This window comes from Prevotella pallens ATCC 700821, from assembly GCF_000220255.1.
In the GTDB taxonomy this organism is placed as follows: domain Bacteria; phylum Bacteroidota; class Bacteroidia; order Bacteroidales; family Bacteroidaceae; genus Prevotella; species Prevotella pallens.
The window spans coordinates 800,872-856,563 of sequence record NZ_GL982513.1 but is presented as its reverse complement, the minus strand read 5'-3'; the positions used below and the strand labels follow the sequence as shown (position 1 = coordinate 856,563).

Genomic DNA, 55,692 nt, shown 5'->3' with positions numbered 1-55,692 from the left:
AAAAAGCTATAAAAACAACAAAGAAAATAGAGAGAAATTAAGAAAATATCTTTATAACCAATAAACCATAGCGTTCTATTTAGTTACATAACATTATTGAAAATACGCTGCATTTATTACATAAGACAGTATGTATTTACGCATATTTCAATACATTTATAGTGCTATAAAAAATAACTATTCCGAACTATTTGGCACATTGACACCTAATTCTTTTAGAACATTGGGTGCATCTTCGTCGCCATATTCAGCTGCTTTTTTATACCAGTGTATGGCTTCGTCTATGTTCTTCTCTACACCATCGCCACGTCTATAACAATTTCCTATATAGAACATTGCCCATGGCTCACAACTATTAGCAGCTTTATAGAGCCACTCTAAGCCACGTTTCTTATCGGGTTTTTCACCGTTCCAACCTTCAAAATAAAGAATGCCAAGATAGTATTGCCCTAAAGCTGAACCTGCATAAGCAGCTTTTTGATACCAATGTAACGCACTCTGAGCATTGAATGCTACGCCCAAACCATAGGCATAGCATCTCCCCAGACCAGTATAGGCATCTATATTGCCAGCTTCGGCAGCCTTTTGATAATACTTAAAAGCGGTATCAAAATCTTCGTTATTAAACGCTTCGTCGGCATCTCCCAGCAATTTATCTGCTTCGGTTGCAGGCTTACCTACATAATTGGTATCTACTCTGTGTGGCACTTCCTCTTGTGCAACACCCACGAAAGGCAGAAACAGAGCAAAGAAGCCCAGAAGTAATCTTTTCATATAAGATAAAAGACGTTACACAAGGTGAATTGCAAGCGGTTCAACTGTGATGAGATGTCGCTTGTAAAGATCGCCAACGGCTTTCTTGTAGACTTTCTTTGACACATGAAAGAGATGTTTAATATCTTCTGCTTCGCTTTTATCGCCAAGGTTGCACACACCACCGTTGTCCTTCAAGTATTGTAGAAGCACTTCGGCAAAGTCTTTTGCATATTGCTGTCCTGTTGGTTGCAATGTGCAGTCAATCTTTCCGTCTGGTCGGACTGTGGCAATATAACCCTTTAGATGGTCGCCCGTGTGGACGTACTGGAACACTTGGTCGCCATAAACAAGTCCGGGATATTTATTGTCGATGATGACTTTGAAGCCAAGTTCGGTCTTTTGCCAAATCATCAAATCAACCTCCTCGCCTTGCTTGTACATTGGTTTCTCTTCTTCAAAATAATGCTCTACCTTCGCCGATGCCACCAAACGGTAGGTTTCTTCGTCAAGATGTACGTGTACAATATACGACTCGCCTATCTGCATACGTTTCTTCTGCTCGCGAAACGGACAGAACAAATCTTTTGTTACACCCCAATTAAGGAATGCACCATACTCGTTTACCCACGAACATTCCAAATATGCAAACTCGCCCACTACGGCAAGTGGCTGCTCGGTTGTAGCAATGGGGCGTTCTTCCTGGTCGAGATACACAAAAACACGTAAGTCGTCGCCCACCGAAACATTATTGGGAACATATTTTTGAGGCATCAATATTTCGCCTGCGCGACCACCATCGAGATACAATCCGAATGGCTCTCTATTGCCTTCGCGCAATGCAACCTTCAATACAGTAAGCGTATTGTAATCGCCTATCTTTAGTTTTGCCATTTGTTATTTCCTTTCTTACTTTATTATACTGCGCTGGATTCGCTTCCCTCTCCCACTATGCGTCCGTCTTTCAAGTGTATGGTGCGGTCGGTTAGTGTAGCCAACGTTTCATCGTGTGTTACAATAACAAAAGTCTGACCAAACTTATCGCGCAATTCGAAAAAGAGTTTGTGTAGTTCTTCTTTATTCTTTGAATCCAAACTACCCGACGGTTCGTCGGCAAGAATTACTGCAGGATTGTTCATTAGCGCCCTTGCCACTGCCACACGCTGCTTTTCGCCACCAGAAAGTTCGTTGGGTTTATGGTTTGCACGGTTGCTCAGTCCCATAAACTCCAATAGTTCTTCAGCACGATTGTGTGCTTCTTTGTTTTTCATTCCTGCAATATAAGCAGGTATCATAATGTTTTCTATTGCCGTAAACTCTGGTAAAAGCTGGTGAAACTGGAACACGAAACCAAGATGTTTGTTGCGAAACTCGCTTAGTTTATTGGTTGATAATGTACTGGTTTCAATGCCATCTACTACAACGGAGCCATTATCTGGTTTATCTAACGTACCAAGAATTTGCAGCAACGTGGTTTTGCCTGCTCCAGAAGGACCAACAATGCTCACTATCTCGCCTTTCTCAATGCGCAAGTCAATACCTTTCAGCACTTGCAGTGAACCAAAACTCTTAGTAACACCTTTTATCTCTATCATAATTCTATCTTATTTTCTTTTGCATAAACTCTCGTAGAACATCATAAGCACTACGTTCTTCGGTGTGTTGCGACTGTGCAAACGTCATACCGTCCATACGATTGCCATACTGATCGGGGAATATTATCATAAGAGTCTTACTCTTAAAGAAGCGATTTACTTCTTCTGGTATGCGTTCCATCGCATTCTTATAAGATATAGTACCCTTTCGCGCTGTGATAATTACAAACAAATGGTCGTCTTGCACCTCTGTAGCCAACTGTGGAAGTTCTTTCCAATGCTTCATTTCAACATATTCAGCCCGTACATTGGGGTGTCGATTACGAATATATACAGTAATTAGTTCGATGGTTTCTTGACGAGCATGAAAAACAACACGGCAATCGCTGTTCGATGCTAAACGTGCTATTCGTTCCAACCAACGATAAAAGCCAGGTTCAAACTCAGCCCGCGAAGGCACAACAACTTGTATTCTACGAATTGTATTCAATGGTTGCACAATACGAGCTATTGTAATTTGGCGGCTCAAACCATTGTAAAGGCTCTGTGTAAATTGTCCCCAAAATCCCTTCGATATAGCTTGTTTGGCATGTAGTCCCATTACTATCTCAGATGCTTGGAACTCTTTAAAAGCATGTTTTATACCATTTGCTATGTTGGCAGCAATACGCACCTGTGTTACCATCGGCACATTGGCAGACGCAGCTTGCTTTTGCAGATGTTCTAATAAACGTCGTCCTTCTTCTTGATTGGCTGCTGCATTCACATCGTCGTACACAACGTTTAGTCCAACAAGTTCTTTCTTAAGCTTTTCGTTACGCATCATTATGGCTAACGAAAGCAAATTCTCGGCATATTCTGGATATTTCACTGGTATAAGAATGCGTTCGTCGTTATGCGTTCGCGCCATTTCAGGTTCTTCTTTTTCGGTTAATCGAATTTTTTGAGCAGCTCTCTCTGTTACAAACGATGAGATTATGCAAGTAAAAAGTATCATAATAACGATACCATTCAGCACTTCATCGTTGAAAAGGAATTTTCCAGGAGCTACCTCAAGCTTTAATCCCACCATCACCATAGCTATTGCGCCTGCTGCATGGGCACTTGTTAAACCGAAAAGCATATCAGACATTTCTCGTTTTAAACGAAACAAGAAGCCAGCAAGATAGGCTGCAATGGCTTTTCCTGTTGTTCCAAAGAAGACAATACATAGTACAACCCAAATGATATGTGTGCCTTCAAACAACGAACGCACATTTATTAACATTCCAACACCTATTAGGAAATAAGGAATAAAGAGCGCATTGCCTGTAAACTCTATATGATTCATAAGTGGAGATAGACGTGGAATGAAGCGATTTAATATTAGCCCTGAAAAGAACGCTCCAAAAATACCTTCCAAACCTACTGCTTCTGAAAGTGCAGCAGACAGAAACAGAATGCCTAAAACAAAGAGAAACTGCATTACAGCATCGGAATAGCGACGCAGAAACCATCGTGTAAGGCGCGGAACAAAGTAAATAAGCCCTGATATATAGAGTGCAAATTTAAGCATAAACCATAGCCAGAATATGCCACCACTACCGCCTTGACACAAATTTACTATCATTGCCATAACAAGAAGCGCCAAGAACAATGCTACCATTGTGCCACCAACACTAAGCGTTGAAGCTGAATGCTGAGAAAGACCATAGCGTCCCACGATAGGATAGGCTACGAGTGTGCTTGATGACATAATACAACCAAGTAGCAAAGACGATGTTACTGAGTAGTGTAGCAAATATATTCCCATTAAGAAGGTAAGAATATAAGGTATAAAAAAGGAGAGAAAACCAAACAGCATAACACGCCATTTATTTTTCTTCAGTCCGTCCATATCCATTTCAAGACCAGCAAGAAACATAATGTAATATAAGCCTACACTTCCAAACAGTTCGAACGAAGCATCGCGTTTCAGCACATTTAATCCGTATTCGCCCACCAAAACACCAGCCAAAACCATTCCTATAATGTGAGGAATACGCAGTCTACCCATAATAATAGGCGACAATAGAATTAGCATCAATACCACAAAGAAAATCAATGTTGGATCGGTTATGGGGAAATATTGGGCTATTCTGAACATAATTGCTATTATAAATATGTGCAAAGGTAGCAAAAAGTTATGGGGTAAGTAGTGAAAGTAGAGAGTTTTTTTGTATTTTTGCAAACGCAAACAACACAAACTTATGCCTTACTGGTATATGTTTGAATAGACATTTTGTGATGTATTGCACTATTAAAATTATAAAAACAAGGATATGAAAGTAGCTATTGTTGGAGCCAGTGGAGCGGTTGGACAAGAATTTCTCCGCATATTGGCAGAAAGAAACTTCCCTATAGACGAGCTTGTGCTCTTTGGTTCAAGTCGGTCTACAGGTAGAAAGTACACATTTAAAGGTAAAGAATACGAAGTAAAACTTCTGCAACATAACGATGATTTCAAGGATATTGATATAGCTTTTGTTAGTGCAGGTGGCAGCACGTCGGCTGAATTTGCTGATACTATCACTAAGTATGGTGCTGTTATGATTGATAATTCGAGTCAATTCCGTATGGAAAAAGACGTACCATTGGTTGTTCCAGAAATAAATGCAGAAGATGCACTAACTCGTCCACGCGGTATTATTGCTAATCCTAACTGCACCACTATTATGATGGTTGTGGTTTTAAACCCCATAGAGCAGTTAAGCCACATAAAACGTGTACGCATCAGTAGCTATCAGAGTGCTTCTGGTGCTGGTGCAGCTGCTATGCAGGAACTACAACAGCAATATAAGGAGATTATTGAGACGGGCGAAGCTGAGACTATCAGCAAGTTTCCGCACCAGTTAGCCTACAATGTGATTCCGCAAATAGACAAGATGACTGAGACCGACTATACAAAAGAGGAAATGAAGATGTTCTACGAAACGCAGAAGATTATGCATTCTGATGTTCGTACCAGTGCAACATGTGTACGCGTTTCGTCGCTTCGTAGCCATTCGGAGGCAGTTTGGATTGAGACAGAGAAGCCTTTGGAGGTTGCCGAAATACGCAAAGTGCTCGAAGCCGCTCCAGGAGTTACACTCGTAGACGATCCTCAAAATTATGTTTACCCTATGCCATTGGAGAGTGCAGGCAAAGACGATGTGTATGTTGGGCGCATTCGTAAAGACCTTGCCGATGAAAATGGTACTACACTTTGGCTCACGGGCGACCAGATACGTAAGGGCGCAGCTCTCAATGCCGTACAAATTGCAGAATATTTAATAAAGGTGGGGAACGTAAAATAGTGTAATTTTGTTGTTCTCTGTATAGACTATATTTTTCGCCGAACATTATTAAAATGCGCTATGCTGCAAATAGAAAATAGAGAGTGGGATATTTCTGAGACATTATACAACCTAAAACAAATATGATAAAATTGTTTTAGATTTTGCTAAATCTCACTCTTAGAGAGAACAACTGCTATATTCCAATTATATAAAAGAGCCTGTTTCGTAATGCGAAATAGGCTTTTTTATGCATCAAAATACTATAGTTTTATAAATACTTTAGAAAAGATTGCTATTATAATAAATTCCGTCATCATATAACATCGAACAATATAAAATATTGTAAATCAACCGATTATTAGAATACTTAAATTAGAATTCCAATGAAAAAAAGAAATCATTGTATTCATTTTGATAAGCATCTTTTAGGTAGGATTATATTGAGACATTAATGTTCTTGTTGTTTATGATATCTAATTTACAACTGACAGATATCTGAGAAGAGCGTTACAGATATCTGAGAGGAATGTTACAGATATCTAAGAAAAGAGTAACTAATATTGTAGATAAAGAAAACAGCATTGCAGACTTAAAGTTTGCAATGCTGCTTATGTTGTTTGTTGTTTTCTTGCCCAATAGGTAGAGAAATGTTTTTATTTGTGTGCTTTATAATACTTTACAGCAGCTTCTACATTTAGTCTCACTGCTCTTGACGAGAATGTTGCACCACTAACACCATCTACTGTTCCCACCTTAGAAATGCGCTTGCCAGCAAACTTTGGTAACATCTTAGAATCTACTTGTTCAAAATATCGAGGTGTTTCACGATTTTTCATCGCTACAACCTTTACCACTTTATCGTTCTTAATGTACACTTCTACAGGTGTAGCCCCCTTAAAACCACTTACATTAGCAGCCAACGTAGTTGTGTTTACCACATAAGTGCCATCGCTTTGCTTGCGCATCACATTGTCGTCTTGTCCTGCTGCAAAAGCAAAACCAACTGTCATTAAAGCTGCAAGCGCTAAAATTGAAATTTGTTTCTTCATCTTTACTATTATTGTTTACTGATTACGTTAAGTATCATTATCTACTTATTTGTGTGCAAATGTAGTCCTTTTTTCATAAATGACAAAGAAGAAGAAAAGGAAAGTAGTATGAACGTGTCTGTCAGAAAGAGCAACACTATATGTTGTTACTTATCCAAAAACTTAGAGTCTACATAGTTTAAGAAGCCTTCGCGGTACATATCGCCAATAGGAACATACATACCATCGTTCATAAGAATACGATTCTTGTTTACTTCGTTTATATCTATCAAGTTAATAATCCATGAACGATGAATGCGCATAAAGCTATTATTAGCTAAATGTTTCTCCATTTTCTTCATACTCGAAAGTATCATTAATGGTTTTCTATCGCTTATAAAATGAATTTTTAGATACTCGCCCATACCTTCAACATAACGTATATCGCTGATGTTTATACGAATAATTTTATATTCATTCTTTAGAAACAGAGTGTCGTTATCTGCCAAAGAGACATTTGTTTTTGCTTGTTGCAACAACGCATACTGCCGTTTTAAACTTTTAGCTGCTGCCATTAGTTCTTCTTGGCTAAATGGTTTAAGGAGATAATCAATAGCTTCTACTTTATAACCTTCTATAGCATAGTCGCTATAAGCAGTTGTAAACACCACTAAAGGCTTTACTTCTAACGAGCGTACAAAGTCGAGTCCACTCATATCAGGCATATTAATATCTATAAATATAGCATCAACGGTTTGCCTTTCTATTTCTCTCTTTGCTTCAATAGCATTTTGGCATTCGCCAACCAGTTCTAAAAACGATATATTTTTTATATATGTAGCTAGCTGTTTCAGTGCCAAAGGCTCATCGTCTACTGCTAAAGTTCTTATTCTGTTTTCCATCTTGGAGTTGGTTTTTTGTCATTTTTCTTATTTGTTAATGATAATTCTAACCACACACTATAAGTTTTCTCACCATCGTCTATTACGAGTTTGTGTCGGTTTGGATATATCAGGTTCAATCGTTGTTGTACACTCTTCAGCCCTACTCCGCCTTTTTCGCATTCAGTTTCAGACTGTTTACTATTTATACAGCAAAACTTTATCTTGTCGTTTTCTACAGAAAGCGAAATATCTATTGTGCTTATATGCTGATAGCTTATACCATATTTAAAGGCATTTCCAACAAAACATACGAGTAGTAGTGGTGGTATTTCGCCCACTGGAAATTGCTTTGGGATATTAAGATTTATCTTTACCTTTTCTGTATAGCGCATACGCATCAACGAAATATAACTATGTATAAAGTCGCTTTCTTTCTGTAAAGGAATAAAAGTATTATTACCTTCGTAAAGAATATACCGCATCATCTTCGACATTACGATAATAGCCCACTTTGCTTTCTCAGGATCGATATCTACTAAAGCATGTATATTGTTGAGAGTATTCATAAAAAAGTGTGGGTTTATTTGATATTTCAGTGATATTAGCTGTTGTTCCAGGTTCTTTTTTTCTAAATCATATAGTTTCTTTTGGTCGTCATTATATTTAAAAAAGAGCTTTACGCCAAGATTCATTCCAAACATTAACACTAAGATTATGGTGTTTACAACTATTATTTGTGTTGTAATAGTAGTCTGATTATCTGTAATTCTGCTTTGAACATAGCCAGCCTGAACAATAGCTCTCAGACTTTCTTCCGCTGTTTGGGTATGAAAAACATATAACACAAGTACAAATATAAGTATTAGAATAATGGTCCCACACACATAGTGTATTCGTTGTTTGCGATAGATAATAAGTGGTAACAAAAAGAAATTATGCACTAAGAATGCACCAAAATATATGAAAACAACCGTCCAAACACTAAAAATATGAGTCCAACTATATGTTCTAAAGGTACTACTATCATAGAGAGACATTGCTGCTACGGGAATAAAAAAGATAAACAACCATAAAAGCGAATGAGCAACATTCTCTTTATACACTCTTGGTAGCTTTTTCCGTAACAGATTTATCATATATTCTATTTAAAGGTAGAGCATTCACATTTCAACAATGAGAACTCTTTGCAAAGATACAAAAATATTATTTCTTCACGCAAATCTCTATACGGAATATTCCTTTTATACTTTATAATTCACAGAAGCTAAAGTTTTGCTCTAAAAAGACAACTAAATAAAACCGAAAAAGATACATTTGTGCCGAAACCGCAAAGCCATTGTAAACATTGAATATACATTTTTGTCGTTTCGTTAAAACTTAAAATACATCTATATACTTGCATCGAAGGAGAGCCGGGATACGAATAAATGGTATAACATAGGGATTCCAATAAGATGAAAAACAAAAAAGATAGTGTATTACAAGAAAAATAAGCCAAATTATTTGGCTATTAATGAAAGTTAGCTTACCTTTGCACCCGCAAATGCGCTTGTGGCGGAATTGGTAGACGCGCTAGACTTAGGATCTAGTGATTTCCATCGTGCAGGTTCGATTCCTGTCAAGCGCACTCTTTCTTTATTAAGGCGTTGTTTCGCTAAAAAAGGATAACTCCACTAATTATACTTGCGTAATAAAGATTATGACTTACTCTAAAAAAAGCCTATTAACATTGGTTATGTTCTTGTTTGCTTATCCAATGATAGTATTAACTTATGCACAACATTCCGCACTTTATTATAATAGAGTTGATAGCCTAAAATTAGGCGAAAGAATAGGTTTGCGCACAAATGTTGTAGACTGGATAATGCTTACACCTAATTTTGGCATAGAATACACCTTGGGAAACAAGAACTGGAACAAATGGACGCTCGGTATTTCGGGGAGAATTAACTGGAACACACAAACAAAAGACCCTACTTATAATGTGTACGATTTATACGATGGAAAAATAGAATTGCGCAAATATTGGCATGGAAATAATCCACGCCGCGTGTTTTATTGGGGTATATATGGTGGTGCCAATAGGTTTAACATTAAGTTTACAGACTTAGGAAAGAAAGGAAATGCATTTACTGGCGGACTTATGTTTGGCACAGTTGCACAGCTATATGGCTACCAAAATGGTGCAAGTTTAGATTTCGACTTTGGTATAAACGCAGGTGTCGTATTTGCAAAATACGAAGAATATCGTCGCGATGTTATCAATAACCGGCACGTTTATACCACTGTAACGCCACAAAATGGTTACAAACTAACGTTCAATCCTTTTGTTTATGCCGCTTCAACAGATATTTTTAGAGTGGGCTTAATATATCATTTCGGAACAAAAGTAGCTAACCGATACAAGAAACGTGAGGTTGTAGACGAAAAATATCGTATAGAACAAGCAAACAAAGCCTACGCAAAAGACACACTACACATTGCTAAGGAAGCAGAAAAGAAAGCTAAGCACATAGAAAAAGCTCGCAATAAACGACTAAAAGAATACGAGAAAGCTAAGAAGCAAGCAGAAAAGGCACAACAGAAAGTGGCTAAAGATATTGAAGAACGAAAGAAAAGAACAGAGAAATGAAAAGAATAGTCGCAACATTCTTAAGTATAATGTCGGCAATTATAGCCAACAGCCAATCCATCTCTGTAAATACAGATGTGGCAATGTTGGCTCTACAAACTTACAATATAGGCGCTGAGATGACAATTGGCAATCGTTCTACATTGGGATTAAGCGTGTTTGCAAATAACAAGCCATATTGGCACACAGAAACAAAGATGGTGGGCGTACAACCAGAATATAGATACTATTTTGGAGGGCGACCTATGTATCACCACTTTATAGGCGTAAGTGCTTTAGCCGTAGACTATAATGTTAAAGTAAGAAATACACGCTACGATGGCTTTGCTGCTGGTGCAGGACTAACGTTTGGCTATGTTGCATCTATTTCTAATCGTTGGACAATTGATGCGCATGCAGGTATTGGATTGGTTTTGTTTCATCAAAAGAAAACAACAGATGGACAACCAAACTTAGAAATATCTTCTGGTGTGAGAACATCAGATGGATACACTGGATACCAAATATTACCAACAAAAATTGGCGTTACGCTTTCATACATATTAAGATAAAGAAAACAATATGAGACTGAGTATAAAACGTTGCCTGACTATTCTATATCTACTGCTTGCTTACGTAAATATAACTAATGCGCAAGTAATGCACATAACGGGTAACGTATACAAAAACATGAAATCGTTTGATGGGGGTAAAACCAATAAAGTTCCTCTCTCCGTTCCCGTTTATATATTCGACAACCGAAACGAAGCCAACAAACAGGCTGCAACATATAGAAGTAAAAGCAAAAACATTAGTCAAGAGGTTACAATTAAAAGCAATGCAACCGTAACACCCGACTACGATGGACACTTCGAAGCTGATATTTCAGCCAAAGGAGCACTAATGGTTATAAACGAAGGCGAAGTAAAGGTAGTAAATATTGGTTCTAATCTGCAATACGATATAGTTTTTACCGATGGTTCAAAAACACTCTTGCTTGCCAATACAACTGTTATAGGAAAACGCACAGGCGCAAACATCGTTGAAATGAAGCCTATTGATGATGGTCCAAACCTACATTGGAATGTTACAATAAGGCTACCAGAATGGTATACAAAAGACCATTCACGGCTCATCTTCCAACCAATGGTTATCAATTGCGAAGAAGAAGACACCATACAATATCTTGAACCACTGGTGTTCGAGGGAAAACAATATCACAAGAACCAAATTAGAAGAAAGAGTTTCGATTACAATCGTAACGATTCGCTGCATAGCTATTACATCGAAGACCAACCAACCACTAACGATGCGTTTACCTTTCATTGGGAAACAACGTATCCAAAACCTAATCCAAACAAGAGTTACAAGTGGGGCTCGGTGTTAAGACTAGAAGATTACACCCACATTTACTTTGAAGACAAATCGAAAAGCGGAACTTGCAATACACGTAAACCATGGAAGCTAATAGATGTTTCGATGGCTATGAAACAAATTAAGCTAACGCCACAGTACTATGAACAAGCCAGAGCTCAGCTTAGAGAAGTACCACGCGACCTACAATTGACATTCGTGGTTGGTAAAGATGAACTAACTTCTGATGCCTCTAATCAGCAGAATTTAGAACAGCTTGTTAAGGAACTTCGCTCTTATGGTCGTGCTTTAATGAACTTTACAGTTCAAGGAACAGCATCGCCTGAAGGCAATGTAGCATCAAATACTAAATTAGCTACTACACGTGCAAAGAAAGCACTGTCTATTATAGGCGGACAAATATCGAGTGCTGGCCTTGAAGTAAAAGAGCCTTTAGTTTATACATGGTTCGACGTTGCAGATTCGTTGAAAGCTCGTAACTTAGAAACAGAGGCTAACACATTACGCAACTACGCATTTAACAATAATATTAGTGGGTTGCGCGAAATGCAGAACCAACCTGTTATTCAGGAGATATTGCAGAATCAACGTCTAATGCGCTGTACTTATACGCTACGTCAGAATAAGGTTCTCGACCCACAAGAAGTGTTATGGACTTACTATAACGACAAAGATTACCAAAAAGGAGGCAAAAATGTATTCTCAAACGGAGATTATTATAATCTCTTTACACAAATAAAAGACTCCACAGAACTACGTAAACTAACTTATCGGGCATGGAATGAGATTAAAACACGGCGGACGATGCAATATAGCCCATTTGCTGCTTATATTGCAAACCGTGTTGCTTGCTATGCCATAGAGAGCGATTCTATAGACTTATCTATTCTTTCACCATTTATAGATATGAAGTCTGGTTTAGAAGTTTCGCGTCCAATATCTTTCGATAACGAGTATCATTACATCGTAAACAGACGAGAGCTTGTAGCCAACCAAGCTATAATGTATTTCAAAGCTATGAAACTTGGTGAAGCTTATCACCTTGCGAATAAACTTCCAGATACCGATGAGTATAAGAATATAAAGATGTTTACTGACTTAGAAACTCTTTTCTTCAAGCAAAACAAGACTGCTGATGAAGCTCGTCGTGCCAAAGATGCATTGGATTACGTTATGAAAACAAATGCAGAGAATTATGCGATACTAAACTTTGAACTAGCTTCTGAATTAGGAAAAACGTACGAAGAGCTTGAACCACTTATAGATTCGCTGCCCGATAATAACGCGAAGAAATGGTATATGAAAGGGGTTATTGAAGCAGGAAAGCCAGAAATAAGCGATGATGATTTTATGGAACTCACCGCAAAATATGGTCCTGATGTAGCATTGCGAATGACCGACAACACTATACCTTCATTCTTAGCCTACTTTCAGCATTGTTTCGATATGCGTCCACAATACAAAGGCTTATATAATTCTGATGCAAATATTCCTGATGATGTGCGCAAAAGAAACCCTTACGATGAAAAGAAGGCAGAGTTATACAGACAAAAGTTTACTGATTTGATGATTGCTGCTGGTAAAATTAAGGCACCAGAACAAGAAGAAGAGTCAAACGACAATAAAGAAACAACGGAAGAGAACAATAATAATGGCACGCCAACAACCACTTTACCTGTAGAGGAGATTAAAAAATGAATAGAATAGTACCTTTGGTAATGGCATTTTTTGCTATTATAACCCTTCAAGCACAAACTCCAATAAGCCAACCTACCGACACTGTTGTAAGGGATTTGAGCGAGTTAGAACAGAAAATGCAAGCAGAAGATATTACGGTAAAAATTGATACAGCTTATTATGGAACACCAAAACAAAGAAACTTCAATGCATTAGACTACAGTTTAGACAACCGACACCGCTATCAAGGCGACAAATGGACAAAGGGTGGCTTCGGTAAACATACATTCTTAGACTTAGGAGCTGGTGCCGTATTCTATCAGCATAATAACGATTATCAATTAACAACGCAAGCTGGTATTCATCTCCGAATAGGAAAAGAACTTAGTCCGATGAGTTCTTTCCGTCTGGGAATAGGCGGAGAGCTTGGTTACATTAGTGGCGAAGCTAACGTAAATTGGACGATGCGCGCCAATGCCGACTATCTTTTCAACTTCTCAAACTATCTTTTGGGTTATCGTCCTGACCGTCCATTAAGCGTATCGGGCATACTTGGTTTAGGTTTTCAACACTCGCACTTAACAAAATATAATGGTTCTGCTGTTGCGAGAACTATGAAAGATAAAGCAACCTCTTACAATATACATACTGGTTTACAGTTTAAATTCCTTGCCGGAACACATGCTGCACTTGCTATAGAGCCGTATATTATGGCTGGTACAGAGGGAATGGACTTAGATAAAGCCTCTAAATTTAACCACTTCAGCATTGGTTATGGTGTAAATCTATCGTATATTTGGTACTTCTACAACAATATGTCTGCACAAAAAGATGCGGGCGACTTCCAAAAATATTTTACCGATGATAAGCGATTGTTCCTCGAAGACCCTGCTAGACTACACTGGCGACGTCCTTGGTTCTTCGAATACAGCATAGGTCCATCGTATTATTATTCTACAAACTTAAAGGTTGGAAAAACCATTGGTTATAGTGTTAGTGCTAATATTGGTCAATGGATGTCGTCGGCTATTGGTTTACGAGCAGGCATTAACCTAACGAATGCTGCATGGACAAAGGCAAGCGAAACCACATCGCTACTTGGAAAGTCGGGCGTTTCGCTCGATGCTATGCTCAATCCGTTCGGTTTTACACGTCATTACAACTGGGATAGCCCGGTGGGACTGAATCTTTACGGTGGTTACGAATTAGGACAGCTCCAATTAGTACACACTAATATAAATGATAAAACGAGTGGACGATACGCTGGATACCGATTAGGTGCACAATTCTGGGCTAAAATTACAAACGATTTGCGCCTAACTTTTGAGCCAAATTACATTCTAATAGAACACTTCGATCGTCCAGATGGACGTATGAAATATAGTCAGACTGACTTTAAATTGGGTTTAGCTGTACTATTCCGCAATAAATTGCAACGTAACTACGATGTTAATAATGCAAAGAATGACCTTCCAGAGAGTGGCTTCTTTATGGGGGGAGGATTTGGTTGGAACACTACCATTAACAAATGGAGATATACAGGCAAGTCGCGCGGACTGCTTTTAAACTTCAATGGCTTTATTGGCTATAACTTTAATATGTATAGCGGAGCAAAACTTATGGTAGATTATGTTGCGAATCCCATCTGGCAAAAGAATGGCAGCGGCAACTTCTATAAGTTTACTTATAAAAACACATTCATATCTGCCGACTATCAGTTCAATGTACTCAACGCTATGACGGGATATCGTCCTGGAAGAAGATGGAATGTAGAACTTTATGGTGGCCCATCTCTGGTGCTAAGCAAATATGGTAAAAAAGCAGATGTTGGTGCTAACTTTGGTGGAATGCTCTCATATCGTGTTCTCCCCTATCTATCCTTGTTTTATAGCCACACTGTTTATTGGATGCCAAGCAGCCATTATGACTCTGACCAGATATACACAACTCCTGGAGCCATATCGAATGTACTTACAGTGGGAGCTAAATATCATCTCGACGGATTTATTAAAACCATTAAGAACCTGCCGTGGAAAACAGCACCATCGTCGGGTTTACATCGCTTCTTTCTTGATTACGGATATGGGTATGCCAACTATCCTATGCTACCAAGTAAGGGAAAAGACTCGTGGGGAACATCAATGCAACTATCTTTAGGCTGGTGGGCAAACTCTTTCTTAGGAGCACGTGTTGGTTTGAATATGGCAAAAGGTGTGGATATGACCACTACACACACTACGAATGGACAAACAGAAGACATTCACCATGCTATTGGCTTAGGTACAATTGCTGGCGATGTGATCATTAATCCGATGGGATTAAGCAAAAACTACAACCAGCACTCTCTGGTTGGAGCAAATATTCTCTTAGGTTACCAAAACGGTTGGCTTGTTATGAACGATGCTGAGCATACTATTAAGGGTTCAAGAATTACGGTAGACGGCTTCCGCGTGGGACTACAGCTATGGACACGACTTAGTAGAGACTTGCGTCTAAACATTGAACCAATGTATTCTTCGCTCAATGCACACGACAATATCTATATTAACGCAGCAGGAAACACTCTATATAGAACAAGAGAAATGGGCAGCACACCACTTAAGTTGGGCAATTCGTTCTCTGTTCGTGTAGGTTTAACTGTGCCTTTCAACCGTATTGCGCGCTACGAAGATGCAGATATGACATCGTTTGCGTCTAAAAAACCAATGCGCTTTTTCGCCGCTCTGGGTGGTGGTTGGAATATTCTACTCACAAAACACCGGTTTAAAGATAGCGGTGCAAAAATTAACCTATCGGCTTTTGGAGGCTACAAACTGAATGAGGTTTCGGCTGTCCGACTTGGATTAGAATACATGATGGACAATGTTAAGTATGCCTACATTGAAAACAATATAGCAAGCTTCAACGAAGATAAGCGAAACATTCTATTTGTTTCGGCAGATTTCCAACTCGATTTACTCGCTTATTTCCGTGGATACAGACCTAACCGTGCATGGAACGTTGCGCTATATGCAGGTCCTGCTATTGGTATTCAAACCAACAAAGAGCACTCTAAAGATGGCGCCATAAATATGGGAATGACGGTTAGTCACCAGATTGCAAAGAATTTTTCTGCATTCTATAATCACAACATCTACTTAATGGGCTTCTTAGGTCGCGACAGTTTGCTACCAGGAACTAATCTCTTAGGAAAGATTACTGCTTTAAATTGCATAGACTTTGGAGTAATGTACAACTGGTAAGCTCCATTAAGAAAAGTAGAATACAAAAAAGAAAGACATAATAGGCTGAAGGGACAGGCAACCAACATATAATTGTATGCCTCGCCATTCAGCCTTTTTTTCATTCAAATAGGCTATTAGAATCTTGATTTATTTTGTTTTTCTGTCGAGCAGATTAATTGACTTTATAACGAAGGCATAATGAGTTGCAACAAGTTAGATATACTCAACAGAATAGAGATGAAGACTTTTTAGAAAAGAAAACAATTGTGATAAAAGCCACAACTATATAACAATACACAAAACAACATATTACTGTTCAACAACTTAGAAGAATATCCAAAGCAAAATACCACAGAAAAAACAAATTCATACTACTCATCTGAATAAACATATTTTAGGTAGTATAATATAGCATTATAAAAGACATAGTTTTTTATGATATCTAAAACGTAACTGACAGATATCTGAGACGAACGTGACAGATATCTGAGACAAGCGTTAGAGATATCTGAGACAAGCGTTAGAGATATCTGAGACAAGCGTTAGAGATATCTAAAACAAAAAGAACTAAAATGTGGCTGATTTTTCTTACTATCTAAAATGTTCTATTTTATTTTTCAAAACCAGTAGACACAGCTTATAAAGTCTCCACCAATTTACTACGGAATCAAGTTAGAAAGGCTAACAAGATGCCAAGCAGACAACAAAAGATGGCAAGAAGTAATAGTATAAACAAAATACGACGATGCTACGGTAGAATAATCAAATTGTTTTTTAAACATTATCTCTCACTACTCGTTTGCATCGGCTATAAAACTCCTACGCAAGAAGTACATATAAATATCCATAATCAATAAAAACGCATATTCTTAATAATGTTAGCCATATAAACCAAACATACAGAATATGCGAAGAAAAAAGCAATGAAATATGGATAAAAGCAGAGTGCTTTATTTTTTCTTTCCGGTCTCTACCTGCTTTACTTTCTTAAACAAATCAGATGCAAATACAAGGTCGTTTAGTTTCTGATTATTGCTCGACATCACCGTGTCTTTGTTCCCTTGCCACTCTACTTTACCATCTGCAATAAACACAATGTGTTCACCAATTCCCATAACAGAGTTCATATCGTGCGTATTAATAATAGTGGTAATATCAAATTCTTTCGTAATGTCCGACAATAGTTGGTCGATAACCAACGATGTTTTAGGATCAAGACCAGAGTTCGGCTCATCGCAAAACAAATATTTAGGATTCATTACTATAGCACGCGCTATAGCCACACGCTTCTGCATACCGCCCGATATTTCTTCAGGATATTTGTTTTCTGCTCCCATTAGGTTCACACGTTCTATACATTTTTGCGCCTGTGCATCGCGCTCCGCTGGTGTCATATTAGAAAACATATCAAGAGGAAAACGAACATTTTCGAAAACAGTGAGCGAATCGAACAAAGCAGAGCCTTGGAAAATCATTCCCATCTCTCTGCGCATTCTAATCTTCTCTTTTTTATTCATCGCTACAAAGTTGCGATGGTCGTAAAGTACTTCTCCACTTGTAGGCTCTAACAATCCCACAAGACACTGCAGTAACACTGTTTTTCCTGCTCCACTCTGTCCAATAATCAAGTTAGTTTTACCATCTTCAAACACTGTATTTATGTCGTGAAGCACTTTTTTATCGCCAAACGATTTATATAAGTTTTTAACTTCTATCATATTTGTAAGCCTATTACGAAATAAACAATTAGCTAAGAAGCTGGGTTAAAAATACATCGCTAAATAGAATGAGCACACTGGAACTAACCACGGCATTGGTAGAAGACTTGCCTACCTCTACCGAACCACCCTTCACTGTGTAGCCAAAAAATGATGAGACACTTGCAATGATGAAAGCAAAGAAGAGACTTTTGGTTATACTCATATACATAAACCATGGATTAAAGTCGTGCTGCAATCCCGAAGTTAAATCTACAGGAGTTATAATATGCGCAAAGAAAGCAGTTGCGTAGGCTCCCACAATACCCATTGCAGCAGAAAAAATAACTAAGAAAGGCATTATGGTAATGAGTCCTACTATCTTAGGCAATATTAAATAGCTTGCCGAGTTTATACCCATAATCTCTAAAGCATCTATTTGTTGTGTAACACGCATAGTTCCTAACTCTGAGGCAATGTTCGAACCAACTTTTCCTGCAAGAATAAGACACATAATACTCGAAGAGAATTCGAGCAACATAATCTCACGCGTAACATAACCCGATACCCAAAGTGGCATCCACGGACTTTGAACATTTAATTTTATCTGTATGCAAATAACAGCTCCGATAAAGAAAGATATAAGCAAAACAATACCAATAGAATCGACACCGAGTTGCGACATCTCTTTTACATAGCGTTTAAAAAACATGCGGAAACGTTCAGGACGACTGAATGCGCGTCCCATCAGGAGCAGGTATCTACCAAGAATTGTAAGCCAATTAAATATAAGCATAGTTTGTATGTTTATTGTATGCGAGTGCAAAAGTAACCAAAATCCGCTAAAAAACTGCAATATAAGTCATTGTTTTAAGCAATATCAATGATATTAGCATTTATTTTACTACTTTTGCAACATAGAAACGAAATTAGAAATGCTCGACACAGAAAACATAATCATTGAACCCGAGAGCGAAAGAAACAGTGTTCTTCGTACCGAAGGACTTGTTAAACGATACGGAAAACGTACTGTGGCAAACGGAGTAAGTATCAATGTGCGACAAGGAGAAATTGTTGGACTGTTAGGACCAAATGGTGCTGGCAAAACAACATCGTTCTATATGACAACCGGTTTGGTGGTTCCAAACGAAGGACACGTTTACATTGACGACCTAGAAATAACAAAATATCCTGTTTATAAACGTGCTAAAGCAGGTATTGGCTATCTGCCACAAGAGGCAAGTGTTTTTAGGAAAATGAGTGTTGAAGATAACATTATGTGTGTGTTGGAGATGACAAAACTCACCAAACAGCAGCGCATAGAGAAAATGGAAAGCCTTATTAAAGAGTTTCGCTTAGAAAAGGTACGAAAGAATCTTGGCGACCGTCTTTCGGGAGGAGAACGACGCAGATGCGAAATTGCACGTTGCTTAGCAATAGATCCAAAGTTCATAATGCTCGACGAACCATTTGCAGGTGTAGACCCAATTGCAGTGGAGGATATTCAACACATTGTTTGGCGATTAAAATTCCGCAATATCGGTATTCTCATTACTGACCATAATGTGCACGAAACTCTAAACATTACCGACCGTGCCTATTTGCTATTTGAAGGACAAATACTTTTTAAAGGTACGCCAGAAGAATTGGCTGCTAACAAAATCGTGAAAGAAAAGTATCTTGGTACTGATTTCGTTCTGCAAAAGAAAGATTTCCAATTGTTAGACGAACGCAAACGTGCAAAAGAGGCAGAAGAAGAACTAAACAGAGAGTAAAGTCTATTACCTTTATATAAAACATAAGTGCTACAAATTTATACTATACCATAAATAACACTAACACAACTTAGAACAAATCAACAACAATAAAAAATACATGGCAACAGTAGACGACAAGAAGATTATCTTCTCAATGGTGGGAGTATCAAAGATTATTCCACAAAATCAAAAACAAATTCTGAAGAACATTTACCTCTCGTTCTTCTATGGTGCCAAAATAGGTATCATCGGCTTAAATGGTGCTGGTAAGTCTACATTAATGAAGATTATTGCAGGCATTGAGCAGCCAACATCGGGCGAAGTTGTATTCAGTCCTGGTTATTCCGTAGGCTATTTACCACAGGATCCACCTCTCAACGAAGAGAAAACCGTAAAGGAAAACGTACAAGAAGGTGTACAACACGTTTACGATGCACTTCGTGAATACGACGAAATAAACGTAAAGTTTGGTTTGGAAGAATACTACAGCGACCCAGACAAAATGGATAAGCTAATGAAACGTCAAGCAGAAGTGCAAGATATTATTGATGCAACGGACGCTTGGAATATGGATTCGAAGCTAGAACGTGCTATGGCTGCGTTGCGTTGTCCTGCAGGCGACCTTCCTGTAACTCATCTTTCTGGTGGAGAACGACGCAGAGTGGCTCTATGTCGCCTATTATTGCAAAAACCTGACGTGTTATTGCTCGACGAACCTACCAACCATTTGGACGCTGAAAGTATAGATTGGTTAGAACAACACCTACAACAATACGAAGGAACTGTTATTGCTGTTACTCACGACCGTTATTTCCTTGACGATGTTAGTGAATGGATTCTTGAACTTGACCGTGGCGAAGGTATTCCATGGAAAGGAAATTACTCTTCATGGCTTGATCAGAAGACAAAACGTATGGAACAGGAAGAAAAAACTGCTTCTAAACGTAGAAAAACGCTTGAACGCGAGTTGGAATGGGTTCGTCTTGCTCCAAAAGCACGCCAAGCAAAAGGCAAAGCTCGCCTAAATTCATACGAACAAATGCTTAATCAGGAGCAAAAAGATCGCGAAGAGAAGCTCGAAATATTTATACCAAATGGTCCACGTCTCGGTAATAAGGTTATCGAAGCACAGCACGTACAAAAAGCTTTTGGCGAAAAAGTTCTCTTTAACGACCTAAATTTTATGCTTCCACCTAACGGCATTGTGGGCGTAATTGGTCCGAATGGTGCTGGTAAAACCACTCTTTTCCGCCTTATTATGGGCTTGGAGACTCCAGACAATGGCAATTTCGAGGTAGGTGAAACAGTAAAACTTGCATACGTAGACCAACAACACAAGGATATAGACCCTAACAAATCGGTTTACGATGTTATTGCACAAGGCAACGAAAATATTAGAATGGGTGGACGAGATATTAATGCACGTGCTTACATATCACGTTTTAACTTCTCTGGAACTGATCAAAGCAAACTTTGTGGTGTTCTTTCTGGTGGCGAACGCAACCGTTTGCAGCTGGCTTTGGCATTGAAACAAGAAGGAAATGTGCTCTTACTCGACGAACCTACCAACGATATTGACGTGAATACACTGCGCGCATTGGAAGAAGGTTTGGAAAACTTTGCAGGTTGTGCGGTTGTAATCAGCCACGACCGTTGGTTCTTAGACCGCATTTGTACGCATATTCTTGCTTTCGAAGGCAATGGCGAAGTGTTCTTCTTCGAGGGAACTTACTCTGAATACGAAATTAACAAGGCACGTCGCCTTGGAAACGAAGAAATAAAGAAAGGCCGCTACCGCAAATTAATGGAAGACTAATAGATTTTCGTATTAGCTGTGAAAAAATAGGAGACTAACATTATATTGTATGTGTTTGCCTCCTATTTTTGTTTTCTTGCTTAATTAGAAAATTAATCCTAAATGGGTGGATTAGTCCCGTAACATTTTCATTTAATGCTTACATTGTTATAGCCTGATTATATTTTTTCCGACAATGGCACTATTGTCACCCAATATTCATCGCTATTTGTATCAATAAACACTGTTTGAAATCCAATAGATTTCCATTGCTCGTTTAGATAGAAGCATTGTTGTGGAATATCGTTTAATGTAGATAAAGCTGCTTCGTCTATAGGAAGATTATTTTCTTTAAAGCATTTTAGGTTGCGTATTCCATACAAAAACGTTTCCAAATCGTCTTTCCAATCAAAATTAACTACAAATTTAGCATTGCCAAGTGCATAGAGTGTTACGATGTGCAATAAGGCAATATTGGTCTCTCGGTGCAAATCTAACAGATAATCGTTATAATCGTAAGGCTGTTCTGGATTGTTTTCTATTTCTGTTTTGCAAAATCCTTCAGGGTCTTTAATCATATTAAGAACATTTCCCACCATTTCTGCATTATTGTTTGTAACACATTTCACCAGCTCTATAAGTTTATCATTAGTAGTAGGAACTGGAATTTGGGGTATATGTTGTTCTTTATCTGCGTTTTTCTTTGATTTTGAAAACAAACCTATCAATACAGGAATAACAACTAGTAATACCGCAAACAATAAAAAGCCTCCTTTTATGTATGCACCGTTTTTTATCATACTAATGGCAGACAATAGCATTACTATGAAAATTATAACAATAGCAACACTAAAGCAACCGCTAATTAGTTTATCTTTCATATATCCGTTTTTTATATTTGTGTTTTATTTGTTTCACTTGTTTACAGAAACAAAGGTAGGTATTAATTATTTTAGCAAAGAAATAAAAGTCTATAATCTTGTTTTTTATCTCTAATAAAAACAAAATAGGTCATATTTTTCAATATGACCTATTTTTTATATTTATGTAGATTCTAATTAGTCTGTAACCTGAACAGTTGCACGACGGTTGAAAGAAATTGGTGTCAATGTATCTACACCACCCTTACCAACTTGAGAGATTTTGCTAGATTCTACACCCATCTTAACAAGTTCGCCTGCTAAAGTCTTTGCACGTTCTTCAGACAACCATTGATTGTGCTTTGCAGAACCTGTTGCACTATCAGCATAACCTGTAACAAGAAGGTTATTATTGTTGTCTACTGCATATTTAGCAAGTGCGCGTACATTTACAAGATCCTTCTGTGAAGCGATATTTGTCTTATCGAGGTTGAAGAATACTGAAATTGGAGTAGAAATAAGTTCTTTTACTGACTGACTTACTGTTTCTACTGGTTTTTGATTTGCAAGTGCATCGCGTAAACGAGCATTTTCAGCCTCAGCATCGCGTAAACGAGCATTTAAAGCATCAAGAGCTGATTGGTGTTGTGCGTTAAGAGCATCAACATCTGGAGTCTTTTCCCAACCAGATTTTCCAAGATTGAATTGTAAACCTAATTCTACATAAAGGTTGTTGTCGTGTGAATCCCAACCACGGTTGCCATAATATTGGTCATATCCGTCAAGATCACCTTCGTAACGGTTCCAACCTGCTTCAGCATACAGACGCATAAGCTTACTTAAACGGAAAGATGCCTGAACACCTGCACTAAGTCCTGTTGCATATAAGTTATGACTCATTGTACGACCAACGCCTGCACCTACAAAAGGAATAATATCTACAAGACGATTTTCGCTATAACCTAAGAACATATTGGTAAGATTAAACATTGCCTGACCTTGTGCAATCCAATATTTGTTACCATTGTCTACAGTTGAAGTGTGAACATCTGTATTACCTACACGTTTACCCCAAATACCTTGTGCTTTAATACGAAGACCAAGTCCAGGAGTGAACCATTTTCCAATAGCTACAGCTGCACCTGGGTTTGAACGAAAGTCCTTAAATGGATTTCTTTTTAAATCAGCACCATGTTCCTGACCAGAATACCATGCATTCCAATCTGCACCTACTTGAAGAAACCAATTGCTCCAAAAAGAATTTGTAGCAACGCTATACTTTTTTGTAGGCACTTCGTCTTGTGCAAAACCAGCTACTGATAAGCTAGTAAATGCCAATACCATTAAAATTTTTCTCATAATCTTTATTTATTATACAATCAATTTTATGCTTAATTTTGTAATTAGTAAGTTGTATATCTCGAATTCAAGTGCAAAATTAAATATATTTTTTTAATAAACAACATTAAAACAGAGAAAAATACTGTTTTATGAAATATTTTTAATTTATACGGCATTACAACTTGATATAAAACATATATATATGTTCTGCATTTCGAAAGCAAAAAAATAATAGGAGAGTTTTTTAATAAGAAAAAAATAATTCGTAATTACAAAATATTTTTTTTAATTATTTTTTTGCTGAATATTAATAAATATTTGTTTGGGGTGTAACAACTAATGGATCTGAACACATCACAATATCATTGTTATTTATTGTTCCTACACCTAATATATATATTAACAGAAAGGCATTTTAAGTATATATTTTGTTTGTTCCCCTTACACTATATTTAAACATAGTGCTATCCGCCATGATGATTAAGATAATCAAGTATAAACAGTAGAATAACTTCTAAAATAAAAATACTATAGTTAAATATCTTGGCATTTTTCATCTTTCGTTTCATTGCAGGAGTATCTATTTGCTTCTCATACTCGGTAAAGATTTTAAGGTATCTATCTTTCCGAAAGAATACAAGATACTCAAATATAAGAGAAATAATTGAATAAGACCAAATAACTGGCTTATTAATAATTGATTGATATCCAAGTAATATGTCTAATAACCATTCGCCCAGAATCATTAATGATCCTGAAAGAAGTATGTTCAAGCTACAGGTATAGAATAAGCAAGTGTCTCTATCGTAAGTACTTCGCTTTCTATAAAACCGATACACTACGTAGTGTATCATAAAATAAAAGTCTATCATTTGGTCCAAAAATCTATATTTAATTCTTCCATTACATATTTTCCTAAGAAATATCTGTGCACAGTATATTGAAAGATGACAATAATATAACGTGAATTCAACGAAATCACGTTATATTATATTTAAACATAATGCTATCCGCCATGATGATTAAGATAATCGGCTATAAAAAGCATAATAATGTCTACTATGAAAATACTATAGTTAAATATCTTGGCATTTTTCATCTTTCGTTTCATTGCAGGAGTATCTATTTGTTTCTCATACTCGGCAAATATTTTAAGGTATCTGTCTTTCCGAAAGAATATAAGATACTCAAATATAAGAGAAATAATTGAATAAGACCAAATAAAAGGCTTATTGATAATATTTTGAATCTCAAGTAATTTACAAAGGAAGTGTGCAACCCCCAATATTAATCCAATGAAGAAAGTTAAGTTCAAGCAACATGCATAGAGTAAGCAAATGTCCCGGTCTTCAGTACTTCGTTTTCTATAAAACCGATACACTACGTAGTCGTCCCTTAAAAACTATATTTCAGCATAGAGCTTGTCAGTATAAACTTTATACTGAAAAATAGTTTTTAAGGGACGACTAATTAAATTGTCAGTCCTGATGGCATTGGTATTATTATTTTCTTTGCATTCAATTCTGTCATAACTTACAATTGATAATGTTTATCAACTGTTTTACGTCGTTCTTTCCTGTTTATTGCTCACGGCTTTTAATACCCATATAAGGGTAATGATGAACACCCTTATAAGGGTATTACCCATTACCCTTATATGGGTGCTGGGGCATAACGTTTTTTATCAATACATAGGCAACTTTCCACTTTTTTTTATTATAGCATTAATCATATTTCTGAATTCTTCGTTTACTTCGTATATTTCATTCCGATAGTATATATAAAACATTCCTAAATAAAATGTATCCAAGATTTGTTCGTTCAAATAGAATATAATTTTTGCACGAACATTTATAGAAGGGCGTATTTCACTTGTTTTTTTAAGAGATTTTATGGTGTCGAAGAATTTGGAAATTTCCATATCTGACGCCACGATTACACTATCAAGCGAATGACTGACAAATCCCTTGTCAAAAAACTCTGGGGTAATACTAAAAATTGTTGTTAGGTCAGCTTGGGTGTAAACAATTTTGAGCTTGATATTACAAGCACTCAATGCATTAAAACCAAGTAACCATATACCAAAAACTATCAAACATTTAATACTATTTGTTATCTGTCTCATTATTGTCATTATTTGGATTTACATTTTAGATTTGGGTGCAGATATAACTATTTCATCCATTATAAATGGATTCTTTGGCATTTTTCCATCTTTTGCTTCTGTCGTAGTTGGCGATTTAGTTATATATGGGATGCCGTAGTGGTCTGTACGTGTAACCTCTCCTGCACTGATTTCATCAAGTGCTAAAGCTGTTTTCTGTTCAGATCCTGTTATAACTCTCATTTCCTCTTTATTATCATAATCGGGATCAAAAGTTTTAAAGTCTTGTGCATATTTATCAGGATTTTTGAGATATTGAAGTGTATGATCCGCTTCATGGTTTAATACAGCCGTAGGTGACATCTTTTTGTCAGAACTTGTAAGCACTCCCATATTAGGATCCCAATAAATAGTTTTTTTCGTCTCGCTGAAAGCAGAGGGTTCTCCAACTCTTTCTGTAATATAAATAATTGTAGAACTCTTATCTATCTGGGCTATGATGCCATCTGCGTTATGTTCATGTAAATACATAATAGCTGCACGAAATTTTTGTTTAAATGCCTCCGTTGTGCCTGATGCAAATAGAAGTTTTCTTCCATCTGGATCAATAAATCTTATCGGATTATTATTACAATAAGCATAAGGACTAACGCTATAATATTCCTCTGCCAAAGGATCTATTCTATCCCACGAAGGAAGAGCTGGACTATATTGCCGTGCTCCATAATCGTAAGTATTTAAACCATGCATTCTATCAAATTCTTTTCCATTATATTTCATAATAATTGTAAGCTTGTAGTGAATGTTTGGAAAGCTAAATTATTATACTCTTTCACGCCATAAATAAAATAAATAAACTATTATTACAAGAGATAGATTCATAACGATGAATAATATAGCTTGAACTCGCCATTTATTTAGAGATTCATTGTTATCAAATCGTTTCAAAGCCATTGGGATTCGTTTTTTTACCAAAAAAGACAACAAAACGTAAACTAAAATGTATATAATAAAACTCAAACTCCCCATATTAAAGAATCCGAGAACAAATATTGTTACAGGAACTGATAATATTGAACTTACACCAGATATAGGAGTATTTTTCCACCAAGAAGCTTTAGAGCTAATTATATAACACAAGTATAATAATAAGTCTATTAAATACATTATTAATGGAATGTAGTTTCTAAGTAATTGTGAAATTGTTCAGCATATATAGGCATTTAAATCGTGCATTCTATCAAATTCTTTCATTGTATTTGTAGAGTCGTAATAAGGCTTTTAAACTACCAAAAGAAATCGTTAGTATGCTTTTACATAGCCCTCAGAAAACAAAAATTTGTCGATTCGTCCCATTTTCTAAAAGATATGTACCATTGAGCATATAATTATCTCCGTTAAATTATAATGCGTACATATTTTATTAGCGCATAATAAAAAACTTTTTTGCATATAACGATTGTTTGTTAAATTGATTTTAATATTACAAAGGTATAATATTAAAAAAACATAACCAACAAAGAAAATAAAAAAAATGGTTTTAATGGGTGTTTTAGAGAATAGAAAAGAATATTTTTTTGCTTTTATGGGTTTATTGTTCTATAAAAGTAAGAAAAAGCGGAGTATATGCATAGTGGAAAGTAACCACTATGTTACGCAAAATATATGTTCGGTTTATTGAAACATTCTTTCGATATCAGCTTGTTTTAAAATTGTTAGAATGGGTTTTCCATTCGGTGTATAATTAACATTGGTGCATACAAACAACTGGTTTACAATATTCTCCATTTCTTCGTTGCTTAATACCTGTCCGTGTGGAATAGCTGCATTTTGTGCAAGACTTAATGCTAATTTTTTATCGATATCTTGTTTCACAGAACTTTCTCCTTCTATAGTAGAAGTAACCATTTCGTTCACAAGCATAGGCACATTTAGTCCTTCTATTCCTGTGGGAATACCATTTACAGCATAGCTTCCGCTACCCATATTGCTAAGTTCAAAACCCATAGTTTCCATTTCGAGAAGTATATTTTGCAACATAACTTCGTTGTTAGATGGCAGGTTTACAATTTCTGGGAACAGCAATTTTTGTGTGTGCGCAGTATGTTCGTCTAACTGTTTCAGATATTGTTCGTACAAAATACGCACATGTGCACGATATTGGTCTATTATCATTAGTCCCGATTTTACAGTAGTTATAATGTAACACCCTTTATATTGATAATGTATAGGCGAACGTTCGTCTTCAATATGTGTATTATCAAATTCGTCTGGTTTAAATAAAGTTTGTTCATCGGTAGAACTTAATGCAGATGGCATTTCTTCAGATCCTACATTTAGTTCTTTGTAAAGTTCTTCCCATTGAGCTGTAGAAGAATTGTTTTTCTTAGTTTCTTTAAAAGGATTGTAAGTGGGATTGAAACCTACAGATGGAGCATTAATGTTTGCAGAAGGATTAAAGACAGGAATGTCTGGTTTTCCTTCGGTATCGAAATCTATAGATGGAATATCGTTGAATTTTCCTACAGCTTCTTTTACAGATGCCATTAGAATTTGCCAAATAGCTTGTTCGTTTTCAAACTTAATTTCTGTTTTCGTAGGGTGAATGTTCACATCTATATTTTCGGCAGGTACTTCAAAATAAAGAAAATAAGGAACTTGTTCGCCAAATGGAATCAGCCGTTCGTAGGCATTTACTACAGCTTTATTAAAATAGGGGTGTTTCATGTAGCGATTGTTCACAAAGAAATATTGCAAAGCACCACGTTTCTTTGCCGATTCTGGTTTACCCACAAAGCCATAAATACGACACAAAGTAGTTTCGACATCTATAGGAAGTAGGTTTTGATTAATGCGCTTACCAAAAACATCTACTATGCGTTGGCGCAAATTGCAAGCTTTGAGCGAAAAAACTTCAACTCCATTAGAATGTAAAGTGAAAGAAATATTAGGATAAACAAGAACAATACGTTCGAATGCCGAAATAATATTATTCAGTTCTGTGGTATTCGATTTCAGAAACTTTCGTCGTGCAGGAACATTATAAAAGAGATTTTCTATCTTAAAATTGCTTCCTACCGGACAAGTACAAACTTCTTGATTTTCAAATTTGCTTCCAGAGATAATTAGCGAAGTACCTATCTCATCTTTTTCTTGACGTGTCTTTAATTCTACACGAGCAACAGCAGCAATAGATGCTAAAGCTTCGCCACGAAAACCCATTGTTGATAATGCAAATAAATCGTCGGCTTTTCTTATTTTAGAAGTGGCATGGCGTTCAAAAGAAAGACGAGCATCTGTTTCAGACATTCCCTTTCCATCATCTATAACTTGTATTAAAGTGCGCCCAGCATCTATAATTACAACATTTATAGTTTTTGCTTCTGCATCAACAGCATTCTCTATTAACTCTTTTACTACCGAAGCTGGACGTTGTATTACTTCTCCTGCAGCAATTTGATTTGCAACACTGTCTGGTAAAAGCTGTATAATATCACTCATTCTCTTTTTATTTAAGATAGATAATCAGTAGAACTGCTAAGATTATAACAAAAATGATAGCCCCAAAGAACGATAGCTGCAAACTATTTATCTTTCTATTTGTATTTCGGTTACTACGAAAATCGAAACAATATTCTTTTTCGTTTGCATCTACTTCTAACTCCCCCTCCTTTTTTCCCTTTAATTTCTCTTCCAATTTTTTTAGACGTTCTTTTCTTTCATCAAAATAGATATATTCATGATGGAATCGTCGTGGTTTTGGTAAATTAAAGAATATCATAAGTTAGAAATCTACAATTAGTTGCTAAACTTTTGACGTGGAGGAGCAGCTACTTCGGAAGGACGAATATCAGAATCGTCTTTTCGTGCCACTTTCCTGAATATATCGAATTTATCTTTTGGTCGTACCGTTTCGTACCAATGAAAATTAGGGAGAAATACTTTGTCGGGAGGTATTTGCGTAATAGGATATAAGGTAGAAGTAAATTTGTTTGTCCAAATTTTTTCTAACTGTTGTTGTGGCGACATATAAATACGCATTGTGTCGGTTTCCAAATAATTTAAACCTATAATAGAACTATCCCTCTCTTCTATAGGATAATAAACGGTAAGAACATTGCTGACAGCTTGCGCAGTTCGCATTTTACCATCTAAGAACTGTGCATGCATTGTTTTAGAAGCTATCTGATTATAATGTTCTTTATCTTTAAGTTGTTCTATTGATAATGCGTTTCCAAAAATATGTGCTTCACGAATGGTGGAATCGTTCATAAAAACTTTGATAGAATCGCCGAGAAGTTGCCTATTGTCGCTCCAAACAATAGGTTCTTGATACATAACCAAGCAAGAATCTTTTGTGTTAGCTATGAATAAACCACACACAGCTTGAACATCTGTACGATAAGCACGTACATTATCAATACCAAAAATTTTACGATAAACTTGTGGCGTGTTAAAATTAAAAGCCTTCATCGTAATAGTATCGGCATGTACAAACAAAGTGTCGTTACCTTTTGAAAAATCTTTGGCAACTGGACCTGGTTTTCCACCGTATGCAATGGCAGCTGTATCGGTATAATGAATATAATCGCCTTTAAAAGCGTGTTTACTTTTATAGTCAATATAATCTACATTACCTTTACCTTCTCCAACATGAGTCTTACTATTATATAAAAGATTATCGCCAGTTATGGTACGTTGCTTAAGTTCATCAACAATTTTAACATTGCCATGTCCCTCGCTATGTCCAGTATTTGCATTATAAATAACCTCTTCGCCAGTTATGGTACGTTTTTCTTTATGGTCTATAATTTTAACTTTTCCATGTCCTTCTGTATGTCCACTCTTACTATTATAAACAATGTCTTCGCCCATCATAGTACGTTTGTTTACTTTATCGTTTATCTTTACGTTACCATGACCAGTTGCATCGCCAGTAATACTATTATAAGTTATTTCGTTTCCTTCTATATCGCGTTGTGGAGACTTAATAGTAGAGAAGCCATTCAGTTGCATATTATCGGTTTTACTATTATATGTTCCATCTTCCGTATGAACAATTTCGCCTCGTTTAGTTCTAATTACCGATTTTCCAACAACATTCATTATTCCCGTTTCGGTATTTCCGTGTGCAGTTGGCGTATTAATATTGTATTTTGGTGTACGAATTACAACATTACCATAGAAATTAGCATCGTGTGTTTCTGTATTGTAATCGCCTTGATCGGCTGCAATTACATTTCCACCATAAATTAATATTCCACGTCCACCAAAATAATTTGCAACATTCGATGCCATATTGTAATCTAAACTATCGCATTTTAAAGATTTGAAAGGTTGGCGCACAACAACTTTTCCACGTGCTCTTAATGTTTGTTGAAAACCATCGTAAAAAGCTCGCTGACAAGTTAAGTGTGTTCCATCTTTGCGTTTAAAGTTTACATGTCCAAATGCTTGAAATGTATTTTGTTGGTCGTTAATATAAGCACTATCGCAAAGCAAAGTCATATCTTTATGCCTAAATTTTACATTGCCCTTTACAACTTGAACATTTGGCATTTCCATTTGGTTATAGCGTAAAATGTCGGCATGGTCAATATAAACCTTCGATTTTTGCTTTTGCTTCTCTTTTTGAGCAAAAACAGAAAGCGATGAGCTTAATCCAAATAGGCATAGAATCAAATAAATGAAGATTCTATGCCCGTAGAAATATTTTGTTTGTCTGTTTTTATCTATAATCATCTAACCCAACCTTCATATTCGAAATCGCAATCTCGATATTCAGGAGCCATCTTTACGTATGTTTCTTTTATCTTCTTCTCTATCCAATTACGGATAACTTCTTGACGTTTCTTTGCTACAACAATATCTTTCATAGGCTGTAAGTCTTCAGTAATTGTTGCACGATGTTCGTCAATTCTACTTTTCAGTTTAATAATGGCACACACTTCTTGCTCTCTCGAATTTTTCATTGTAAAAGGAGCTGATATCTCGCCAACTTTCATTGTGTCTACAATATGTGCTACTTCAGAAGGCAATTCTTTCATTGCAAAGTGCGATGTACGTGTTGCTCCTCGAACATTCATCATAAGTCCATGATTATTCTTTGTATCTTTATCGTCAGATAAATATGATGTAGCATCATCGAAAGTAAATTTCCCTGCCTTAATATCATTAGAAATAGAATCTAAACGATGCATTGCCGCATTTATTGCAGCATCCGAAACCTTTGGTTTTAACAATATATGACGACAGTTTATTTTATCACCACGTCGGTCTATTAATTGTATAATATGGTATCCAAATTCGCTTTCTACTATTTTAGAAATCTTTTTAGGGTCTGTCAAATTAAAAGCAGCTGCAGCAAATGTAGGATCTAACATTCCACGTCCCATATATCCTAATTCTCCTCCTCTACGTGCAGATTCTGTATCTTCAGAATACAAACGTGCAAGGGTCTCGAAAGAAGTTTCTCCTTTCGTAACTCGGTCTGTATAATTACGAAGTTGGTCTTTTATTCTTTCTATTTCTTCTGGTTCAATCTTAGGAGTTTGAGTCAATATTTGCACCTCTACATTTGTTGGTATCAATGGGATACTATCTGTTGGTAATTTTTTAAAGTATTCACGAACTTCGGCTGGAGAAACTTTAACATCGCCAACTAGTTTCTCTTGCATTCGTTCTATCAACAAACGATTTTTGAAATCATCGTGTAAGTCTTGTCGTATTTGCGCTATACTTTTGTGTTGATATTCCTCTAACTTCTCTTTTGAACCTATTTGAGGAAAAGAAATCCATGCATTAATTTGTTGTTCTACACTCTGCATTACCTCTGCTTCTGTAACAGAAATACTATCTAATGCTGCTTGATGCAAAAAAAGTTTTTGTACAGCAAGCTGTTCTAATATTTCACAATTAGGATTTTTCTTCCATTTCTTACCATCTGCTTCGCTTTGCAATCGCATAATTTCTAAATCAGATTTAAGAATTGGTTCATCGCCTACAACCCATAATACCTCATCGACAACACTTCCGGGGTTCTCTTTATCTACATTTGCCGAATCGTTTCCTAAAAGAGGTTTGGAAATAGAAAGCATTTTTGCTGGAACACCCATCATTGTGAGGACTGTTCCAACAAAAATAAATATAACACAATATTTCTTTAAATTCATAAGCTGCTATTCTATATTAATGCTTATTAACTGTGGCTAAAACTTCAGGATCTATTACTACAGAATATTTCTGACGAAGACTTTTTACCCACTCTTTTTCGAGTTCTTCTTGATAATCTGAAATTACAAGACTACGAACATCGTCTAAATCTTCTGGCGCTTTTAGTTTTTTACCATAAACTGCATCAATAGGATAATCTTTCATTGGTTTTACTTCTACTTTTTCTTTAAAAATATCTCTATCCACTAATGCATTGTCGCCTTTCTTAAATATTCCTTTTTCGACACGAATACGAATAGTACTATCGTTATTGAACGTTGTTCGTAGTTTTTCGCCCCATGCTTTGAATGGAATTTTAGCTACACAGTCTTTCACTGCTTTTACATCGGCAGGATTTTGCACATGATAGGCTATACCTTTAAAGCGAGGCTCTTTCCACGCATAGTTTTTTCTATGCTTATTAAAGAATGTTTGCAAGCCGACTTCGTCAGATGCTGCTTTATCCCATACTGTACGTGTGCTCATTTCTATAAGCAATAGACCATCGTGATATTCTTTTACAAGGTTTTTAAGATTTTCATCTTTCGCTTCCATTTCAGCAAGCTTCTTTTCTATTAGCTGTTCTGGTGTAACTCCATTTCCAGCTTCTGCAGCCATTCTACCAAGTTTTTGGTCGATAATTTGCTCACGCAAGTTGCGTGCTTCTATAAACTGACGAATATCAGCCTTTAAAGAGTCGTAGGGTTGAAATTCTTCTTTCTTAATATATTTAATGATGTGATAACCAAATGGAGACAACACTGGGTGGCTAATTTCTCCTGGCTTCATTGAGAAAAGTGCATTTTCGAAAGCTTGTACAGTCTGACCTTTTGTTATTAAAGGTAACTCTCCACCACGTACTGCCGAACTATGATCGTCAGAATATTTCTTTGCCAATTCTGCAAAGTTACCACCTTTTTTCAATACATTATATATAGAGTCGGCTCTGTTAGCGATGGCAGTTTGCTCAGCATCTGTTGCTTTCTGTTTAAGCGATAGCAAGATATGAGCACAGCGAATCAATCCACCATTTTTTTCAATTCTATCTCTTGTTTCTTTATAGATTTTCTGAGCTTCAGCCTCTACGTCAGCATCGGTAATCATTGTAGGACGTACCTGCTGATCGCGGTAAGTCATAAATTCCTGTTTAAAGGAACTAAGTGTATCCAGTTTCGCATCTAATGCAGCCTGTACCTTTAATTTATAGTTTATAAAAAGATCTACATAATCGCGTATAGATTTCTTATCAATCACGCCATCTGTATTATTCTTATTATACGAATACTCAAATTCCGAACGATGAATGGGATTACCATCTATCGTCATAATTACAGGATCGTCTTGTTGTGCAAAAGCCATTAAACTGCTGAGCAGTATAGTAGCTAAAGAAACTATTATTCTCATTTTAAACAATACTCGTTCTTTTGTTTTTTATATTATAGCCTATCTTCTTTCAGATTGTATGTAAAGCAATAAGCTTCTTTTATTGTAAACGAATCCAATTGCTATTTATTATTCTGGGCGTGAATAGTTAGGAGCTTCGCTTGTAATAGCAATATCGTGTGGGTGGCTTTCCATTACTCCTGCATTGGTTATGCGTGTGAACCGTGCATTATGAAGTTTTTCTATAGATGCTGCACCACAATATCCCATACCTGAACGCAAACCACCTACAAGCTGATAGACCACTTCTTGTACGGTTCCTTTATAAGGAACGCGTCCTGCTATGCCTTCTGGAACAAGCTTCTTATTGTCGTTAATATCGCCTTGGAAATAACGGTCGCGCGAACCATTCTTTTGCTCCATAGCTTCTAATGATCCCATACCACGATAGCTCTTGAACTTACGTCCATTGAAGATGATGGTATCGCCAGGAGACTCTTCTGTTCCTGCTACCAACGAACCAATCATTACACAGCTTCCACCTGCGGCTAAAGCTTTTACCACATCGCCAGAATAGCGTAAACCTCCATCGGCTATCAATGGAACGTTTGTATCTTTCAATGCAGAATAAACATCATAAATGGCACTAAGTTGTGGTACGCCAACACCTGCAACAACTCGAGTAGTACAAATTGAGCCAGGACCAATGCCCACTTTTACTGCGTCAGCACCATTCTCAACAAGAAACTTTGCAGCTTCGCCTGTTGCTATATTCCCTACTACCACATCTAGATTAGGGAAAGCTGTCTTCACATCGCGCAATTTTCCAATTACACCTTGCGAATGTCCGTGTGCGGTGTCTATAACTATGGCATCAACACCAGCTTCTACTAATGCCGAAGCACGCTCCATCGTATCTACTGTAACTCCCACACCAGCAGCAACACGCAAACGTCCTTTTTCGTCTTTGCATGCCATTGGTTTATCTTTTGCTTTAGTAATATCTTTATAAGTAATCAGTCCTACCAAATGATTACTCTTATCAACAACTGGGAGTTTCTCTATTTTGTTCTCTTGCAATATTTGTGCAGCTGCCGTAAGGTCGGTTTGCTGATGTGTAGTTACGAGGTTTTCACTTGTCATCACTTCATCGATGGTCTTGTCGAAGTGACGTTCAAAGCGTAAGTCACGATTAGTAACAATACCCACTAAATGGTTTTCTTCATCAACAACAGGAATACCACCAATATGATATTCAGCCATCATAGCCAACGCTTCTCTCACAGTACGTCCCCGACGAATGGTTACTGGGTCGTAAATCATTCCATTCTCAGCACGCTTCACTATGGCAACTTGCCGCGCTTGCTCTTCGATGGTCATATTCTTATGTATCACACCTATACCACCTTCGCGTGCAATAGCTATTGCCATAGCGCTTTCGGTTACGGTGTCCATCGCCGCCGTTACGAAAGGAATGTTCAGTTCGATGTTACGTGAGAACTTGGTTTTCAACTCCACCCCCTTGGGTAGTACCTCAGAATAGGCTGGTATTAAAAGGACGTCATCGTAAGTCAGTCCGTCCATTACGATTTTATCTGCAACAAATGAAGACATATATGTATATTAGAAAATTTATTGCGTGCAAATGTACTAATTATAATTCGTATAGGTTATCATTTCTATGGTTTTTCTACTGTGCGTTAAAAGTATTTAACGCATTATACTATTTAATACCTTAATTCTCTATCATCTTTGTTTTTTACTCTTTGCATCGAACTTGTAAGTGAAGGATATGCGTGCGAAGTGGTGCATCGCTTCCTCCCATTGTTCGGTGCGCTGTGTTGGTGTAATGGTAGAACTGTTCCACACTGCCTGGTTCAGAATATCGTCAAGATCTATACCCAGCACACCTTTACCTTTCCAGAAGAGCCACTTCGCATTTGCGTTCCACACGAGACGATGCCTGTTTATTTCCGGACTTAGATAGCCGGAGCGTAACCGGTCTTCGAATTTCGTAGAGAATTCCCACTGCTTCAGCTTTGCCAAACCCTTTAGTCCGAAATTATAATTGCCGAATGTGTTGTTGTATTCAGATGCCAACGAATATCTGTTCCGGCGCAAATTCATTGAGCCAAAGAGGTTTAGTACAAGCCAATCGTGCTCGTAACTAAGTTCTGGAGATAGGTTCAGTGTAAGCTGTTTCAGCTTGTTCTGCTGCTTTTCCACAGTTTCATTGAGTGCTGCAAGGTAGCCATACGATGTTGTGAAATAGGTTTCAGCCTTGGTAAATAGGTGGAAGTTGTCGCCAATGCCCTTGTCCAACACAGCACTGAAGAGCCATTCATCGCCACCCCGTACGTTTTCGTCATGTGTGCGGTAGACACCTGTAGCTGGATTATAGTAGAAAACGCTTGCTATTGGATTGATGTTGTGGGTGTAGCCAGCTTTCAGCAACATCATAGACTGTACTCTTGGCAAGGTCTGTCTGTACGTTACCATGCTGCTATGCTTGTGGCTTCGGTGCAACAATGGGTTGCCTTCCTTAATCCAAAGAGGGTCTGTGTCATCGCGATAGGCAAGGGTCGAAAGCAGATCTGGCAAGCTTGTAGTGTAGTTGAACGTAAAATCGAAGTTGCTGCGCTTGCCAATCTTCCACTTTATCTCCATGTTTGGGTTTATCAGCAGGCTGTTTCGGGTTGATGCCGTGTCCAATCTGCCCCGCTGGTAGTCTAAGTGTTCGTGTAGCCAGTCTACCTTTACGTTCGGAAGAAACTGCCATTTGTCCAACTTGTAGGTCAGTCCTGCCTGCGCCGTATGGGTTGCCGTGCTTCTGTGGCTGTCGAAACTGTTGGCTGTGTCTTTTACTTCGTCACGGTTGTTGTCCAACTTCGACTGCACATCGGTGCTGTAGAAATCTTGCCGAACCGATTTGTTCAGTTTATCAAAAGTATACCCCCCAGTTAAAAGCAAGTTATTTTTAATGTAATATTGCAGTTCTGTATACGCCTTGAAGTCTAAGTTGTGGAAAGGTAGGCGGCTGTATTGATATAGCGGCGACTGCTCTCCTTGCTCCACATAGTCTATCTGCTGGTTCGTATTCGTGCGGTTGTTACCATTGCTGTAATTGGCAGTTGTACCAAAAGAAAATTGCCCCTTCTTTCCCAAAAGATGCCCCCACTTTGCGTTCAACGTGGTATTTAGTGCTTCATTTGTGCTCTGTGCGTAGGTTCGCTTGCGATTAATGAGGTGGCTGTATATGTCATCGCCATGCTTTGCCATCAGGGCAGGGTCGAGCGGAAAGTCTCCAAACGCTTCGGGATTGCTGTTGAAACGTGCGCTGCTTGCCTCTTCGTTCTTTCTCTGAAACGTATATTCGAATTCTAAGTCAGCCGTTATATAGTTTACCGAATCAGCGAAAGTGAAAAGGTCTGCCATTATCGTTGGCTGTATTTTGTGTTCGTACCGCTTGTTCCTGCTTAGTCCCCATGTCTTTGCGTTGCCTAATGTTGGTATGGTCTGGTCGGTTCTGTATTCCGTTCCCCAGCCGTCGGTATGGTTAAAGTTGGAGCTGAACGACACATTGTTCCTATTAGAGAACTTGTGTGTGCCCTGTTTCCAGTTGTGTTGCCATGCCGCTGCTGCGCTCTGTGCCTTTCCGAAGTCATCGAAATTCCCCTTGTTGTACCAGTCTATCCCCAACTTCTGGAAATAGTCTACGTTGTTGGCATCTATGCTGACCAATGTTGGATTCCTGTCACTCAGAAGGTTTGTTTGGACGGAGGCTTGGTAGTTCTTGGGCGTTTGCAGCCTTGCGGTCATGTCGCCGTACCATTTGTCCATGAAACCAGGCTTGATATTAATGTCTAAAACGTTGTCGTCCTTACCGTCGTCGTTGCCCGACTGTTGTGCCAGTTCGCTTGCCTTGTTGTAGGTTTTTATGTTTTTCACAGCCTCGGCAGGTATTTCTCCTACAATGCTACCGCCACCAAAGATGTCGCGACCATTCATGAGCATGCGCAAAGGCTTGTTGTTCCAATAGAGTTTGCCGTCTTTTTCCACTACTCCCGGCAGTCGCTTTATCAGCTCGTCGAGCCTTGCGCCCTCTTTCAGTTTGAAGGCTTCGGGGTGGAAGACGATGGTGTCGCCACTCATTGTAAAGCGGCGTGCCTTTGCCGTAACCACTACATCGTCGAGCATCAGCTCGGTAGGTTTCAGCAGAAAGTCGCCTAAATCCAGTGTATCTGTGCCGGAATAGCCTGACGAATACGAATGTTTTGTTGCTGTTTCGTAGCCTATCATGCTGGCTTTGATGGTCATACGCCCCTCAAAACTGCTTGAACAGGAGAATTTTCCTTCTGCATCGGAGGTTATATCCATTATCTGGGTGCTGTTGCCACTTTTAATTTCTATTTTTACAGATGCTTTTTCTATTGGCTCTTTCGTGTTCGCATCGAGCACACGTCCTTTTAAATCCTCGGCATGAATGGAGGCAGGGATAGATAAAAGCGCAAGCAAGATTGTTGCAAAAAGTGTATGTTTCAGTACCATAAGCTGGAAGATTTTTATTTTAAATTTATTTCGGCATCAATATATGTGGTTAGTTATATTCGCAAAGTTAGTTCTTTTCTGTCAACTGTTGCTTTTCTTTTTTCATCTTTCTTATACTTTAATTTTTTATAACACAATAGAAAGGATTTAAAAGACAAATGGCGTACAATCGAAGCACCGCTTATTTACATTCCAAGGCGACAGGTATTGAACTTCAAAACAGCCTTGTTTGCATCGAATGTCAATACATTTGAATATTTGAGGAAGCGATGAACAGACGCCTACTAACTACCAATTGCCAACTACTAATCACCGTTTGTAGATGTAAGGGTGCGACAATTCTACCTCTATTTGTCTTACAACTACATCTAATAACAATGCTGCAACTATGTGTCAAAATTGCAAACAATTTCTAAAAATATAGTATTCCTGCAACTATCTATATTCCAATACTTTACAAAGTCTATTTTCTTAGTCTGTCAAACAGGCTCTTTTGCAATGCAAAAGAGTGGTTTTTACCGAACAAAAACCATTGTCATATCTTTCAATACCGCTGCTTTTGAAAAACAGAAAAGGATTTTCGGCTTTTCAACGATGCTTTTATTGTTTCGCAAGAATATCAGATTATTTCCCAAATGTCAAAACACACGGTTGCGAACTTCCCATTTCATACTTGCATAATCCCTGCATTCCTACAGCTAAAGCTGTGAGATAATGGTAAAAAGAAACCGCCCTTTCTAAGTAGAAAGAGCGGTAGAATATTCTTGTATTAGTTTGCCATTTCTGATATAAACTTAATTCGAACCAATCTAATATCTTCATCTGTGTAGTCCTCATCAAGCTCTTTGAGAGCCTCATCGATGCTGTCTGTATGACTGTTCATAAAGTAATCGTAGATATCATCTATTTTATCTTCATCGTAAATATCGTTTAAGAAGTAGTCTATATTGAGTTTTGTGCCACTAAATACTATTTCTTCTATCTTCGAAAGTAGTTCATCAAAGCTGAGTCCTTCGGCAGTAGCAATGTCGTCTAACGGCAATTTGCGATCAATACCTTGTATTATCTTCACTTTTTGCATCGACTTCTTTGCCACAGTGCGTACACGCAGTTCTTCGGGTCGCTCTATATTCTTCTCTTTACAATATTTTTTAATGAGTTTACAGAACTCTTCGCCGTATCGTTTTGCCTTACCAACACCAACACCTTGTATGTTTTGAAGTTCCTCTTCGGTAACGGGATACATCATTGCCATTTGGTCTAAAGATGGGTCTTGGAAGATTACATAAGCTGGGATTCCTAACTTACGTGCCAGATGCTTACGTAAATCTTTTAGCATTGCATAAAGTTCTGGGTCAGCTACACTTGTTCCTCCCACCATACACTCGTCTACATCATCGGTTTTGAATTCTTTATCCATCACTATCATAAACGATTTTGGTTCTTTCAAGAATTGCTTTCCTGCTGCAGTGAGGCGCAATAAACCATAATTTTCTACATCTTTCTTTAAATAACCGTCCAACATAGCCTGTCTAATAACAGGGTTCCATATTTTAGGGTCTTCTTTCTCACCTAATCCAAATTCTTCTAGAAGATTATGCTTATGGTCTTTTATATCATCAGTACCACGTCCTTTAACAAAGTCAATAATGTATTCTTGACGGAAATTACCTCCCAAAGCCTTCACAGCTTGCAACACAATTAACAACGGTTCTTTCGCTTCTATTTTCTCTTTCGGGTGCAAACAATTGTCGCACATACCACAATTATCTTTAGGATAGTCTTCTCCGAAGTAGTGAAGCAATAATTTTCTACGGCAAACCGATGATTCTGCATACGTCTCAGTTTCTTGCAGCAATTGTCTTCCTATATCTTGCTCTGCAACAGGCTTGCCGTCCATAAAGTTTTCAAGCTTTTTAAGGTCATTTTTAGAATAGAAAACAATACATTGTCCTTCTTCTCCGTCACGCCCTGCACGTCCAGTCTCTTGATAATAGCCTTCTAAGCTTTTTGGTATATCGTAATGAATAACAAAGCGCACATCGGGTTTATCTATCCCCATACCAAATGCAATAGTAGCAACTATTACATCGATATTTTCCATAAGGAAGTCGTCTTGCGTTCTAGAGCGGGTCTCCGAATCTAAACCTGCATGGTAGGGTTCTGCCTTTATATCGTTTGCTTGCAATACAGCTGCCAGTTCTTCTACTTTTTTACGCGAAAGACAATAGATGATACCACTTTTTCCTGGATTTTGCTTAATAAACTTTATTATCTGTCTGTTAGTATCTTCTTCGTTCTTCTTAGATCTTACTTCATAATAAAGATTAGGACGGTTGAACGAACTCTTAAATTCGGCGCAGTCTTCAATACCCAAACTCTTCACAATATCAGTACGTACCTTATCAGTAGCAGTGGCAGTGAGTGCTATTATAGGAGCTTTACCTATTAAATCTACTGCTTGTCGTATCTTACGATATTCTGGGCGGAAGTCGTGGCCCCACTCCGATATACAGTGTGCCTCGTCTATTGCATAGAAACTTACCTTTACGGTTTTAAAGAATTCAATGCTTTCTTCTTTGTTTAACGACTCTGGCGCAACATAGAGTAACTTTGTTTTGCCATTCAATATATCAGCTTTAACATGGTCTATCTCTGTTTTCTTTAACGATGAGTTTAGATAATGCGCTACTCCGTCTTCTTCGCTGATACCGTTAATTACATCTACTTGATTTTTCATTAAGGCTATTAACGGAGAAATTACTATTGCTGTACCATCCATTATTAGAGAGGGCAGTTGATAGCAAAGGCTCTTACCACCTCCCGTAGGCATCAATACAAAAGTATCGTTACCTGCTAACACGTTCTGGATAATAGCTTCTTGCGCACCTTTAAACTTATCGAAACCAAAGAAATACTTCAGTTTTTCTGTCAGATTGACTTCTGTTACCATGTTAATAGTTCAGTGTTCCTTATTAGAGAGGTAGGTTTATTTACGCTGCACTCATCTTATAAGTAAGATAGAGTGCAACGGTTGTTTATATTTTAAGCAGACTCAAGCTTATTGAGTTTTGCTTTATCTAATTGTTGTTGTGCATATTGGGCTGTAACCTTATATTCTTTCACATCTTTAGAGGGCAATTCAAACATCGTATCCATCATTACAGCCTCTACAATAGAACGAAGTCCACGAGCTCCTAACTTATATTCTACAGCCTTGTCAACTATATAATCGAGCGCATCTTCTGCAAATGTAAGGTCGATACCGTCCATTTTAAAGAGTTTTACATACTGTTTGATAATGGAATTCTTTGGTTCCACAAGTATTTTACGTAATGCCTCTCTGTCTAATGGATTAAGATAAGTTAGTACGGGTAGACGTCCAATTATCTCTGGAATAAGTCCGAACGAGCGTAAGTCTTGTGGCAGCACATATTTCATTAGGTCCTTCTTATCGATTCTAGACACATTCTGCACCGAGTTGTAGCCCACAACGTGTGTATTGAGACGTTGTGCTATCTTTCGTTCTATACCATCGAATGCGCCACCGCATATAAATAGTATGTTCCGGGTATCTACATGAATGTAATCTTGATCTGGGTGCTTACGTCCTCCTTTAGGTGGAACATTTACCATAGTACCTTCGAGTAGCTTTAACAATCCTTGTTGTACACCCTCTCCGCTAACATCTCGTGTAATACTAGGATTATCGCTCTTCCGTGCTATTTTATCTATTTCGTCTATGAATACAATTCCACGTTCAGCAGCAGCAACATTATAGTCGGCAACTTGCAGTAAGCGTGACAGAATACTTTCAACATCTTCACCTACATATCCAGCTTCGGTAAACACTGTAGCATCTACAATAGTAAATGGGACATTCAGCAGTTTAGCAATAGTACGAGCTAAGAGAGTTTTTCCCGTACCTGTTGAGCCCACCATTATAATGTTACTTTTTTCTACTTCTACACCATCGTCGTCTTTCGACTGCTGTAACCGTTTGTAATGATTGTATACCGACACAGCAAGATAGCGTTTAGCCTCATCTTGTCCGATAATATATTCATCTAAATAAGCTTTTATTTCGGTTGGCTTTGGAACTTTCTCCATATCAATATCCTTGAGTTCTGGTGTTTGTTTACCCAATACACCAGACTCAACTACGATATTATAAGCTTGCTGTGCACAGTCTTCACAGATGTATCCTGTAAGTCCTGTAATGAGAAGCCGGACTTCATTCTCAGTTCTTCCACAAAAACTACATTTCTTTTGAGGCATTGTCTACTTCTTTTCTTATTAATACTTGGTCTATCATACCATATTCTTTAGCTTCTTCGGCAGTCATCCAATAGTTACGGTCGCTATCGTTCCATACCTTTTCAAAAGTTTGGTGCGAATGATTACTGATGATTGTATAAAGTTCTTTCTTGAACTTCATTATCTCTTTTGCCTCAATTTCTATATCTGAAGCCTGTCCTTGTACGCCCCCAAGTGGTTGATGTATCATTACACGGCTATGCGGCAATGCCGAACGCTTGCCCTCCTGACCCGCAACAAGCAATACGGCTGCCATAGAAGCTGCCATACCAGTGCAGATGGTAGCTACGTCGCTGGAGATAAACTGCATGGTATCGTAGATGCCAAGTCCTGCCGTTACGCTTCCACCAGGCGAGTTGATGTAGATGGAAATGTCTTTCCCAGGGTCTACCGAGTCTAAATAGAGCAGCTGTGCCTGCAGTGTGTTGGCAGTATAGTCGTCAATTTGTGTGCCAAGGAAGATGATACGGTCCATCATTAAACGCGAGAACACGTCCATCTGTGTTACATTTAATTGGCGTTCTTCCAATATATATGGATTAAGATATTGGTTCTGCATACTTGTAACCTCGTCTAACACCACACCATTTATACCCAAATGTTGGGTCGCAAACTTTCTAAAATCTTTCATTCTGTTTCTTTCTATTATTTTAATTAGACAATAATAAGGAGCAAGCGCCTTATTCGGTTTTATTGTCTTTAATACAAAGATTATGCCATTACAAAAACATTATCTATAGTATTCTAACACAAAGATAATAAAAAAAATAGTAACTACTTCAATAAAATAAAGAATTTTATTTGATATTCCATTGTTTTTTCTTTTTGAAGTGAGTGTGAATATGTTATATTCGCTTTCCAGACGTATAGAGACAGCTGAAAACAAGTGAAGATTTTACAAGCGGCGCCTACAGTTTATCCACATACACCTACTAATAAAATAAAAATATACTAGATATTTAGAAGAAACAATCCTGATGTTAGCTAGTCTTATTTCAGATATCTATCACGTTCGTCTCAGATATCTGTCACACTCGTCTCAGATATCTGTCAGTTACGTTTTATATATCATAACAAACAACAACCTTTATGACTCTATATTTAAATGGTATTTATTCTAATGATGATGATAAAATATTTTATTCTGTAATATTCTGATTTAAGCGTTATTACAAATATTTAAACTACAACATATTGTTCATCATTTTAGTATGTAGAAGCAATATTATTTACAACAAGATTCTTTTCCATAGTATTTTTATCACTTTCTAACTGGATATAGATTTAGGCTCTAACCAACGTAACAAATAGTTTGAGACAAAATATATCTCGAGATATAAAAAAACAACACCTTCTCTAAAATCTTTCTTATTTGAAAGTTTATAGAAAAGATGTTGTCGCTCTATTAATGTAGTGTAAACTCTTACATTAAAATTTCACTTCTTGTTTATTTCTCTTCGTTCTCTGCCTTATCAGCTTTTTTAGTCCTTTTTGCTTTCACTGGCTTTTCAGTGTCTGCAGGTTCAATAAGCTTGTTAAACTCGTCGAGTGAAACAGACTTCTTCTTTAGCTTAACTATTGTTTTCAATACAGCAGAGAGTTTTTGGTCGAGTGCAGCATCAACAAAAGGTTCAATATCCTTACGATTCTTCAACATATCATTAACGTATTTGTCAATGTATTCGTCTGGAACATTATTCATACCGTACTGTGCGAACTGTGCTCTAGCCATTTGTGCTGCGCTCTCACGTACATCTGCATCTTCTATCTTAATATTGTTAGCTTGTGCTATTCGGTCTCTAATAAGATGCCATTCAAGTTCTTTTATGCTTTGTTCGTAGTTCTTTTCTACAAACTCAGCACCTTTATCTTCGTTATTAGAGAGCATTATACGTTTCAGAAGTGCGTCTGGGAATTGAAGTTTACCTACTTTCTTCTCAGCGTAAGCACGTACATCTATCATAAACTTATAATCAGAGTCTCTTTCAAGTTGTTTGCTTACACCTTCAGCAATCGTTTTACGGAACGTTGCTTCATCGTTTATATTTGCATCTGGTCCATAAACGCTATCCCAAAGTTCTTTATTATTCTCTGCATTTACATAACGTGTTATCTCCGTTATCTGGTATGAGAAGTCGCCAATATGCTTTCCAATATCCTTATTGTCTATTTTCAATAGCGAAGCTACCTCTGCATCGTTTGCAGGATAAGCCTTGCGTGGGTTAAAGGTGATAATATCGCCCAGCTTGCAATTATCGAAAAGTTTCTTCTGATCGTCTACCTTAATATATTGAGGCATCATTACAGCACCTTCTACAGTAATGCCACCTTCCAAAGTGTTTCCGTTTTCATCAAGTTCACGAAGATCTCCCTTAAGCATATCACGCTTCTCTGGATCAAACTCTTCAACCTTATCGTAGTGTCCAGAACGACTTGCAAACATCTCTATTTGTTTATCAATAAGGGCATCGTCTACTTTTATATCGTAATATTCAATGGTATCTTTGCTTGTAAGCTCTATATCAAATTCTGGTGCAATTGCTATATCAAACTTAAAAGTATAAGGTGCTGGTTTCTCAAGTTCTACTGCCTCTTGTGAAGCTGATGCCATTGGTTGGCCAAGCATGTGGATTTTATTATCGATAATATATTTCTGAAGATTATCGCCTAATATTTTATTAATAGCATCCATTTTTACTTGTGTACCAACTTGGCGTTTAAGCAATCCCATAGGTACTTGTCCTGGACGGAAGCCTGGTATATTTGCACGCTTGCGATAATCTTTAAGTGCCTTTTCAACTTCTTCTTTGTAATCTTGTTCCTCAACAACAATAGTTAAAAGACCATTTAACTTATCGGGGTTTTCGAATGAAATTTTCATCTTTGAAGTATTATATGTTTAATATTTAATTATCAAATGAGTTCCTATAAAAAGAAAAGAAATGTACCATCTCCGTTTCCTTTTAGGCGCAAAGTTACTTAAATTTTAGCTAATCACATAATATATATAAAGAAAAAAAACATTTTTAAGATATTGACTTCTTTGTTATATCAATGCTAGTGAATAGTTCTATCACTATTATAAAGCAAAAACCTCGAAGACAATATATGTACTCCGAGGTTCGCAATTTATGGATCGCTTTTTATGACAAGCCTTCTATTACGCCATTCACTACGTGGATATTCTCTGCCTGTGGTTTTTTCGGCAGACCTGGCATTCGCATTATTGTGCCAGCAATAGCTACAATCATACCTGCTCCTGCATTAATTACGAAGTTGCGAATAGTAATTGGGAACCCTGAAGGTGCTCCGTAAGCTTTTGCGTCTTCAGAAAATGAGTACTGCGTTTTGGCTATACATACTGGAAGATGCTCTAAGTTGAGTTCCTTAATACGCTGTAAGTCGCGTTTTGCAGCAGGACGTAATACCACTTTTCCTGCTCCATAAATATTGGTAGCTATTTTTTCTACTTTAGTAGCTATATCATCAGACTCTTCGTATACATAGTTTAATGGTGCAGATGGATTCTTCTCAATAGTATCAACTACTAAATGTGCTAAATTTTCTGCGCCTTTTCCTCCTTCGCCAAAAGCTGTGTTAATGGCAAATCCAACGCCTTGTGCCTCGCAATGTTCTTTTACTAAAGCCAATTCTTCGTCTGTATCGGTTGCAAATCGGTTTAAACAAACCACAACTGTCTGTCCAAATGCTTTTAAATTGGCTATATGTTTATCTAAGTTGCATAGTCCTGCTTTCACTCCTTCTAAGTTTGGCTTGCTTATTTCTGCAACATCTATGCCGCCATGCATCTTTAAGGCTTGTGCAGTTGCTACGAGAACGGTGAGTACTGGAGATATTCCTGCTTTACGACACTTTATGTCTAAGAATTTCTCTGCGCCTAAATCGGCACCAAATCCTGCTTCCGTTATACAATAATCACTAAAGGTCATTGCCATTTTTGTAGCCAATATGCTGTTACAACCATGTGCTATATTAGCAAACGGACCACCGTGAATAAATGCGGGTGTATTTTCTATGGTTTGAACAAGGTTCGGATTAATTGCTTCGTGTAAAAGTGCAACAATAGAACCTGTTATATTTAATTCGCGCAAGTATAGCGGTTTACCTTCTAGAGTTATACCTAAGATTATATTATCAAGACGCTTATGCAGGTCTTCTTCGCTAGAAGCTAAACAAAGAATAGCCATTATCTCTGAAGCAGGAGTTATATCGAAGCCACTTTCGCTAAGCAATCCATCTGTACGAGCACCCAATCCTGTTATAATGTTACGCAAATTACGGTCGTTTACATCTAAGACACGACGCCACCATACTTCCCTCATACCGAAGCCTTCATCTTGATGCTGATAAATATAGTTATCTAACATTGCCGATATCATATTGTTTGCAGAGGTTATTGCATGGAAATCGCCGGTAAAATGCAGGTTAATTTTCTCCATTGGTAACACTTGTGCATAGCCTCCTCCTGCAGCTCCGCCTTTCATACCAAAACATGGACCGAGCGAAGGCTCACGAAGGGCTGGTATTGCATTTTTACCAATGCGATTCATACCCAATGCTAAGCCTACACTTACAGTTGTTTTGCCTATCCCGGCTTTTGTTGGTGTAATAGCTGTAACAAGTATTAACTTCGATTTCTTAACCTTTTCTTCATCAATAAGTTTGTAAGGCACTTTTGCTATATACTTTCCAAACGGCTCAAGTTCGTCCGTTGGGATATTCACTTTTTTCGCAATACTATCTATTAATTCAAGTTTTGCTTCGTGGGCAATCTCAAAATCTGTTTTCATTTGTTTGTTCTTCTTTTTTTAAATGATAAGTGTTAACTGACGACTATTAGTTGTTTATGTCGCCAAAAGTATGAATTTTATATCTTACCACCAACTTTTAAAGCATATTTTTGTACAAAAAATTATTTAACAGCACATTTTTAGAACATTGTGCAACACTATTGCTACCTACAGATTGCAATATTACAAATTATAATGGAATAGGAATGGAATTACACTAATATCTTTGCATATCTACAACAAAGTTATATGTACGAATGAAAAGAAATACTTGTCTATTGAATTTGCCTAAAATAAAGTAAAGAAATTAGTTTGAATCTCACTTTATACTACTAAAAAGAGAACCATAGAGCTGTAAATATATCTCATAAGTAGTATTCTTGCACAACTTATTTCATATTAATGTTGCTTAGTAGGAAAGAGGTAGAAAGCTTATAAACAGTTCTTACCAATTACTCACTTATCAAATAGAAATACTTTGTTTTTTAAGGAAAAGCCAGACTGTTTTTAGTTTCGTTTGTTTCAGATATCTGAAACGCGCGTCTTAGATATCTGTCGCATTCGTCTCAGATATCTGTCAGTTGCGGTTTAGATATCACAAAAAACTACATCATTTATGACCCCATATTTTATAGCTCTTAAAAGGTATTTATTCTACTGAATATTTATGGTTGTCTTAAGAAATACTTTTTACGAAATTAAATATATTTTATGCAGGCAACTAATAATAAAAACAGAAAATTAATACATCTTACATATATTTACCTATGCATAGATATTATCGCAATTATTAGTATACAAGATGACGTGCAAATTCTATAATGGTGTCTTTTCCACGATGAAAATCTTCTGAGGTAAGATTTACCTTATAGTCTGGGTCTATTCCAAATTCTGTCATTTGCTTATTCTTATCGTACATCGGACAAGCAGAAAAACGTATTAACCAGCCATTGGGAAGCTCGGCAGAGAATGGTAAGCCTGCTCCTCCACCAGTACGATCGCCCACTATTCTTACATTGGGAAAGCAGCGCATATACTTTACAAACTCGTTAGCAGCCGAAAAAACACTACGATTGGTTAATACAAATACAGGTTTTTGCCAGCGTATTCCCTTCCCGGGTTTTAGTATCTGTGAGCGAAGTGGCGAGAAATCGTTATGTCCTTTTCCTGTTTTATGTTGCATATACCCCACAAGTGTTGGCTTATTAGTAAATCTTGCTGCCAATTCTTCTGCATTGCTCAGAGCACCTCCTCCATTATTTCGCACATCTATAATTAAGGCTCTACACGGTTGAAAGTATAAAAGAATATCATCGAGGTTGCCTGCCCCTATTCCATTTTGAAAACTTTCGCAACGCAAATATCCTATGTTGTCGTCAAGAATGGTATAATCCATTCCGCTTGCTATAAGGTAATCGGTTTTTAAATACTTTCGTAAGAGCGAGTCTGAATAGTTTTGTGGGTAATCTTCATGCCACGACCAGTAACGCGCAGCATTAAAAGAAGTGTATAAATTTACGTGTCCGTCTTTCAGTTCAGACAGCATATTAGCCATTACTTCAAATTGTTGGCGTTCAGTCATCGAGTTATCGAACTGCCGTAGATACTTATTTCGCACCGCTTCCCAATCAATACCTTTCTGGTCAAAGAAACAATAATGTTCATCAATAATCTTCCAAAGTGCTTCTGCATTACCTTGTACGGTATTCTGATACTCGTCGTTAGTTACACAAGATGAGAGCAACGACATTATAGATAACGATATTATAAATAATGTGTATGCTAACGCAGAAGTGGTATGATGGAAGAGACGTTTATACTTTTTCATTATGGAACAATCTTTGATATTGAGAATTTTCGTGCGATACCTATTATAAGAAGATTACTCCATGTGTGATATTTTAAGCCATTTATGCGTGCTTGTTGGAAGTCGCCTAAATAGCCAATTCGCAAAGTAGTGTGTTTCAAAGTAAAATCAATAGTAAGCATTTGCCGAAGCGATGGAGTAGTAAAAATGGTAGTAGCCACTATGTTGTGGTCGTAGTTGCCCTTCGAAAATATTTCGTAGTAACTTTGACCGAAGTTTGGTGCAAACATTACTCCAGCGAGTGGAGCTTGCATTTCGTATCTTACTTGAAAGGGCTTGTTACACAAACGAAATGTATATGCAGCCGAAGCTGATGGTGATATATTTACATTTAAGTAAGATTGTGCTGGATTATTACCATTGCGCATATTGTATAAGAAACCTATGTTAGCATCAATACCACCTCCTGCCGTAGCTGTTAGTGTACCGTTGCCCGCTCTCCATTTAGCAAATGCATAGTGTAGGTTGTATTGAAAGTTGTACATTCCACCTATATTGTTGTTTTTATTCGAAGCGTTATGTGTGTATGATAGGTGTGCTTGATGAATGATTTCGCGCAAAAGCGACGTTCCATTTTCTCGTAGCGTATGCGAAATATAGCGAATTTCTGTTCCTGTATATTCGCTTGGTGATAGATATGTATCTAACTGGTTTACGGTACCAATACCTACCAGCTGTACATTAGTAATAATTTTACCAGAACTCAACGTATCTTGCGCATAGATTGTAACACCATATAGCAACAATAAGAATACAAAAACTATTTTCCGCAACGTCATATCCATTTATTCATCAAAGAATTGTAGACTTAATTGTTGGTCATCGCCATTGTCTTCTTTCGTCTTAGTAGACTTTGTTATTGCTTCTGACTGTTCTTGTGATTCAGATTTAAGCTGATTCACAGACGAATTTTCTACGGTTTCCACATCTGACGCTGCATTCTCGTTCGTTTCTATCTCTTCCGAATCAGGAAAGCGAATAGGCTCAAGCTGTTTAATCGTGCTAACTTTGAAAGTAGTAAGGCGTTTTCCTTTTGCCTTAAAGCCTTTTATGCCTACAAATTCCTCTGCATCTACAATGTCTGTACCTCGTGCCGCATCACTTCCACCATACGTTATTTCTACGCGAGGATAAGCATCATCTGTCAAGAACACGAGTTTCGACTTAGGATTGTCGCCTACCACGTTCTGATGACGTACAGACCTTTCCATATAGAAACGTTTTAGATAAGGATAACTTTGATTATCGGCATCGTAGACTACTGCTGTCCATGGTTTTTCAGAGTCAAACTTCTCTATATATAAAATATTATCTTCGTAATGGTTGGCAGTATCGAAGTTAGTAGTATAAAACTCTCCATTGTTTAAAACCACAAGAATGACGTCTTTATCGTTAAATTCGCCCAACAAACGCCCTTGTTCTTCGTAGTTGATACGATTGACATCGGCATCGAACCAAACCTTTCTACCACCTAAAGTAGATACTCCATGTGCTTTTAAAGATACACGTTCAATTGCTTCTTTTGTAAGCAATACGCCACGAGCAGTCTTCGACTTTATAAGTACTTTAGAGAAATCGCGTTCGAAATAACGCATCAGGCGCGTCCTACCCGGCTGGTCTTTCAATATAACCTTAATAGTTTCTGCCTCTCCGTTTGGATTTGCTGTAAAGTAAAGCACCCGCGAGCTTGGTTTTCCTTGTGTAAGATCGTAATCTCTATCACGAGTAATAGAAACCACATTAAACCGCTTTATGTAATAAGGACCTTTTTCGCCATCACGATAAACAGCATTGTAGATAGTGCGACGGTCGTTGCGTTTGAATACTTGTAGATGGATAATGCCCTTACCAACAAATACTTTATCAGCAATATGTACTATACGATACTTACCATCACGAAAGAAAACGATAACATCGTCAAGATCGGAACAATTTTGAACGAACTCTGCTTTCTTCAAGTCGGTACCTATAAAACCACCTTTGCGGTCTATATATAGTTTCTCGTTTGCATCTACTACCTTAGCAGCTACAATGGTATCAAAGCTCTTTATTTCTGTTTTGCGTGGGAAGTCCTTACCATATTTGGCTTTCAAATGCTTAAACCATTCTATGGTTACACGCACCATTTCGCTGAGATCTTTATTTATTTCGGCTATTTCTGCTCTTATTTTCTGAATTAATTCATCAGCTTTATCCTTATTAAACTTTAGAATGCGTTGCATTTTTATTTCAAGCAAGCGTAGTATATCGTCTCGCTTCACTTCGCGAATAAAGTCCTTTTTAAAAGGTTCAAGTTTAGAATCAACGAAAGCAACAACCTCGTCCATCGTTTTAGATGTCTCAAACTTATGTTCTTTATAGATGCGCTCTTCTATGAATATACGTTCGAGGGAGTTAAAGAATAGCTGTTCTTCTAACTCGTTCTTACGTATTTCGAGTTCTTTACGCAACAGCTCCAATGTACCATCAACTGAATGTTTCAACACATCAGACACTGTTAAGAACTGTGGTTTGTTATCGGCTATAACACAACAGTTAGGCGAGATTGACACCTCACAATCGGTAAAGGCATACAAAGCGTCCATTGTTTTATCGCTTGAAGTGCCTGGCGTCAGGTGTAGTTGTATCTCTACTTCAGACGCTGTCATATCTTCTACCTTGCGAATCTTTAGTTTTCCCTTTTCTACTGCTTTCGTAATAGATTCTTGGAGTGTACTGGCTGTCTTGCTAAAAGGTATTTCGCGAATTACAAGAGTTTTGTTATCTATCTTTTCTACTTTAGCGCGCACTTTCAAAGTGCCCCCTCTCTGCCCATCGTTATATTTTGAAATATCAATGCTACCGCCTGTTGGAAAGTCTGGATAAAGCTCAAACTTCTTTCCACGTAAATAGTTTATAGCTGCATCGCATATCTCAGCCATATTGTGTGGGAGTATTTTAGATGATAGACCAACAGCTATTCCCTCTGCTCCTTGTGCTAATAGCAATGGGAATTTGGCTGGAAGAGTAACAGGTTCTTTATTCCTGCCGTCGTAAGACTGTTGCCATTCGGTGGTTTTAGGGTTAAAAATGGTTTCCAATGCAAACTTAGACAGACGAGCCTCTATGTATCTTGGAGCTGCTGCACGGTCGCCAGTGAAGATGTTTCCCCAATTTCCTTGCGTATCGATAAGCAAGTCTTTCTGCCCCATTTGCACGAGAGCATCGCAGATAGAAGCATCGCCATGGGGGTGAAACTGCATTGTATGTCCTGCAATATTCGCTACTTTGTTGTATCGTCCATCGTCCATTCGCTTCATTGAGTGAAGTATGCGACGCTGAACTGGTTTCAATCCATCGTCGATATGAGGCACGGCGCGTTCCAAGATTACATAACTTGCGTAATCCAGAAACCAGTTTTTATACATTCCAGATAGGTGCTTAACGGCAGAAGCATCGAATCTGTTAGATGAAACATAGTCGTTTTGTAGCTCGTCCACATCGTTTTCGTCGTCCATTTTGGCATTTGCTACCACATCTGTATAGTCATCTGTATTCGCAGCGTTACCATCTTCGTTCTTAGCTTCTTCGTTTAATGGGGTATCATTCCCGTTGTTTCCTATTATCTTATCGTCGTCCATAAACCGTTGGATTGTATATATTTTTGAGGCTCAAAGGTACAAATAAAACTCGAAACATACAAATTCGAATGTTAGAGCTTCGTGTTTTTTATTGTATTATTAGTCTACATTGAGTGTATGGGTAACTTAACTCTCACAAATACTTACTATTTCTAAACAGCCTGTCTATATATAGCAACGTTTTAATTTTACGTAAGACTCCCCTTCGTTTCAGATATCTGTCGCACTCGTTTCAGATATCTGTCACGTTCGTCTCAGATATCTGTCAGTTGTAAATTAGATATCACAAAAAACTACGTCTGCTATGTGGTTATTTTACGATAGTTAAAAGCTATCTATTTGTATAAGTAAAATCAATTCCTACGCACTACAATATATCGATTCATACATTACTATAACATACTGACTATCAACAAATTCATCAACACGTTATTTCATCAAAACGGATTCCATTACAATCATTATCTTTCCCAAAGTATCCTCACTTTCTTTCTACTGATGCTACATTTCCAGAAATCTTCATAAAGCATTCATCATCGCTTAATAGTCTATAATGATATATTCTATTGAACGAGGGTTGGCAAAGTCAGGAAATATATCTATTGGTAAATACACCTTAATATATATAGCAGCATACCAACACGACACAACTTCATACAATAAAACAAGCCATCTGCCGTTAATATAAGCATTATGCAATGGACAGACAGAATAAGGCAGGTTAAGATTATACTTGTTATAGTAGCAATTGTAATTGCAGTTGTATCGCTGGTAGCATCGAACATACTTACTAAAGACTTGGCTCGAGAAGAACGAAGCAAGATGGAAGTATGGGCAGAAGCTATGCGCGCATTAAGTCAAGCCGATGAAAATACCGATTTAGCATTGGTTTTAAAAGTGCTAAACGAGAACAATACAATTCCAGTTGTAGTGCTCGATAATGTTGGAAACGTTACCGACTTTCGTAATGTTGCTATCAATGCTAAGAACTATAAAGACAGTTTGCAATACATTTCCGCCATAGCAAAACGACTGAAAGCCAACAAACAAGATATTAGAATACAACTATCAGATGCAAAGAACGAATATATAGATGTTTGTTACGATGATTCGTTAATGCTGAAACGTCTTGCACTCTATCCATACGTACAGTTAGGTGTCGTAATGCTCTTCGTGGTTGTAGCAATATTTGCCCTCTTAACATCAAAGCGAGCAGAACAAAACAAAGTATGGGTGGGTCTTAGTAAAGAGACAGCTCACCAGCTGGGTACACCAATATCGTCGCTTATGGCATGGACAACTATACTAAAAGAAAACTATCCTGACGATGATTTGTTACCCGAAATGGACAAAGATGTAAAACGTTTACAGCTTATTGCCAACCGTTTTTCTAAGATTGGTTCGCTACCCGAACCTGTACCAGTGAGTTTGAGCGAAGTGCTTGACCACGTAATTGACTATATAGACCGTCGTACATCAAAGACAATTCATATAGTAAAGGTTTTTCCCGATAATGATATAATAATCCGTCTTAATGCTTCGCTATTCGAATGGGTTATAGAAAACCTTTGTAAAAACGCAGTAGATGCAATGGGTGGAGTATCTGGAACAATTACGTTACGCGTAGAAACCATTGGCGAACGTGTAATAGTAGAAGTTAGCGATACAGGTAAAGGCATTAAGAAAAAAGACTTACGCAACGTTTTCAAACCAGGTTTTACCACTAAGAGCCGTGGTTGGGGCTTAGGTCTGAGTCTTGCCAAACGCATCGTAGAAGAATACCACAATGGCAAAATATTTGTAAAAAGCTCCGAATTGGGCAAAGGAACTACATTCAGAATAGAACTGAAAGCAAGCAAATAATAGTTTGACACAATAAATATATCTACTCCTTCCTTCTAAACAAGTTACCAATAAACTACTTTTATTTTATAAAGA

General features: G+C 37.5%; 36 protein-coding genes and 1 tRNA gene. 9 read left to right on the top strand and 28 right to left on the bottom strand.

Annotated elements, in window-relative coordinates; translation table 11 throughout:
• Window positions 1-177 precede the first annotated feature (177 nt).
• The 4 genes from HMPREF9144_RS03180 to HMPREF9144_RS03165 are packed head-to-tail and all read right to left on the bottom strand — an operon-like array spanning window position 178 to window position 4,473.
• Window positions 178-774, bottom strand: coding sequence for a tetratricopeptide repeat protein (locus HMPREF9144_RS03180; RefSeq protein WP_006044418.1), 597 nt, complete (start codon window positions 772-774; stop codon window positions 178-180).
• A 15-nt stretch (window positions 775-789) separates the two neighbouring features.
• Complete coding sequence (locus HMPREF9144_RS03175; protein WP_006044417.1) at window positions 790-1,647, bottom strand: CvfB family protein; 858 nt, start codon at window positions 1,645-1,647, stop codon at window positions 790-792.
• Window positions 1,648-1,670: 23 nt separating this feature from the next.
• The gene (locus tag HMPREF9144_RS03170) at window positions 1,671-2,348 is read right to left on the bottom strand and encodes an ABC transporter ATP-binding protein (protein ID WP_006044416.1); all 678 of its coding nucleotides are present in this window, start codon (window positions 2,346-2,348) and stop codon (window positions 1,671-1,673) included.
• Between the two features lie 4 nt (window positions 2,349-2,352).
• Window positions 2,353-4,473, bottom strand: coding sequence for a cation:proton antiporter (locus HMPREF9144_RS03165; RefSeq protein ID WP_006044415.1), 2,121 nt, complete (start codon window positions 4,471-4,473; stop codon window positions 2,353-2,355).
• A 175-nt stretch (window positions 4,474-4,648) separates the two neighbouring features.
• Here HMPREF9144_RS03165 and HMPREF9144_RS03160 point away from each other — a divergent pair, with 175 nt between their 5' ends.
• Entirely contained in the window at window positions 4,649-5,662 is a 1,014-nt protein-coding gene (locus HMPREF9144_RS03160; protein ID WP_006044414.1) for an aspartate-semialdehyde dehydrogenase, read from the top strand.
• 635 nt (window positions 5,663-6,297) lie between these two features.
• Here HMPREF9144_RS03160 and HMPREF9144_RS03155 read toward each other — a convergent pair.
• From HMPREF9144_RS03155 to HMPREF9144_RS03145, 3 genes are all read right to left on the bottom strand, one after another.
• Window positions 6,298-6,693: an FMN-binding protein gene (locus HMPREF9144_RS03155; protein WP_006044413.1), complete on the bottom strand. Its 396-nt coding sequence runs from the start codon at window positions 6,691-6,693 to the stop codon at window positions 6,298-6,300.
• 146 nt (window positions 6,694-6,839) lie between these two features.
• Window positions 6,840-7,574 (bottom strand): LytR/AlgR family response regulator transcription factor, encoded by a 735-nt coding sequence (locus HMPREF9144_RS03150; protein WP_006044412.1) that lies wholly within the window; start codon window positions 7,572-7,574, stop codon window positions 6,840-6,842.
• Window positions 7,559-8,659, bottom strand: a complete 1,101-nt coding sequence (locus HMPREF9144_RS03145; protein ID WP_006044411.1) for a sensor histidine kinase — start codon at window positions 8,657-8,659, stop codon at window positions 7,559-7,561. Before HMPREF9144_RS03145 ends, HMPREF9144_RS03150 begins: the two co-directional genes overlap by 16 nt.
• Before the next feature lie 442 nt (window positions 8,660-9,101).
• Here HMPREF9144_RS03145 and HMPREF9144_RS03140 point away from each other — a divergent pair.
• The 5 genes from HMPREF9144_RS03140 (at window position 9,102) to HMPREF9144_RS03120 (ending at window position 16,460) form a co-directional block, all read left to right on the top strand.
• A tRNA-Leu gene (locus tag HMPREF9144_RS03140) sits at window positions 9,102-9,183 on the top strand.
• Between the two features lie 72 nt (window positions 9,184-9,255).
• Complete coding sequence (locus HMPREF9144_RS03135; protein WP_006044410.1) at window positions 9,256-10,188, top strand: DUF3575 domain-containing protein; 933 nt, start codon at window positions 9,256-9,258, stop codon at window positions 10,186-10,188.
• Window positions 10,185-10,739, top strand: coding sequence for a DUF3575 domain-containing protein (locus HMPREF9144_RS03130; RefSeq protein WP_006044409.1), 555 nt, complete (start codon window positions 10,185-10,187; stop codon window positions 10,737-10,739). The genes HMPREF9144_RS03135 and HMPREF9144_RS03130 overlap by 4 nt, the downstream gene beginning before the upstream one ends.
• A 10-nt stretch (window positions 10,740-10,749) precedes the next feature.
• Entirely contained in the window at window positions 10,750-13,239 is a 2,490-nt protein-coding gene (locus HMPREF9144_RS03125) for an OmpA family protein (RefSeq protein ID WP_006044408.1), read from the top strand.
• Window positions 13,236-16,460, top strand: coding sequence for a hypothetical protein (locus tag HMPREF9144_RS03120; protein WP_006044407.1), 3,225 nt, complete (start codon window positions 13,236-13,238; stop codon window positions 16,458-16,460). Before HMPREF9144_RS03125 ends, HMPREF9144_RS03120 begins: the two co-directional genes overlap by 4 nt.
• Before the next feature lie 932 nt (window positions 16,461-17,392).
• Here HMPREF9144_RS03120 and HMPREF9144_RS03115 read toward each other — a convergent pair.
• Window positions 17,393-18,160 (bottom strand): ABC transporter ATP-binding protein, encoded by a 768-nt coding sequence (locus tag HMPREF9144_RS03115; protein ID WP_006044405.1) that lies wholly within the window; start codon window positions 18,158-18,160, stop codon window positions 17,393-17,395.
• Window positions 18,161-18,188: 28 nt separating this feature from the next.
• Window positions 18,189-18,935 (bottom strand): MlaE family ABC transporter permease, encoded by a 747-nt coding sequence (locus HMPREF9144_RS03110; RefSeq protein WP_006044404.1) that lies wholly within the window; start codon window positions 18,933-18,935, stop codon window positions 18,189-18,191.
• Between the two features lie 139 nt (window positions 18,936-19,074).
• Here HMPREF9144_RS03110 and lptB point away from each other — a divergent pair, with 139 nt between their 5' ends.
• Both lptB and ettA read left to right on the top strand, forming a co-directional pair.
• Window positions 19,075-19,914, top strand: a complete 840-nt coding sequence (gene lptB / locus HMPREF9144_RS03105) for an LPS export ABC transporter ATP-binding protein (protein WP_006044403.1) — start codon at window positions 19,075-19,077, stop codon at window positions 19,912-19,914.
• A 100-nt stretch (window positions 19,915-20,014) separates the two neighbouring features.
• Window positions 20,015-21,712: an energy-dependent translational throttle protein EttA gene (ettA, locus tag HMPREF9144_RS03100; protein WP_006044402.1), complete on the top strand. Its 1,698-nt coding sequence runs from the start codon at window positions 20,015-20,017 to the stop codon at window positions 21,710-21,712.
• A gap of 158 nt (window positions 21,713-21,870) precedes the next feature.
• Here ettA and HMPREF9144_RS03095 read toward each other — a convergent pair whose 3' ends face one another.
• From HMPREF9144_RS03095 to HMPREF9144_RS02995, 19 genes are all read right to left on the bottom strand, one after another.
• Entirely contained in the window at window positions 21,871-22,572 is a 702-nt protein-coding gene (locus HMPREF9144_RS03095; RefSeq protein WP_006044401.1) for a DUF6630 family protein, read from the bottom strand.
• Window positions 22,573-22,749: 177 nt separating this feature from the next.
• The gene (locus HMPREF9144_RS03090) at window positions 22,750-23,910 is read right to left on the bottom strand and encodes an OmpA family protein (protein WP_006044400.1); all 1,161 of its coding nucleotides are present in this window, start codon (window positions 23,908-23,910) and stop codon (window positions 22,750-22,752) included.
• Between the two features lie 1,666 nt (window positions 23,911-25,576).
• A complete protein-coding gene (locus tag HMPREF9144_RS03075; protein ID WP_112316999.1) occupies window positions 25,577-26,017 on the bottom strand; it encodes a hypothetical protein in 441 nt (146 codons plus the stop codon).
• 18 nt (window positions 26,018-26,035) lie between these two features.
• Window positions 26,036-26,776, bottom strand: a complete 741-nt coding sequence (locus HMPREF9144_RS03070; RefSeq protein WP_006044396.1) for an RHS repeat-associated core domain-containing protein — start codon at window positions 26,774-26,776, stop codon at window positions 26,036-26,038.
• An 894-nt stretch (window positions 26,777-27,670) separates the two neighbouring features.
• On the bottom strand, window positions 27,671-29,497 hold the full coding sequence (gene mutL, locus HMPREF9144_RS03065) for a DNA mismatch repair endonuclease MutL (protein ID WP_006044393.1): 1,827 nt from the start codon (window positions 29,495-29,497) through the stop codon (window positions 27,671-27,673).
• Window positions 29,498-29,504: 7 nt separating this feature from the next.
• Entirely contained in the window at window positions 29,505-29,777 is a 273-nt protein-coding gene (locus HMPREF9144_RS03060) for a hypothetical protein (RefSeq protein WP_006044392.1), read from the bottom strand.
• A gap of 17 nt (window positions 29,778-29,794) precedes the next feature.
• Window positions 29,795-31,738, bottom strand: coding sequence for an OstA-like protein (locus tag HMPREF9144_RS03055; protein WP_006044391.1), 1,944 nt, complete (start codon window positions 31,736-31,738; stop codon window positions 29,795-29,797).
• Window positions 31,735-33,168, bottom strand: a complete 1,434-nt coding sequence (locus HMPREF9144_RS03050) for a peptidylprolyl isomerase (protein WP_006044390.1) — start codon at window positions 33,166-33,168, stop codon at window positions 31,735-31,737. Before HMPREF9144_RS03050 ends, HMPREF9144_RS03055 begins: the two co-directional genes overlap by 4 nt.
• A 16-nt stretch (window positions 33,169-33,184) precedes the next feature.
• Window positions 33,185-34,612, bottom strand: coding sequence for a foldase protein PrsA (locus HMPREF9144_RS03045; protein ID WP_040595372.1), 1,428 nt, complete (start codon window positions 34,610-34,612; stop codon window positions 33,185-33,187).
• A 108-nt stretch (window positions 34,613-34,720) separates the two neighbouring features.
• Entirely contained in the window at window positions 34,721-36,205 is a 1,485-nt protein-coding gene (guaB, locus tag HMPREF9144_RS03040) for an IMP dehydrogenase (protein ID WP_006044388.1), read from the bottom strand.
• Between the two features lie 132 nt (window positions 36,206-36,337).
• Window positions 36,338-39,139 (bottom strand): TonB-dependent receptor, encoded by a 2,802-nt coding sequence (locus HMPREF9144_RS03035; RefSeq protein ID WP_006044387.1) that lies wholly within the window; start codon window positions 39,137-39,139, stop codon window positions 36,338-36,340.
• 769 nt (window positions 39,140-39,908) lie between these two features.
• The gene (gene recQ / locus HMPREF9144_RS03030) at window positions 39,909-42,092 is read right to left on the bottom strand and encodes a DNA helicase RecQ (protein ID WP_006044386.1); all 2,184 of its coding nucleotides are present in this window, start codon (window positions 42,090-42,092) and stop codon (window positions 39,909-39,911) included.
• Between the two features lie 92 nt (window positions 42,093-42,184).
• Window positions 42,185-43,417: an ATP-dependent Clp protease ATP-binding subunit ClpX gene (gene clpX / locus HMPREF9144_RS03025; RefSeq protein ID WP_006044385.1), complete on the bottom strand. Its 1,233-nt coding sequence runs from the start codon at window positions 43,415-43,417 to the stop codon at window positions 42,185-42,187.
• Window positions 43,398-44,087, bottom strand: a complete 690-nt coding sequence (gene clpP / locus HMPREF9144_RS03020) for an ATP-dependent Clp endopeptidase proteolytic subunit ClpP (protein WP_006044384.1) — start codon at window positions 44,085-44,087, stop codon at window positions 43,398-43,400. The genes clpX and clpP overlap by 20 nt, the downstream gene beginning before the upstream one ends.
• Window positions 44,088-44,903: 816 nt before the next feature.
• Window positions 44,904-46,337, bottom strand: a complete 1,434-nt coding sequence (tig, locus tag HMPREF9144_RS03015) for a trigger factor (protein WP_006044383.1) — start codon at window positions 46,335-46,337, stop codon at window positions 44,904-44,906.
• Between the two features lie 262 nt (window positions 46,338-46,599).
• Window positions 46,600-48,267 (bottom strand): formate--tetrahydrofolate ligase, encoded by a 1,668-nt coding sequence (locus tag HMPREF9144_RS03010; RefSeq protein WP_006044382.1) that lies wholly within the window; start codon window positions 48,265-48,267, stop codon window positions 46,600-46,602.
• 790 nt (window positions 48,268-49,057) lie between these two features.
• Window positions 49,058-50,095, bottom strand: a complete 1,038-nt coding sequence (locus HMPREF9144_RS03005; protein ID WP_006044381.1) for a S41 family peptidase — start codon at window positions 50,093-50,095, stop codon at window positions 49,058-49,060.
• On the bottom strand, window positions 50,095-50,913 hold the full coding sequence (locus HMPREF9144_RS03000) for a DUF3316 domain-containing protein (protein ID WP_040595537.1): 819 nt from the start codon (window positions 50,911-50,913) through the stop codon (window positions 50,095-50,097). The genes HMPREF9144_RS03005 and HMPREF9144_RS03000 overlap by 1 nt, the downstream gene beginning before the upstream one ends.
• 6 nt (window positions 50,914-50,919) lie before the next feature.
• Window positions 50,920-53,754, bottom strand: a complete 2,835-nt coding sequence (locus HMPREF9144_RS02995) for a DNA gyrase/topoisomerase IV subunit A (RefSeq protein WP_006044379.1) — start codon at window positions 53,752-53,754, stop codon at window positions 50,920-50,922.
• 693 nt (window positions 53,755-54,447) lie between these two features.
• Here HMPREF9144_RS02995 and HMPREF9144_RS02990 point away from each other — a divergent pair.
• Window positions 54,448-55,617, top strand: a complete 1,170-nt coding sequence (locus tag HMPREF9144_RS02990) for a sensor histidine kinase (RefSeq protein WP_006044377.1) — start codon at window positions 54,448-54,450, stop codon at window positions 55,615-55,617.
• Window positions 55,618-55,692 lie beyond the last annotated feature (75 nt).

Coding starts and splice junctions, on each gene's coding strand:
- HMPREF9144_RS03180 (WP_006044418.1), bottom strand. CDS start 774: ATGAAAAGATTACTTCTGGGCTTCTTTGCTCTGTTTCTGCCTTTCGTG.
- HMPREF9144_RS03175 (WP_006044417.1), bottom strand. CDS start 1,647: ATGGCAAAACTAAAGATAGGCGATTACAATACGCTTACTGTATTGAAG.
- HMPREF9144_RS03170 (WP_006044416.1), bottom strand. CDS start 2,348: ATGATAGAGATAAAAGGTGTTACTAAGAGTTTTGGTTCACTGCAAGTG.
- HMPREF9144_RS03165 (WP_006044415.1), bottom strand. CDS start 4,473: ATGTTCAGAATAGCCCAATATTTCCCCATAACCGATCCAACATTGATT.
- HMPREF9144_RS03160 (WP_006044414.1), top strand. CDS start 4,649: ATGAAAGTAGCTATTGTTGGAGCCAGTGGAGCGGTTGGACAAGAATTT.
- HMPREF9144_RS03155 (WP_006044413.1), bottom strand. CDS start 6,693: ATGAAGAAACAAATTTCAATTTTAGCGCTTGCAGCTTTAATGACAGTT.
- HMPREF9144_RS03150 (WP_006044412.1), bottom strand. CDS start 7,574: ATGGAAAACAGAATAAGAACTTTAGCAGTAGACGATGAGCCTTTGGCA.
- HMPREF9144_RS03135 (WP_006044410.1), top strand. CDS start 9,256: ATGACTTACTCTAAAAAAAGCCTATTAACATTGGTTATGTTCTTGTTT.
- HMPREF9144_RS03130 (WP_006044409.1), top strand. CDS start 10,185: ATGAAAAGAATAGTCGCAACATTCTTAAGTATAATGTCGGCAATTATA.
- HMPREF9144_RS03125 (WP_006044408.1), top strand. CDS start 10,750: ATGAGACTGAGTATAAAACGTTGCCTGACTATTCTATATCTACTGCTT.
- HMPREF9144_RS03120 (WP_006044407.1), top strand. CDS start 13,236: ATGAATAGAATAGTACCTTTGGTAATGGCATTTTTTGCTATTATAACC.
- HMPREF9144_RS03115 (WP_006044405.1), bottom strand. CDS start 18,160: ATGATAGAAGTTAAAAACTTATATAAATCGTTTGGCGATAAAAAAGTG.
- HMPREF9144_RS03110 (WP_006044404.1), bottom strand. CDS start 18,935: ATGCTTATATTTAATTGGCTTACAATTCTTGGTAGATACCTGCTCCTG.
- lptB (WP_006044403.1), top strand. CDS start 19,075: ATGCTCGACACAGAAAACATAATCATTGAACCCGAGAGCGAAAGAAAC.
- ettA (WP_006044402.1), top strand. CDS start 20,015: ATGGCAACAGTAGACGACAAGAAGATTATCTTCTCAATGGTGGGAGTA.
- HMPREF9144_RS03095 (WP_006044401.1), bottom strand. CDS start 22,572: ATGAAAGATAAACTAATTAGCGGTTGCTTTAGTGTTGCTATTGTTATA.
- HMPREF9144_RS03090 (WP_006044400.1), bottom strand. CDS start 23,910: ATGAGAAAAATTTTAATGGTATTGGCATTTACTAGCTTATCAGTAGCT.
- HMPREF9144_RS03075 (WP_112316999.1), bottom strand. CDS start 26,017: ATGAGACAGATAACAAATAGTATTAAATGTTTGATAGTTTTTGGTATA.
- HMPREF9144_RS03070 (WP_006044396.1), bottom strand. CDS start 26,776: ATGAAATATAATGGAAAAGAATTTGATAGAATGCATGGTTTAAATACT.
- mutL (WP_006044393.1), bottom strand. CDS start 29,497: ATGAGTGATATTATACAGCTTTTACCAGACAGTGTTGCAAATCAAATT.
- HMPREF9144_RS03060 (WP_006044392.1), bottom strand. CDS start 29,777: ATGATATTCTTTAATTTACCAAAACCACGACGATTCCATCATGAATAT.
- HMPREF9144_RS03055 (WP_006044391.1), bottom strand. CDS start 31,738: ATGATTATAGATAAAAACAGACAAACAAAATATTTCTACGGGCATAGA.
- HMPREF9144_RS03050 (WP_006044390.1), bottom strand. CDS start 33,168: ATGAATTTAAAGAAATATTGTGTTATATTTATTTTTGTTGGAACAGTC.
- HMPREF9144_RS03045 (WP_040595372.1), bottom strand. CDS start 34,612: ATGAGAATAATAGTTTCTTTAGCTACTATACTGCTCAGCAGTTTAATG.
- guaB (WP_006044388.1), bottom strand. CDS start 36,205: ATGTCTTCATTTGTTGCAGATAAAATCGTAATGGACGGACTGACTTAC.
- HMPREF9144_RS03035 (WP_006044387.1), bottom strand. CDS start 39,139: ATGGTACTGAAACATACACTTTTTGCAACAATCTTGCTTGCGCTTTTA.
- recQ (WP_006044386.1), bottom strand. CDS start 42,092: ATGGTAACAGAAGTCAATCTGACAGAAAAACTGAAGTATTTCTTTGGT.
- clpX (WP_006044385.1), bottom strand. CDS start 43,417: ATGCCTCAAAAGAAATGTAGTTTTTGTGGAAGAACTGAGAATGAAGTC.
- clpP (WP_006044384.1), bottom strand. CDS start 44,087: ATGAAAGATTTTAGAAAGTTTGCGACCCAACATTTGGGTATAAATGGT.
- tig (WP_006044383.1), bottom strand. CDS start 46,337: ATGAAAATTTCATTCGAAAACCCCGATAAGTTAAATGGTCTTTTAACT.
- HMPREF9144_RS03010 (WP_006044382.1), bottom strand. CDS start 48,267: ATGAAAACAGATTTTGAGATTGCCCACGAAGCAAAACTTGAATTAATA.
- HMPREF9144_RS03005 (WP_006044381.1), bottom strand. CDS start 50,095: ATGAAAAAGTATAAACGTCTCTTCCATCATACCACTTCTGCGTTAGCA.
- HMPREF9144_RS03000 (WP_040595537.1), bottom strand. CDS start 50,913: ATGACGTTGCGGAAAATAGTTTTTGTATTCTTATTGTTGCTATATGGT.
- HMPREF9144_RS02995 (WP_006044379.1), bottom strand. CDS start 53,754: ATGGACGACGATAAGATAATAGGAAACAACGGGAATGATACCCCATTA.
- HMPREF9144_RS02990 (WP_006044377.1), top strand. CDS start 54,448: ATGCAATGGACAGACAGAATAAGGCAGGTTAAGATTATACTTGTTATA.